General features: G+C 56.2%; 51 protein-coding genes (2 of these 51 cut by a window edge). 25 read left to right on the top strand and 26 right to left on the bottom strand.

Going from position 1 to position 57,012, the window contains the following annotated elements; genetic code table 11:
- A protein-coding gene (locus RRF56_RS16660) for a DUF3531 family protein (RefSeq protein ID WP_317034304.1) crosses the window boundary here: on the top strand, window positions 1-225 show its final stretch. The gene continues 228 nt to the left of window position 1, outside the view; the window shows 225 of its 453 coding nt (coding positions 229-453); its start codon lies off the left edge, out of view; its stop codon occupies window positions 223-225.
- 77 nt (window positions 226-302) lie between these two features.
- On the opposite strand, the gene RRF56_RS16655 is transcribed toward RRF56_RS16660, so the two are convergent.
- Both RRF56_RS16655 and RRF56_RS16650 read right to left on the bottom strand, forming a co-directional pair.
- Window positions 303-1,298, bottom strand: coding sequence for a ribose-phosphate pyrophosphokinase (locus RRF56_RS16655; protein WP_317034303.1), 996 nt, complete (start codon window positions 1,296-1,298; stop codon window positions 303-305).
- 277 nt (window positions 1,299-1,575) lie between these two features.
- Window positions 1,576-1,893, bottom strand: coding sequence for a DUF3067 family protein (locus RRF56_RS16650; protein ID WP_410510626.1), 318 nt, complete (start codon window positions 1,891-1,893; stop codon window positions 1,576-1,578).
- 461 nt (window positions 1,894-2,354) lie between these two features.
- On the opposite strand from RRF56_RS16650, the gene petC reads away from it, so the two are divergent.
- From petC to RRF56_RS16630, 4 genes are all read left to right on the top strand, one after another.
- A complete protein-coding gene (gene petC / locus RRF56_RS16645; RefSeq protein ID WP_317034301.1) occupies window positions 2,355-2,897 on the top strand; it encodes a cytochrome b6-f complex iron-sulfur subunit in 543 nt (180 codons plus the stop codon).
- A 49-nt stretch (window positions 2,898-2,946) separates the two neighbouring features.
- Window positions 2,947-3,912 (top strand): cytochrome f, encoded by a 966-nt coding sequence (petA, locus tag RRF56_RS16640; RefSeq protein WP_317034300.1) that lies wholly within the window; start codon window positions 2,947-2,949, stop codon window positions 3,910-3,912.
- Window positions 3,913-4,179: 267 nt separating this feature from the next.
- Window positions 4,180-5,970 (top strand): translational GTPase TypA, encoded by a 1,791-nt coding sequence (typA, locus tag RRF56_RS16635; RefSeq protein ID WP_317034299.1) that lies wholly within the window; start codon window positions 4,180-4,182, stop codon window positions 5,968-5,970.
- A gap of 327 nt (window positions 5,971-6,297) precedes the next feature.
- A complete protein-coding gene (locus RRF56_RS16630) occupies window positions 6,298-7,434 on the top strand; it encodes a DUF58 domain-containing protein (RefSeq protein ID WP_317034298.1) in 1,137 nt (378 codons plus the stop codon).
- 150 nt (window positions 7,435-7,584) lie between these two features.
- On the opposite strand, the gene gatB is transcribed toward RRF56_RS16630, so the two are convergent.
- From gatB to RRF56_RS16615, 3 genes are all read right to left on the bottom strand, one after another.
- On the bottom strand, window positions 7,585-9,096 hold the full coding sequence (gatB, locus tag RRF56_RS16625) for an Asp-tRNA(Asn)/Glu-tRNA(Gln) amidotransferase subunit GatB (protein ID WP_317034297.1): 1,512 nt from the start codon (window positions 9,094-9,096) through the stop codon (window positions 7,585-7,587).
- Window positions 9,097-9,217: 121 nt separating this feature from the next.
- The gene (locus tag RRF56_RS16620) at window positions 9,218-10,102 is read right to left on the bottom strand and encodes a 4-hydroxybenzoate solanesyltransferase (RefSeq protein WP_317034296.1); all 885 of its coding nucleotides are present in this window, start codon (window positions 10,100-10,102) and stop codon (window positions 9,218-9,220) included.
- A 277-nt stretch (window positions 10,103-10,379) separates the two neighbouring features.
- On the bottom strand, window positions 10,380-11,372 hold the full coding sequence (locus tag RRF56_RS16615) for an RsmB/NOP family class I SAM-dependent RNA methyltransferase (protein ID WP_317034295.1): 993 nt from the start codon (window positions 11,370-11,372) through the stop codon (window positions 10,380-10,382).
- A gap of 628 nt (window positions 11,373-12,000) precedes the next feature.
- Here RRF56_RS16615 and RRF56_RS16610 point away from each other — a divergent pair.
- The gene (locus RRF56_RS16610; protein ID WP_317034294.1) at window positions 12,001-12,198 is read left to right on the top strand and encodes a hypothetical protein; all 198 of its coding nucleotides are present in this window, start codon (window positions 12,001-12,003) and stop codon (window positions 12,196-12,198) included.
- Between the two features lie 34 nt (window positions 12,199-12,232).
- On the opposite strand, the gene RRF56_RS16605 is transcribed toward RRF56_RS16610, so the two are convergent.
- The 4 genes from RRF56_RS16605 to RRF56_RS16590 all read right to left on the bottom strand — a co-directional run bounded on the left by RRF56_RS16605 (window position 12,233) and on the right by RRF56_RS16590 (window position 16,304).
- Complete coding sequence (locus RRF56_RS16605; protein WP_317034293.1) at window positions 12,233-13,705, bottom strand: DUF3747 domain-containing protein; 1,473 nt, start codon at window positions 13,703-13,705, stop codon at window positions 12,233-12,235.
- A gap of 237 nt (window positions 13,706-13,942) precedes the next feature.
- Entirely contained in the window at window positions 13,943-14,983 is a 1,041-nt protein-coding gene (locus RRF56_RS16600) for a fatty acid desaturase (RefSeq protein ID WP_317034292.1), read from the bottom strand.
- Between the two features lie 331 nt (window positions 14,984-15,314).
- Window positions 15,315-15,782, bottom strand: coding sequence for a carboxypeptidase-like regulatory domain-containing protein (locus tag RRF56_RS16595; protein WP_317034291.1), 468 nt, complete (start codon window positions 15,780-15,782; stop codon window positions 15,315-15,317).
- A 237-nt stretch (window positions 15,783-16,019) separates the two neighbouring features.
- Window positions 16,020-16,304 carry a hypothetical protein gene (locus RRF56_RS16590; RefSeq protein ID WP_317034290.1) on the bottom strand — a complete coding sequence of 95 codons (285 nt, stop codon included), beginning with the start codon at window positions 16,302-16,304 and terminating at the stop codon, window positions 16,020-16,022.
- 311 nt (window positions 16,305-16,615) lie between these two features.
- Between RRF56_RS16590 and RRF56_RS16585 the strand changes: the two genes are divergently transcribed.
- From RRF56_RS16585 to nth, 7 genes are all read left to right on the top strand, one after another.
- On the top strand, window positions 16,616-17,521 hold the full coding sequence (locus tag RRF56_RS16585; RefSeq protein ID WP_317034289.1) for a LysR family transcriptional regulator: 906 nt from the start codon (window positions 16,616-16,618) through the stop codon (window positions 17,519-17,521).
- Window positions 17,522-17,573: 52 nt separating this feature from the next.
- Complete coding sequence (locus RRF56_RS16580) at window positions 17,574-18,572, top strand: glycosyltransferase (protein ID WP_317034288.1); 999 nt, start codon at window positions 17,574-17,576, stop codon at window positions 18,570-18,572.
- A gap of 83 nt (window positions 18,573-18,655) precedes the next feature.
- Window positions 18,656-19,402 carry a photosystem II biogenesis protein Psp29 gene (gene psb29, locus RRF56_RS16575; protein ID WP_317034287.1) on the top strand — a complete coding sequence of 249 codons (747 nt, stop codon included), beginning with the start codon at window positions 18,656-18,658 and terminating at the stop codon, window positions 19,400-19,402.
- A gap of 389 nt (window positions 19,403-19,791) precedes the next feature.
- Window positions 19,792-20,631, top strand: a complete 840-nt coding sequence (gene rsmA, locus RRF56_RS16570; protein WP_317034286.1) for a 16S rRNA (adenine(1518)-N(6)/adenine(1519)-N(6))-dimethyltransferase RsmA — start codon at window positions 19,792-19,794, stop codon at window positions 20,629-20,631.
- 117 nt (window positions 20,632-20,748) lie between these two features.
- Entirely contained in the window at window positions 20,749-21,693 is a 945-nt protein-coding gene (gene ispE, locus RRF56_RS16565; protein WP_317034285.1) for a 4-(cytidine 5'-diphospho)-2-C-methyl-D-erythritol kinase, read from the top strand.
- A gap of 89 nt (window positions 21,694-21,782) precedes the next feature.
- Window positions 21,783-22,874: an RIP metalloprotease RseP gene (gene rseP / locus RRF56_RS16560; RefSeq protein ID WP_317034284.1), complete on the top strand. Its 1,092-nt coding sequence runs from the start codon at window positions 21,783-21,785 to the stop codon at window positions 22,872-22,874.
- Between the two features lie 104 nt (window positions 22,875-22,978).
- The gene (nth, locus tag RRF56_RS16555) at window positions 22,979-23,668 is read left to right on the top strand and encodes an endonuclease III (protein WP_410510625.1); all 690 of its coding nucleotides are present in this window, start codon (window positions 22,979-22,981) and stop codon (window positions 23,666-23,668) included.
- A 53-nt stretch (window positions 23,669-23,721) separates the two neighbouring features.
- Here the strand turns inward: nth and RRF56_RS16550 are convergent, their stop codons facing one another.
- Genes RRF56_RS16550 through RRF56_RS16540 form a run of 3 tightly spaced genes read right to left on the bottom strand, consistent with a single transcriptional unit; the run spans window position 23,722 to window position 26,046 of the window.
- Entirely contained in the window at window positions 23,722-24,654 is a 933-nt protein-coding gene (locus RRF56_RS16550) for a DMT family transporter (RefSeq protein ID WP_317034282.1), read from the bottom strand.
- 58 nt (window positions 24,655-24,712) lie between these two features.
- Window positions 24,713-25,150 (bottom strand): TIGR02588 family protein, encoded by a 438-nt coding sequence (locus RRF56_RS16545; protein ID WP_317034281.1) that lies wholly within the window; start codon window positions 25,148-25,150, stop codon window positions 24,713-24,715.
- The gene (locus RRF56_RS16540; RefSeq protein ID WP_317034280.1) at window positions 25,150-26,046 is read right to left on the bottom strand and encodes a TIGR02587 family membrane protein; all 897 of its coding nucleotides are present in this window, start codon (window positions 26,044-26,046) and stop codon (window positions 25,150-25,152) included. The genes RRF56_RS16545 and RRF56_RS16540 overlap by 1 nt, the downstream gene beginning before the upstream one ends.
- A 227-nt stretch (window positions 26,047-26,273) precedes the next feature.
- Between RRF56_RS16540 and RRF56_RS16535 the strand changes: the two genes are divergently transcribed.
- From RRF56_RS16535 to RRF56_RS16525, 3 genes are all read left to right on the top strand, one after another.
- Window positions 26,274-26,705: a peptidylprolyl isomerase gene (locus tag RRF56_RS16535; protein WP_317034279.1), complete on the top strand. Its 432-nt coding sequence runs from the start codon at window positions 26,274-26,276 to the stop codon at window positions 26,703-26,705.
- A gap of 136 nt (window positions 26,706-26,841) precedes the next feature.
- On the top strand, window positions 26,842-27,441 hold the full coding sequence (locus RRF56_RS16530) for a superoxide dismutase (protein ID WP_317034278.1): 600 nt from the start codon (window positions 26,842-26,844) through the stop codon (window positions 27,439-27,441).
- A gap of 119 nt (window positions 27,442-27,560) precedes the next feature.
- On the top strand, window positions 27,561-27,803 hold the full coding sequence (locus RRF56_RS16525; RefSeq protein WP_317034277.1) for a hypothetical protein: 243 nt from the start codon (window positions 27,561-27,563) through the stop codon (window positions 27,801-27,803).
- Here RRF56_RS16525 and RRF56_RS16520 read toward each other — a convergent pair.
- A complete protein-coding gene (locus RRF56_RS16520) occupies window positions 27,769-30,738 on the bottom strand; it encodes an EAL domain-containing protein (protein ID WP_317034276.1) in 2,970 nt (989 codons plus the stop codon). The genes RRF56_RS16525 and RRF56_RS16520 overlap by 35 nt on opposite strands.
- Before the next feature lie 205 nt (window positions 30,739-30,943).
- Window positions 30,944-32,080: a pyridoxal phosphate-dependent aminotransferase gene (locus RRF56_RS16515; protein WP_410510624.1), complete on the bottom strand. Its 1,137-nt coding sequence runs from the start codon at window positions 32,078-32,080 to the stop codon at window positions 30,944-30,946.
- Window positions 32,081-32,548: 468 nt separating this feature from the next.
- Here RRF56_RS16515 and RRF56_RS16510 point away from each other — a divergent pair, with 468 nt between their 5' ends.
- Together RRF56_RS16510 and hetR are read left to right on the top strand one after the other, a co-directional pair.
- The gene (locus tag RRF56_RS16510) at window positions 32,549-32,857 is read left to right on the top strand and encodes a hypothetical protein (RefSeq protein ID WP_317034274.1); all 309 of its coding nucleotides are present in this window, start codon (window positions 32,549-32,551) and stop codon (window positions 32,855-32,857) included.
- Window positions 32,858-33,264: 407 nt separating this feature from the next.
- The gene (gene hetR, locus RRF56_RS16505) at window positions 33,265-34,182 is read left to right on the top strand and encodes a heterocyst differentiation master regulator HetR (RefSeq protein WP_317034273.1); all 918 of its coding nucleotides are present in this window, start codon (window positions 33,265-33,267) and stop codon (window positions 34,180-34,182) included.
- Window positions 34,183-34,495: 313 nt separating this feature from the next.
- Here hetR and RRF56_RS16500 read toward each other — a convergent pair whose 3' ends face one another.
- Window positions 34,496-35,971, bottom strand: coding sequence for a hypothetical protein (locus tag RRF56_RS16500; protein ID WP_317034272.1), 1,476 nt, complete (start codon window positions 35,969-35,971; stop codon window positions 34,496-34,498).
- Between the two features lie 571 nt (window positions 35,972-36,542).
- Between RRF56_RS16500 and RRF56_RS16495 the strand changes: the two genes are divergently transcribed.
- Both RRF56_RS16495 and RRF56_RS16490 read left to right on the top strand, forming a co-directional pair.
- Window positions 36,543-38,324 (top strand): peptide ABC transporter substrate-binding protein, encoded by a 1,782-nt coding sequence (locus RRF56_RS16495; RefSeq protein WP_317034271.1) that lies wholly within the window; start codon window positions 36,543-36,545, stop codon window positions 38,322-38,324.
- Between the two features lie 313 nt (window positions 38,325-38,637).
- The gene (locus tag RRF56_RS16490) at window positions 38,638-39,420 is read left to right on the top strand and encodes an HpsJ family protein (protein WP_317034270.1); all 783 of its coding nucleotides are present in this window, start codon (window positions 38,638-38,640) and stop codon (window positions 39,418-39,420) included.
- On the opposite strand, the gene RRF56_RS16485 is transcribed toward RRF56_RS16490, so the two are convergent.
- From RRF56_RS16485 to RRF56_RS16475, 3 genes are all read right to left on the bottom strand, one after another.
- Window positions 39,417-40,250 carry an SWIM zinc finger family protein gene (locus RRF56_RS16485; RefSeq protein ID WP_317034269.1) on the bottom strand — a complete coding sequence of 278 codons (834 nt, stop codon included), beginning with the start codon at window positions 40,248-40,250 and terminating at the stop codon, window positions 39,417-39,419. The genes RRF56_RS16490 and RRF56_RS16485 overlap by 4 nt on opposite strands.
- 105 nt (window positions 40,251-40,355) lie before the next feature.
- On the bottom strand, window positions 40,356-41,744 hold the full coding sequence (locus tag RRF56_RS16480; protein ID WP_317034268.1) for a UDP-glucose/GDP-mannose dehydrogenase family protein: 1,389 nt from the start codon (window positions 41,742-41,744) through the stop codon (window positions 40,356-40,358).
- A gap of 92 nt (window positions 41,745-41,836) precedes the next feature.
- Complete coding sequence (locus RRF56_RS16475) at window positions 41,837-42,817, bottom strand: UDP-glucuronic acid decarboxylase family protein (RefSeq protein ID WP_317034267.1); 981 nt, start codon at window positions 42,815-42,817, stop codon at window positions 41,837-41,839.
- A 206-nt stretch (window positions 42,818-43,023) separates the two neighbouring features.
- Between RRF56_RS16475 and RRF56_RS16470 the strand changes: the two genes are divergently transcribed.
- Window positions 43,024-43,434 (top strand): gamma-glutamylcyclotransferase family protein, encoded by a 411-nt coding sequence (locus RRF56_RS16470; protein WP_317034266.1) that lies wholly within the window; start codon window positions 43,024-43,026, stop codon window positions 43,432-43,434.
- 99 nt (window positions 43,435-43,533) lie between these two features.
- Here RRF56_RS16470 and RRF56_RS16465 read toward each other — a convergent pair whose 3' ends face one another.
- The 4 genes from RRF56_RS16465 to RRF56_RS16450 all read right to left on the bottom strand — a co-directional run bounded on the left by RRF56_RS16465 (window position 43,534) and on the right by RRF56_RS16450 (window position 49,118).
- Entirely contained in the window at window positions 43,534-44,979 is a 1,446-nt protein-coding gene (locus tag RRF56_RS16465) for an iron uptake porin (protein ID WP_317034265.1), read from the bottom strand.
- A gap of 410 nt (window positions 44,980-45,389) precedes the next feature.
- A complete protein-coding gene (locus tag RRF56_RS16460) occupies window positions 45,390-46,859 on the bottom strand; it encodes an iron uptake porin (RefSeq protein WP_317034264.1) in 1,470 nt (489 codons plus the stop codon).
- A gap of 243 nt (window positions 46,860-47,102) precedes the next feature.
- A complete protein-coding gene (locus RRF56_RS16455; protein WP_317034263.1) occupies window positions 47,103-48,590 on the bottom strand; it encodes an iron uptake porin in 1,488 nt (495 codons plus the stop codon).
- A gap of 246 nt (window positions 48,591-48,836) precedes the next feature.
- Complete coding sequence (locus RRF56_RS16450) at window positions 48,837-49,118, bottom strand: 4a-hydroxytetrahydrobiopterin dehydratase (protein WP_317034262.1); 282 nt, start codon at window positions 49,116-49,118, stop codon at window positions 48,837-48,839.
- A 496-nt stretch (window positions 49,119-49,614) separates the two neighbouring features.
- On the opposite strand from RRF56_RS16450, the gene nadC reads away from it, so the two are divergent.
- Together nadC and RRF56_RS16440 are read left to right on the top strand one after the other, a co-directional pair.
- On the top strand, window positions 49,615-50,481 hold the full coding sequence (gene nadC / locus RRF56_RS16445; RefSeq protein WP_317034261.1) for a carboxylating nicotinate-nucleotide diphosphorylase: 867 nt from the start codon (window positions 49,615-49,617) through the stop codon (window positions 50,479-50,481).
- A 17-nt stretch (window positions 50,482-50,498) separates the two neighbouring features.
- Window positions 50,499-50,825: a heavy metal-binding domain-containing protein gene (locus RRF56_RS16440; RefSeq protein WP_317034260.1), complete on the top strand. Its 327-nt coding sequence runs from the start codon at window positions 50,499-50,501 to the stop codon at window positions 50,823-50,825.
- A 26-nt stretch (window positions 50,826-50,851) separates the two neighbouring features.
- On the opposite strand, the gene RRF56_RS16435 is transcribed toward RRF56_RS16440, so the two are convergent.
- Window positions 50,852-51,220: a DUF2237 domain-containing protein gene (locus RRF56_RS16435; protein ID WP_317034259.1), complete on the bottom strand. Its 369-nt coding sequence runs from the start codon at window positions 51,218-51,220 to the stop codon at window positions 50,852-50,854.
- Between the two features lie 242 nt (window positions 51,221-51,462).
- Between RRF56_RS16435 and dusA the strand changes: the two genes are divergently transcribed.
- Window positions 51,463-52,530 carry a tRNA dihydrouridine(20/20a) synthase DusA gene (gene dusA / locus RRF56_RS16430; RefSeq protein WP_410510623.1) on the top strand — a complete coding sequence of 356 codons (1,068 nt, stop codon included), beginning with the start codon at window positions 51,463-51,465 and terminating at the stop codon, window positions 52,528-52,530.
- Here the strand turns inward: dusA and RRF56_RS16425 are convergent.
- Complete coding sequence (locus tag RRF56_RS16425) at window positions 52,492-53,715, bottom strand: DPP IV N-terminal domain-containing protein (RefSeq protein ID WP_317034257.1); 1,224 nt, start codon at window positions 53,713-53,715, stop codon at window positions 52,492-52,494. The two genes, dusA and RRF56_RS16425, sit on opposite strands and share 39 nt — an antisense overlap.
- Before the next feature lie 343 nt (window positions 53,716-54,058).
- Here RRF56_RS16425 and RRF56_RS16420 point away from each other — a divergent pair, with 343 nt between their 5' ends.
- On the top strand, window positions 54,059-54,922 hold the full coding sequence (locus RRF56_RS16420; protein ID WP_317034256.1) for an SDH family Clp fold serine proteinase: 864 nt from the start codon (window positions 54,059-54,061) through the stop codon (window positions 54,920-54,922).
- A gap of 94 nt (window positions 54,923-55,016) precedes the next feature.
- On the opposite strand, the gene RRF56_RS16415 is transcribed toward RRF56_RS16420, so the two are convergent.
- Both RRF56_RS16415 and ftsH2 read right to left on the bottom strand, forming a co-directional pair.
- On the bottom strand, window positions 55,017-56,102 hold the full coding sequence (locus RRF56_RS16415) for a glycosyl transferase (RefSeq protein WP_317034255.1): 1,086 nt from the start codon (window positions 56,100-56,102) through the stop codon (window positions 55,017-55,019).
- Window positions 56,103-56,167: 65 nt separating this feature from the next.
- Window positions 56,168-57,012, bottom strand: partial view of an ATP-dependent zinc metalloprotease FtsH2 gene (ftsH2, locus tag RRF56_RS16410; RefSeq protein ID WP_317034254.1) — the end only. It continues 1,042 nt past the right edge of the window; 845 of the gene's 1,887 nt are visible here — the last part of the coding sequence; its start codon lies off the right edge, out of view; its stop codon occupies window positions 56,168-56,170.

Genomic DNA, 57,012 nt, shown 5'->3' with positions numbered 1-57,012 from the left:
TCGGTCATGCACAACATTGGCGAAGTGGAATACGACGGGCTGTGGGCGCGTTGTTGGATTGATCTAGGCACTAGCGATGCCCTGGCGATTGACGTGCTGATCAATGCCTTAGAGCAGTTCAGCCGTGAATATGTCGTCGTTGAGACCTGCTACATTGGAGGCGAAAATTCTGACTGGCCCATTCCAGGCAGCGGTCAGCCCGAATTTGTCGATGAAGACGCCTAACTAATGCCTGAACCCAGTGGGCCATGACAGCACTGCCGTGACCCACTGGCTTTAATGAGGTAGGACTATTTAACGGATTAACGGAACATGCTGCTGACGGAGCTTTCTTCGTGAATCCGCCAGATGGCTTCGCCTAAGAGGTTAGCCATTGACAGCACCGTCAGCTGCTTAAACTGGCGAGCCGCCGTCATCGGAATCGTGTTGGTGACAATCACTTCCTCAAACAGCCCTGCCGATAGGCGCTCTACAGCGGGCGGTGAGAAGACGGGGTGAGTGGCACAGGCATAGACCTGCCTAGCCCCCTCTTGCTTCAGCAAGCGAGCCCCTTCGCAAATCGTGCCAGCGGTATCGATCATGTCATCGACCAGCACGGCGGTTTTGCCCCGCACATCCCCCACCACGTTCATCACCTCAGCAACGTTGTGGGCTTGACGACGCTTGTCAATGATGGCCAAAGGGGCATCGTTTAATTTTTTGGCAAAGGCACGGGCGCGGGCCACACCGCCCACGTCAGGGGAGACCACCACCAGGTCTTCTAGCTTTTTGCTGGCGATGTAGTCGATTAGCACCGGCGTGCCGTAGACATGGTCGCAGGGAATATCAAAATATCCTTGAATTTGAGCAGAGTGTAGATCAATGGCCAGCACCCGACTGGCCCCGGCCTTAGTCATCAGGTTGGCCACGAGTTTAGCGGTGATTGACTCTCGACCAGCGGTTTTGCGATCGGCGCGGGCATAGCCATAGTAGGGAATTACCGCCGTAATCTGCCGTGCCGAGGCTCGTCGACAGGCATCGATCATAATCAGCAGTTCCATCAGGTGATCGTTCACCGGATAGCAGGTGGGCTGAATCAGGTAAACATCACAGCCTCGAATCGACTCTTGAATTTGGATATAAACTTCACCATCGGCGAAGCGTTTGCGCACCATGGGGCCAAGATCAAGCCCTAGATAACGGGCCACTTCTCTAGCCAAATCAACATTGGCTGAGCCAGAAAAAAGCTTCAGGCGACTGTTATCCCCAAAACTGGGCAGCAACGACGTTTGAAGCGGTGCGGTGGCAGAACGAATCACAGCTTAGCCCTCTTCCTTTGGAGCAGTTTCACCTAGAAAATCGTAACACTCTCCCCTCAAAAGCTTTTGAGTATTTACCCTTATAACCCAGCACCGGGCTAAAAAACATACTCGTTATTAACAGGGCTGCGCCTAACAAGCCCTTAACCCCAACCAAGGGCGAGTGTTTGAGCTGCGGCATCGTGGCCGCTTTTTGGCTAGGTCAGCCTTAGGCTGCGCTGGGCTTTAGTGTTGCCCCCATTTATCTACTCACATATCTACTCACAGGTTAACTAACCTAAAACTCGTCGGCTAGCCATTCAAGCGCTCGCTCTCCCAAAGAGAGGGGAACACTGACGGCTTTGCCCAGACGGGGGCGATCGCGGGTTTCAGCGATCCACCGTTGCACATAGTCAACTTGCCCCCACTCGTTGAGATAGAGCGCTACCCGGTCAAGATGGGTCAAATACTCGTCTTCACTGAGGGGAAACGATGCCTGCTCTAGATAGCGCCACATGACCTGGAGAAATATTTTGCCCTGGGTACGTCGGAACTGAATATCAAAGGAGTAGCCCCATTTCTCAATGAGAAGCCCCTGCAAATCTGCCCCTGTCATGCCGCCACCTTTGCCATCACCATCGCCGCCACCCATACATTTCTTTACAATACGCCCTGTCGACTCACCCGCACTAAGCCCAAGATGCACTCCCTTATAAACCGACTAAACCATCCATAAAGTTAGGTTCTGAGGCTTAATAATTCTTCAAACAGCCTCTCATCCCTTCCTAAACGCCGAAATCCTTGTTTTATAGCGTTTTGCACCCCTCTGAAAGCCAGAATCTGCGATCGCTTAAGCCAGTTAACCTTTAGTCATGATTTTCGGCGAACAGCAAGGTGCAATAATACGATTGGTAAAGCTAAAGGCGTGGTCAGCGACATCAGGACTGCTCCAATTGGTGCCCCGTCAAGGGTTTACCTGGCCCAGGGTAAGGACAGTATGTTCCCCTATGGGTCTAGGTTTCAGCCACCGCCGTTGATAGCTGTTATTCGTTTGAAACAGGTATACCAGTCTGGATTATGACTCAAGCTTCTGGAACCTCCGATGTCCCTGATTTGGGACGCCGCCAATTTATGAACCTGCTGCTGCTGGGGGCTGCCTCTGGAGCCGTCGGGGGCATGTTATATCCCGTTATTAAGTACTTCGTCCCGCCGTCTAGCGGCACCGGTGGGGGCGGGGTAACCGCCAAAAACGAACTGGGCAACGATGTGATTGCGAGCCAGTTTGTGGAAACCCACAACCCCGGCGATCGCGTGTTGGTACAAGGCCTCAAAGGCGACCCGACCTACCTGGTAGTGCAAGAAAGTGGTTCCCTAGAAAGCTACGGCATCAACTCCATCTGCACCCACTTGGGCTGTGTGGTGCCCTGGAACGCCAGTGAAAACAAATTCATGTGTCCTTGCCACGGGTCTCAGTACGATGCCACCGGTAAAGTCGTGCGTGGGCCAGCACCGTTATCTCTAGCCTTAGCCCACGCCGATGTCACAGAAGACGACAAAGTTTCTCTAACCGATTGGACTGAAACCGACTTCCGCACCGGCGAATCTCCCTGGTGGGCCTAGGCTACGGCAAACTGCGACAAACACCCCAGTTGACACAACCCTTGAACGCATGAATAGATTCATCTCCTTAATCAATGGCCTGCGCCCTCTTGCCATCACCTGTGCCGCCATTCTGACGGTGTTTGCAGGCTGGTTGGCGGTTCCCCAGAGCGCTGAGGCTTACCCTTTCTGGGCCCAAGAAAACTACGAAACCCCTCGCGAAGCCACCGGTCGGATTGTCTGTGCCAACTGTCACCTGGCGGCTAAGCCCACCAAGGTGGAAGTGCCCCAAGCCGTCTTACCCGATTCAGTCTTTAAGCTCAAAGTTGAAATCCCCTACGATCTCAACACCCAGCAGGTGCTGGGCGACGGCAGCAAAGGCGGGCTAAACGTCGGCGCTGTGGTGGTATTGCCCGAAGGCTTCAAGATTGCCCCCCCGGAGCGGATGTCTGAGGAGCTCAGAGAAGAAGTGGGCAGCACCTACTTCTTGCCCTACAGCGATACTCAAGAAAACATTGTGCTGGTAGGTCCCCTACCCGGCGAACAATATCAGGAAATCATCTTCCCCGTGCTGGCTCCAGACCCCAGCCAAGATCGCTCGGTTTCCTTTGGAAAGTACCAAATTCACGTCGGTGGCAACCGCGGTCGTGGTCAGGTATACCCCACGGGTCAGGCTAGCAACAATACCGCTTACAACGCCACTGCTAGCGGCACCGTGACCGATGTTGAGCCCCAAGCAGCGGGTGGCTATGTGGTTACGATTCAGTCTGATGCGGGTGGCACTATCACCGAAACCATTCCCGCTGGCCCTGAGTTGCTAGTTGCCGCAGGCGATGTGGTCGAAGCTGGTAAGCCATTGACTGCTAATCCCAATGTGGGTGGCTTTGGTCAGATGGATACAGAGATTGTGCTGCAAAGCCCTAACCGCATTAAGGGTCTGGTGGCCTTCATCGCAGCCGTCATGCTGACCCAGATTATGCTGGTGCTGAAGAAGAAACAGGTCGAGAAAGTTCAGGCCGCTGGCATGACCTTCTAGCCTAGACTTCCATCACGGCCTTGAGGGTCTAGCTCAGCTCGGCCCCTCAAGCCTCTTTGAAAAGAGGGACGCTAATAGCGTCCCTCTTTTCGGCGTTTTTAGGATCAGCACAGCTGAATTACTCGAGACGCTTTCGTCAGGGGTCTGTTTGGTAAGCTACAATTGTTAAGTCTTTTTGCATATTCGGAACTTGTCTTGAGCTTCCTAACGTTTGGCGCTCGGGGGTAGTTTCGTTGCCCGCTTGTTGTCGCCCAGGTTTTACAGAGTATGACGCTTCCCATTCGCAACGTTGCAATTATTGCCCACGTTGACCACGGCAAAACCACACTGGTGGATGCCCTGCTAAGGCAGTCCGGCATTTTTCGCGAAGGGGAAGCCGTACCTGACTGCGTGATGGACTCGAACGACCTAGAGCGGGAGCGGGGCATCACCATTCTGTCGAAGAATACCGCCGTCCGCTACGGCGAGACCCTGATCAACATCATTGACACGCCTGGACACGCTGACTTTGGTGGTGAGGTCGAGCGAGTATTGGGTATGGTTGACGGTTGCATTCTGATCGTCGATGCCAACGAAGGCCCGATGCCCCAGACTCGGTTTGTGCTGAAAAAGGCTTTGGAGAAGGGGTTGCGTCCCATTGTGGTGGTCAACAAGATTGACCGCCCCCAGGCAGAGCCCCATGGCGCGGTCGACAAGGTGCTCGATCTCTTTATTGAGCTGGGTGCCGACGACGATCAGTGCGAATTCCCCTACCTGTTTGCCTCGGGGCTGGCGGGCTATGCCAAAACCAAGCTCGAAGACGAGGGTGTAGACATGAAGCCCATGTTCGAGGCTATTCTCGACCACGTGGCTCCTCCCGTCGGCGATCCCGAAAAGCCCCTGCAAATTCAGGTCACCACCCTCGATTATTCCGAGTACCTGGGCCGGATTGTAATCGGCAAAATCCACAACGGCACCATCAATGCAGGGCAGCAGGCCGCCCTGGTGAAAGAAGACGGCAGCCTGGTGAAATCAAAAATCTCCAAACTGCTGGGCTTTGAAGGTCTGAGCCGGATTGAGATCGAGCAGGCCTCGGCGGGCAACATTGTGGCGGTAGCCGGCTTTGCCGATGCCAACATCGGTGAAACCATCACCTGCCCCACCAACCCTCAAGCGCTGCCGCTGATTAAGGTGGACGAGCCCACCCTCCAGATGACCTTCGTGGTCAACGACTCGCCCTTTGCGGGGCAAGAAGGCAACTTTGTCACCTCGCGGCAGCTGCGCGATCGCCTGATGCGTGAGCTAGAGACCAACGTGGCGCTGCGGGTCGAACCCACCGATTCTCCCGATCGCTTCTCGGTCTCGGGCCGGGGCGAACTGCACCTGGGCATTTTGATCGAAACCATGCGCCGGGAAGGCTACGAGTTTCAGGTCTCCCAGCCCCAGGTGATCTACCGCGAAGTCAGCGGTCAGCCCTGCGAACCCTACGAGCTGCTGGTGCTCGATGTACCCGAAGATGGCGTGGGTGGATCCATGGAGCGTATCGGCCAGCGCCGAGGCGAACTGCAAGACATGCGGATTATGGGAGACGGTCGTGCCACGCTTGAGTTTGTGATTCCGGCTCGGGGCTTAGTTGGCTTTCGCGGCGAGTTCATGCGTCTGACCCGAGGCGAAGGCATCATGAACCACAGCTTCTTAGACTACCGCCCCCTCGGTGGTGACATTGAGGCTCGTCGAAACGGGGTGCTAATTGCCTTTGAAGAAGGGGTGGCCACCTTCTACGCCCTCAAGAACGCTGAGGATCGCGGCGTGTTCTTCATTACCCCCGGCACTAAGGTGTATAGGGGCATGATTGTGGGTGAGCATAACCGCAACCAGGATCTCGAACTGAATATCTGCAAAACTAAGCAGTTGACCAACCACCGGGCTGCTAGCGGCGACGAACTGGTGCAGCTACAAAGCCCTGTCGATATGAGCCTAGAACGGGCCCTAGAGTACATTGGCCCTGACGAGCTCGTAGAGATCACTCCCGAGTCGATTCGTCTGCGCAAGATGACTAAAAAGTTAGCCAAGCGTTAGGCCATCTGAGTTTAGGCTCGACCCAAAGCGTCTACATCTCGCCTGCTTTCACGCGCAGAGCATCAGGATGTAGGCGTTTTGGTTTTTAAACCGCTGGGCTAACACAGCGGTTGGGTATGCTGAGGCATGGTGCCAGAGACCTGCAAGCCAAGTTATACCAACTCCGAATCACATAACCCCGTTTTCTAAAAGGCAAAACCATAGGGGCGTGGCGTAGCTAAGCTAGAGGCTTTATCGCATTTGCTCTACTCAATCGGGGGCGATTACGCAAGATTTAGGATTACCTGGCGCTCAATTTATTAGCAGTTGACCGAGGGGATAAGCGGTTTGAAACGACTCACGCAGTGGCTAGAGCATCGCTGGGTTAACCCAGCCTACGTAGGCTGGATTTTGTTAGGTCTAGCCCTGTTCTTCTTTGCGGCGGCCACCAATACCCTGGCAGGCTGGCTCTACGTTATTAGCGGCGTCATGCTGGCACTGCTGCTGGTAGCCGCGCTATTGCCACCGCGTAACCTCCAGGGCCTGGTTGTGACGCGATCGGTCATCCAACCGGTCACGGCTGAAGTGCCGCTAGACATCGAGCTACGGGTGCGCAACTCCCAACGGCAGTCAAAGGGGCTATTTCAAGTCATTGACTGCCTGCCGCCTCGGCTGGGAGGGCTTCAAACCACAGCTGTAGGTCTGCTACCGGGAGGCCAAACCTACACCTGGCGCTATCAGGTGCCGACCACCCGCCGTGGCGTCTATCACTGGCAGACAGCTGACTTACGCACAGCCGCGCCTCTAGGACTATTCTGGTGCCGCCGAACAACGATGGCAGCGGCTACAGCGGTGGTTTATCCCCAGGTGTTGCCCCTTAAGCGCTGTCCTCTACTAGACACCGTAGGTTCTCGCCATGGTCAGCACTGGCGCTACAGCCCTCAGGCGAAAGCAGATACTCAGGGGGTAACGCGATCGCTGCGGCCCTACCGCTGGGGTGACCCTACCCGGCTGATTCACTGGCGCACCAGTGCCCGCTACGGTGAGTTGCGGGTACGTGAGCTTGAAACGATGACGGCTAGTCGCGAAATTATTGTGGCGCTGAACACCGCCGCCCGCTGGGATGACGCTAGTTTTGAACAGGCGGTCATCGCTGCCGCGTCGCTTTACACCTATGCCCTCAAGCAAGGGTTTGCCGCTGCCCTGTGGCTGCCCCGCGAACAAACCTTGCGAGACTCTAGCCGGGTCATGTATGCCCTAGCGGAGGTGACTATGGCAGCCACTAGCGATCGCGGCGGCACCCTCCTTCAGGCACCCACGCTGTGGCTCACGACCACTGGCACACAACCCATCACTCTGCCCAGTGGCAGCCGTCAACTCGTCTGGGGAGGCGGTGACAATCCTGGGGTCAGCAGCACCATCAGCACCCTAACCATCAACTCCACATTACCCCTAGAGCCTCAACTCCAGTCCAACCTGCCTTGACAATGGTAGCCATCCAAAAAATAGACAAAAAAAAGGAGAGCTCAAAACAGCTCTCCCTACCATCAGGGTGCATCTAGATACCATGCTAGCTCAAAATTTGCATGGGGGGTATGACCCCTCATTAACTTTTATCAATGAAACTACTAGATCTCATTGATTCAGCTTTTGACTAAGTAGTTGATTACTCAATTTTGGATCCACACGGCCTCCGCTCTGCTTCATGAGCTGCCCTACAAAGAAGCCCTGGAGCTTTTTCTTGCCGCCGCGATAGGCGGCGAGTTCTTCGGGATGGGCCGCGAGCACCTCATCGATCATGGCCTCAATTTCAGCGGGATCAGAAATTTGACTCAGACCTCGCTCTTCTACCAGGGCTTTGGGGGAACCGCCCTGGGTCAGCAACTCCGGCAGCAGATCTTTACCGATTTTGTTGCTAATGGTGCCTGCCTCAATCAGTTGCACCAGCTCTGCTAGAGCAACTGGGGTCAGGGGCAGGGCATCAATCGAGAGTCTTTCGGTATTGAGGTAGGCCGCGATGTCCTGGGTAATCCAGTTGGAGGTGAGTTTGGGGTCGGCCCCTGCGGCTACGGTTGCCTCAAAATATTCGGTAATCGCCCGCTCATCGCTGAGCACACGAGCATCGTAGGGAGATAGCCCGAAGTCTGTTTCGTAGCGGGTGCGCTTTTGGGCCGGTAGCTCAGGCAGATCGGCTAGCCAGCTCTCTTTTTGCTCCACCGACACCACAATCGGCGGCAGATCGGGCTCGGGAAAGTAGCGGTAGTCGCTGGAGCCTTCTTTGACCCGCATGCTCTTCGTGCGCTGGCTGCTTTCATCCCACAGACGAGTTTCTTGAACGATGGTTTCGCCCGCTTCGTTGGCCTTGACCTGCCGCTCGATTTCGTACTCGATCGCCTTTTGAATGGCACTGAAGGAGTTCATGTTTTTGATCTCCACCTTGGTGCCAAACTCGGCTTGGCCCACCGGACGCACGGAGATATTCACGTCGCAGCGGAGCGACCCTTCCTGCATGTTGCCGTCGCTAACCCCCAGATAGCGCACAATGCGGCGCAGTTCCTGGGCATACTCAGCGGCCTCTTGACCGGTGCGAATGTCGGGTTCAGAGACAATTTCAATCAGCGGCACGCCAGCTCGGTTGTAGTCGACTAGAGAATGGGTCGAGCCATCAATGCGAGTCTCGTTCCGCGCGATTCCGCTAGCGCTGCCGCCGTGCACCAATTTACCCGCGTCTTCTTCCATATGCAGGCGGGTGATGCCGATGCGCTTGCGGGTGGCGGCCTTAGTTTTCTTATCGATCAGCTCAATTTCTAGCCAGCCATGCTCAGCAATAGGCAGATCGTATTGGGAGATTTGATAATTTTTAGGGAGGTCGGGGTAGAAGTACTGCTTGCGGTCAAACTTGGAGTAGGGCGCAATTTGGCAATTTAACGCTAGCCCAGCTTTTACGGCGTACTCTAGCACCCGCTGGTTGAGCACCGGCAGCACCCCAGGCATGCCTAGCACAATGGGGTCGATGTAGGTGTTGGGGTCGGCACCAAAGGCCGTGGAGGCCGGAGAGAAAATTTTGGTTTCGGTGCACAGCTGGCAGTGGGTTTCAAGACCGATGACAGCTTCATACTTGGTTTTGGCAGGGGCCGCAGTGGTCATAGACCGCTCCAATGGACAATCACAGTAGCTTGCCTATTGTAGCTCTGGAGGGGGTGCGGAGGTGGGCCAGCAACGGCGTTTGCCGAGTTACGGCCAAGCTAGCCAGTCAGGAAAGTGGGAATTAGAGCAGCATGCCTAAAATCATACCGACTAGCAACCCGAAGCCGAGCTGGACATTTTGCCTGAAGACTTGCCCGTAGAGGCTCAAGGGTGGGTTGTAACGGCTGAGTAGATATGACTGCCGGGACCAGGCCATCAGCGCGATCGCTAACCCCAGCCAGTAGGGCAGAGCCAAAAAGAGCAATAGGCCTAGCCAAATGAACAGCAGCCAGGTGCCTAAATAGCAAAAGCCCACAAACTGGGGGGTGTAGTCACCAAAGTAAAGGGCCGCAGAATTGACGCCCAAGCGGCGATCGTCGTCGCGATCGGGGATGGCATAGACGGTATCAAAGCCGAGGGTCCAGAGCACCACGGCAAGCCACAATATCCATACGGGCAGCTCTAGGGTGCTCTTCACCGCTGCCCAGGGAATCAGTACCGCAAACCCCCAAGCCAGAGATAGCACCAGCTGCGGCACCGGAAACACCCGCTTTGCCAGCGGGTAGAACAAAATAAATGGCACCGCCAACACGCAGAGCCAAAAGCTAAGGGCATTGAGATAGAGCGATAACCCGTAGGCACAGAGCAGCGATACCAGCAGGACGCCCAAACCGACTTGTACCGTGAGATCGCGGGCCGCCAGGGGGCGGGTACGGGTGCGGGCCACATGGGGGTCAATGTTACGATCCCACAGGTCGTTGACGACGCAGCCAGCTGCACTGGTCGCCAGAGTGCCCAAGATGATGACACCCACTAATGGCAACGGCGGCTGCCCCTCGGCGGCCAGCACCACCGACCACAGGGCCGGGATCATTAAAATGAGTCGCCCAGCCGGCTTGTCCCAACGCAACAGTCGAATGATGGCATCGAAAAGGGAGGGTCGAGGACGGGTAGAAGGACTCGCCATAGTCGCCGGGGATCACTGTAGGGATACAGTCTTCAGCATAGCGGCCCTCGGGCTAGGCCCCAAGGTAGACCCTCAAGATAGAGGCCAAAGGCCAACGCCACGGCCTGATAGGGAGTACGTGTTTGCAGCGACAGTGCCCCTGCTGTGCGGCCCTGGGTGCCCCGACCGGTTAGGCGACTTCTGAAAAATTTTCTCCCTGATGGTGGGCAGTGCCCATCCTACGGTGGTTACAGTCGCCGAATACAGCGGGGAGCTTCTTTTCTAGCAATCTCCTTAGCTAGAGCGAGGGATGGCCGGTTGTGCCACTGTCGGGTGGGGGGCGATCGCCGTAGATCGGCATGGCTTTAGCAGTCAGCAAGCTGAGATCGACGGGCGGCAAGGGCTCTTGTCGGTGGCGCAGAAGAACGGTAAAACCGCCTGCCCCGAGCCCCGATTGAGGCCACAGCCGGTAGCAGGGAAAGCTGGCCAGGGGCGAAGCGTAGTCAGCCAGGACGGGCACCTCAACCGCTTCAAACTGAGGAAATTTTTTGAGTAGCCATTCAGCGACTTGCTCATTTTCTTCTGAGGAAAAGGTACAGGTCATGTAGGCCAAGTAACCGCCCCCGGCCACGGTTTGGGCGGCGCTGGTGAGAATACGTTTTTGACGGCTGGCATTTTTTTTGATGGTGACCGGATGAAAACAGCCCAGGGCCTGATCGCCCTTCGCCAGCAGCGACTGCCCACTACAGGGGGCATCGACAATGACCACCGAGGCACTGTGGGGCATCTGCTCAGCAAAGGCTTGAGGATCGAGGTTGAACACCAGCGCCTCAGTCGCCCCGCACCGCTTGAGGTTTGAGATTAAAATTTTGACCCGTTTGCGAACGACCTCGTTGCACCAGAGGCGATCGGGATGAAATGCCTGGCGCGCCAGCAGGCTCTTTCCCCCAGGGGCGGCACAGAGATCGAGCACTGACTCTACCGGGATCGCGATCGCGCTGAACACAGCCGCCGCAAATACCGAAGCCATATCTAGGCAGTAGTAAGCCCCCGCCTGGTGCAGGGCATGGCGCCCAGGTCGCTGATCCGCCGCCAGGCGATCTACCCAAGCCGGCTGCCAGGGCAGCGGCGGCGCGATCGCAAAGGGAACCTGCTCGGGACGCGGCTGAGTCCAGACAATGGCGGCAGGGTAGGGTTGAGGGTGGACTAAGGCATCGATAAAGGCAGCGCGATCGCTCTCCTCAGACCATAGCCGACGACTCAGTTTTAGCAGCAGGTTAGAAGCGCCCATAGGCCAGGATTATGCCACAGCCTGGGGTTAGACACCGCAGCAGGCCATATTGCTTTGCATCAGGGATCCATCAACGGCTCTTAACAAAGACGCTTAACTAGAGTAAGCCAGGAAACTCAATATCGATTGCCGGATCTACCTAGAGAAGGATGCAGAATAGAACAAGCAGTTATTTGTAATTGAAGCCTCTGCACCCTGATATTTAAAACCTGTTTACAAAAGCAGACTATCTATTTTATCTTGACCGCACTTTATTACACAGCGATACTACCCTTGTTTGAGGCGATCCCCGACAGGTTTACGTTGAGTAAAGTTTTTTGGATTAGCCGTTCATACAATTGTGACTATGCCTAACAAGAATATAAAGAAAATGTGAAGTCGATTCATTTACCTTAGAGGCCAAGGTCTAGCAAAGCCTAGGTGTTTGGGATTTTAGATTCCACAACCCTTAAATTTTCCAAGAGTAAGAATGGGGAGGTACGTGCAGCTTTAGGAAGCCATTATGAAATCAGTGCAGTGCCAGGTGTCATCTTGCAGCCGCTGCCGTTTTTATGATCCCGAGGGGCGGCGAGGAGGGCAGTGTAGCCAACTGGGAGTGCCCGTAGAGAGCCGTTGGGCACCCTGTTCTTTGGCTGCACCCGTGTTTACTGGCGATCTTGTAGACATGCAGCCTCTCGACTTTCTACCTCAGCCCATCAAATTTGATTTTTCTGAAGTATTGCTAGAAGCCGCGTTGCTAGAGGCTGCTTTAGACGCTCCTTCAGTGCCTGGCCACCAAGCGAAGCCAGCCCGGCTACAACCTGCCCCTGCCCGACTGAACTATTAAATTGAGCCTGAGCCTGCATGATTCATAAGGCCCATCACCGGCCGAGATAGTCGAGAATCCCGCGCGCAATGCCATCAGCAATTTGGTTGACGGCGGCGGGATTGCGGAAACGGGCAGCGTCTTCGGTCCCAGTGACGAAGCCAGTTTCGACCAGCACCGAGGGCATGGTGGTATAGCGCAGCACGTAGAAGCGAGCCGTGCGTACGCCGCGATCGCGCATACTGACATTCCGCAGCACAGCGCTGTGAATGCTGCGGGCCAACCGCTCGCCGCTAGAGAAGTAGTAGGTTTCGAGCCCGTTCACCTCGGGGCGGCTCATGCTAATGGCATTGGCGTGGATGCTGACAAACAGGTTGGCTCCGGCCCGGTTGGCAAACTGGGCACGGGCATCGAGATCGACATAGACATCGCTGTCGCGGGTCATCAGTACCGTAATGCCCGCCGCCTGGAGCTGCTGCCTTACCCGGTTAGAGATCGTGGTATTGATCTGCTTTTCTTGCAGGCCGCCAATGCCCACAGCACCGGGGTCGCGGCCACCATGACCAGGGTCAATGACGACCACCACGGCTCCCTGGGGAATGGGCGGCAGAGGAGGCATAGAAGCGACTGCCGGAGCTGAGGCGCTGAGAATTTTTGCGGGCAAACTGGCGGCGACTAAGGCCCGATAGACCTCATCGGCCCGCTGCTGTTCGCTGAACAAGCCTACTTGCACCACGGCTTCACCATTGACCGTAGTGCGAAACGACTCGGGTTCTACGGCCCGCACCCGCTGGAGGGTGTCGCCGCCGGTAATGGGGACAACGACGCGAAAGTGATTGCCAGTGGGCGTGGTGCCACTGGGGGGTGGCGGCGGCGGTAGGGTCGATATTGGAGGGCTCGGTTGGGGGCGCGCCGGGGTGGGGGTACTCCCGATGGGGGCAGCCCCGGCGGCTAGCTGCACCTCTAGGGGAGCATCATGGGTGAGATAGATGTGGCCGACGGGTTGCCCATTGTAGAGGCGACGGGCCATCTGCCAGCCGGGATTAAGCTGAATTCTGAGAAAACCGTTGGCGCGGCCATTGGTGCGACCAATTTCGATGGGGGGAGCGCTGCGATCGCGGGTGGGTCGAGCAAACAGCACCAGATCATTCTGTCGGGTCGAAATTTCTAGGCGATAGTGCACACCCAGATCTTGACCATTGATGCGCACAGAATAGCCGTTGCTGTCGGTTTTGCGATCGCATGCCCCGGTAAAGTCAAAGTTCAGCAGCAGCGGATCAACCGTCACCGGCCCCTGGGCGGTCCCCTGCTCTTGCCAACACTGCCGTTGGTTAGGCACCTGGGTCAAAATCATCAGGTTGTGGAGCGCCCCATCGCGCACCGGGCTGGCGATCGCCACGGCCAGGTTGGGGTCGATAGGCTGTTGGTCAAACTGCTGGGCTCTGGCCATCGGGGCTGCGGTTAATCCCGCAAGCACCACGGCGGCAGTGGTCATCAATGTACTCAGCGGGCGAGAGAACAGGGCCATAGGATAGTGAAGCGGCGGTGAGGAGTGGAGTCGAGTGGAGTGGAATCGAGATCAGGATCTAGGCTGACAAGACTCCTAATGCTACCCACGATTGTGGCGATCGCAACTATCTCTTGCGGGCCTAACGTGTCGCAGTTTACCAATTGTCCCCAGTTAAGCCAAAACCGGCCCAGGAGTGCTGAGCCGGTTAGTTGCGGTCAAATGAACGAGGTGCACCACTCAGGGCGAGGAATCACCTTACTGCTTTAGGTCCCGAAAGGTTTGGTAAGCCCGCTCTGGATGATAGATGTGACAACGGCTAGTAATCGTTCGCATCAGATCCCAAGAAAACTTAGTTTCTTTCATCAGCGGAGCCCAGTTCTCTAACAGAGCCGCGTAGGCTGGCCGTAGGTTATAGGACGGAATACCCACTGAAATATGGTGGGGAACATGGACGTTGATGTCGTGGCACAGCACTTCAACCCACTTGGGATAATCGCAGTGCAGGGTACCGGAAAGCTGCGCTTCCACCTCGTTCCAGGTATCGCTGTAGCGAAACTGAATTTCAGGAATAGTGTGGTGCACCAGGGTAAAGGTGCTCATCCAAAAGTGGTAGCCCAACCAGGGCATCAGCCAAAACTTGACCACGCCCCAGGGGCCAGTGAAGTAGAGCAACGTAGGGAAGAACACCGCTGCAAAAATCACCACCGCTGCAATAGAGCGCTTCACCTTGCCATGGTCGCGGGGCTCAAAGTTGCGCAGGTCGAAGTGCAGCGCCCCCCAGTGGGCGACCGAAGCCAACCACCACAGCCAGCGCCGCATGTGACGGTACACCGTTTGCAACACAACACCGGCCCCAGCGTACTCTTCCGGGCTCCAGGGAGCCCAGGCGTTGTCGATCTCCATGTCGTTGGTGTGGCGGTGGTGAATGTCATGGAGTAGTCGCCAGCTATGGAAGGGGTAAATCAGCGGCAGCATCACGAGGTGCCCCACCCAGTTATTTACCCAACGGCGGTTAGCAAAGGAGCGGTGGCCACAGTCGTGGCCCACTACAAAAAAGCCAGTCAGGGCAGTGCCCGTGATAAACCAGGCCACCGGCAGCAAAAACCAGGGCGACAGTGCGATCGCGCCATAGCCCAAGATCACCGCCCCTACACTCAGCCCCAGCTGGGTCCAAGCTTTGCGAGGATCTTTTTGAAAATAGGCTTTAGGAATAGTTTGAATTACCTGCTTTAGGGTCAGGTTGTCGTAAGGATTAGTCTCCGCGGCTCTAGCGGAAGGCTCAATAGTTGCAGTCAAGGAATGGTCTCCACAAACGTTTAAGGGGCGCAAATCAGAGCTGGACTATATTTGCCCAAAAAAAAACTGCTCACCCTGTGGGAGTTGAACAGAACCCAAGCTTGATTGCAAAATCGAGATATCAGCAAACCGAACTACTTCAGATAACTCAATAACTCTGATAACCGCCGCAAACAGCTTAAAGGGGCAAAGAACGGCCCGTGGAAATGCTTATTATTCCTTAACATCGTACCACTAGCGAGGAAAGGATGAGTGTTACATCTAGCCAAAGACAGATGGGAGCACCTGGTTGCTGCTAGCAACTAGGTGCCCAAGCAGTGAGAGAAGACCGTTAGCGCCGCCGCCGGGTAAACCCAAGCCAGGCCAACGCCCCCCCAATCGATACCACCATCGGCAGCAGCGCCGTTGCGGCTCGGTAGTGCACATCCTCAGTGGAATCCAGCACAATGCCATCGTAGATAATGCCCTTGTCGCCTACAGGCACTGTCCAGTAGTCGGCATGGCTGAGATTATTGCTGTCTTCAATGGCAATTTCCCAGTTCCCTGGGATTGACTCATCGGGCAAAAACGAAAACCGGCCCTCGCTGTCGGTAGTGGTTTTCTTCCAAGCCGCATCGGGCTGGTTGGGGGCGTAGATGGTTACCGTTGCTCCAGCAAAGGGCTCCCCGGTGCTAAAGACCGACTGAAACTCTAGCTGGTTGTCGAGGGTGTAAAAGGTTTCTACCTGGTGCGCTCCTGCCTGAGCTGGAAAGCCCACCAGCGCAAAACACATCACCAGAGCAACAAACAACCGTTTCATAGCAAACGCATTCCTTACATGAGTCTATTGCCCATTGTAGCGAGGGGTAGCTGAGGATAACCCAGGGGGTTGCGCTTCAAGTCAGAATGATGCCCAAAGTCTTCCCCCTGACTGAGCTACGGTGCACTAGTGCCACTACATCACGACTCCATTACTCACAACGGCGGGGATAATGCCAGCAATGGATTTACTGCCTCAGAGACAAGTCCCTGGGCCGTAGATGGGGCGTAAGGCAGGCTACTCGTAGTAGCGCTTTTCTAACCAGAGCCTCACGTCTTGTTCTGAGGAGAACTGGCGAGTGCGGTTGGTCATGGGGTCGTGGGCAAACCAAGTAAGTTGCCCCTGGCGATTGCGCTGCCAAATGCGCGGTTCGGTTTGTCCGGTAAAGAATCTCACGGTTTTATCTCCTAACTGTTTGAGGGTTTGGGCCAGCGTGGTAGCACCCTGGACGGGCTGAACCAGGACCTCTAGGCGCTGGCGTTGCCGATGCAGGTCATAGTTGTGGTCGCGAGTTGTGGTCATCGTGCTGTCTTCCCGTGACTAGACGTCATTACCCAAAGCAGGGCGCGCAACAGACTCTGTTAGCGCCTGTCGCCAGGGGCTAACCCGGAATCCAAAAATCGGGTGAGAGTGCTGAGGCCTTTGCCCGATGGGCTGGTCCATAACCATCGACAACCAAGCTGAGGGGCTACTGTTGCCGATGTCCTCAATCTATCGGTGGTGAGGCTTTGTAACAAAGCATGACGTGAATGGGTTCTATGCAAAAAATCGATAGGTTGACCTTAGCCCTACCGGATAGCTTGGGGTGAGCGTTTAGGTGCTGTGGAGCAACCATGAACCTGAGCAAGATCAAGCTTTCTCAACTGCGGACTTTGGTGGCGATCGCCGATTGCGGCAACTTCAGCGAAGCGGCCCTCACCCTGAATATCACCCAGTCCACCGTTAGCCACGCCATCGCCACTCTCGAAGACGAACTGGGAATTACCCTGCTTCAGCGGGGCCGCCATGGGGCTAGGCTGACCCCCGTAGGCGATCGCATTACCGCCCATGCCCGCGCCATGCTAGGCCTGCTCGACACCATTGGCAGTGAGGCCAACCAGGCCCGAGGCGTGCAGGGAGGCAGCCTGCGGATTGCGTCCTTTCGCAGCGTGGCCACCCATGTGCTGCCGGGGGCGATCGCCCGTCTCCACCGCCGCTACCCCACCATTGCCATCAGCGTCCACGAAATGGATGAACTGCACCAGCTCAAGCAGGCCTTGGTCAAGGGCGAAGTAGACCTGTGCGTGGCCGAAACCATCGCAGGTGACGATGTCGAGAGCCTGATAATTTTTGAAGACGACTACGTGGCCCTGCTGCCCCCCGGCTACCAGCCCCAGGGCAGCACCCTCACCCTAGACGAACTGCGTCAGCGGCCGATCATTGGCTCTAGCCATAGCAGCTGCGGTCTCCGCATTCGCACCGTGCTCGGTGCCCAAGACCAACCCCTAGAGATCGCCTACTGCATCCGTCACGATTCATCGATGGTGGCGATGGTGCAAAAGGGCCTAGGCATTGCCATTTTGCCCCGCCTAGCCGCCCAGCCCGTGCCCTCCGAGGTGCAGATCTGCTCCCTGCCCTTCCCAATCTCGCGCCCGATTGGGGCCACTATTCTCAAAGATGCCCTGCACACCCCTGCCCTCTATGCCTTTTTAGATGCCCTGCGGGAGACGGGCGAGTTTAGCCACATCAGGGCCGTTTAGAGCGACTAGAAATACAGGTAAAATGCGGGGCATCTCTACCTGCGGCCCACCCATGCGCCATCTCTACTTTCTTGTGCCAGGGACTGGCAAGCGCTACCACTGTGGTGGACTATTTGCGGAGTTAAAGACGCTCAAACTGGCCCAGCAAATCTGCTCCGCCGAGGTCGTCACCTACGACCAGCGGGAGCCCGACACCCTGTTTCTGGAAGACCTGCTCCGGCAACCCAACCTAGACAACAGCATGTTTGTGATTAGCTGGGGCTTTCACATTCCTCGCCTGGTGAAGCGACTGCGAGGCTATCCGGTGGTGTACCACGCCCACAGCAGCGGCTATGGGTTTAATCTGCCGGGCGATATTCCAATCATTACTGTCAGTCGCAATTCTATGGGCTACTGGGGGCAGAAGCGCCCCACGGGGCTGGTGTTCTACCTGCCAAACCAAATTTCTGCCAATTTCACTAACCGGCAGCAGGCTAGAGATATCGATGTGCTGGTGCAGGTGCGCAAGTCGTCAGACTATTTACTCAATCAGCTGGTCCCGGCGTTGGAGAGCCGCTGCAACCTGGTCAAACTCACCGGATTTGTCGATGATCTCTCGGTGCTCTTCAACCGTAGCCAGATCTTTCTCTACGACTCGGCAGAATATTGGGCGCTGAGCCGCGTGAGCGAAGGATTTGGCCTGCCGCCTATGGAGGCCATGGCCTGTGGGTGCCAGGTGTTTACCAGCGTCAACGGAGCATTGGCCGATTATCTCGATCCGGGGTTCAACTGCCATAAGCTCGGGGTGTATGCGGTGGGGTACGACTGCGATCGCATTCTGGCCGCCCTGCAAACCCCTACGCCTTTGGCCATGACGGCAGCTGATCTGTTGCCCTACCGAGCCGAATCTCTATTGCCCAGGCTAGAGGTGATTTTGGCAGAACTCAACCAGTTCTTTGACTACCGAGCTAAGCACCCCACCGACATCGTCGATCTCACCCCCGCTCGGCTAGCTCGCCTCTGGTTGCAGCGCACCACGGGCAAAATCAGCAAAAAGCTCAGCAGACGCTGATCCCCGGCTTCGGTTTTCCGCCGCTTGGCAAACACACGGTCACGCGAGACAATGAGAATAACTGTACTCTCTGACCTTAGGCTGTGAACAACGCACCCGTACGCACGGTATCTGACGCCAAGCGCGACTTTTACGCCCACCACACTCGTCCCATCAATTCCATTTACCGGCGCGTGGTAGACGAGCTGATGGTAGAAATGCATCTGCTCTCTGTCAACGTTGACTTTGCCTACGATCCGATCTACGCCTTGGGCATTGTCACCACCTTCGATCGCTTCATGACGGGCTACCTGCCCGAGAACGACACAAGCTCGATCTTCAACGCCCTGTGTCGCTCCATCAACAGCACTCCAGAGCACTATCGCGGCGATGCCGAAGCGGTCAAAGCTGGTGTTAATGGCATGTCCTTAGATGACCTCAAAGGTCAATTTGACAACCTGGGGGAGGGCGGCGAGGGTCTGCGCGGCATTCTGGCCAAAGTGGCTAACCAAGACAAGTTTAAGTACAGTCGCCCCTTTGGCATTGGGTTGTACACCCTGGTCGAAGCTGCCGCCTCTGCCGATGCGCTCAAAGATAAAGAATCTGTCGAAGCGCTGTTTAAAGAATTGGGCGAAAAGCTCAATATGTCTACTGAAAAGCTGCAAAAAGACATTGAACTCTACCGCAGCAACCTAGAGAAGTTTGCCCAGGCGCAAGAAGTCATGAAAGACATGCTAGCTGCCGATCGCAAAAAGCGTGAAGAGCGCAAAAAAGCAGCCGAAGCCGAGGCCGAGACTATTACCGAAACCGTAGCGGTTGCCCCTGAAGCTGGAGAACCGTCTGACTCGTAGGACTGCCTCTGAGTAGAGGCAACTGCCCTTGACGTCAGGAGACTGGGGCGGAGAAAAACCATCGGGCAGTTAGCGGCTGCAACCCATCCGACAATCCGCCCCAGTGCTCAAAGGTCGCATTATCGCCGAGGCTCTAGGATGGGGCTCCAAACTTAGACGATTTTTGGAAAACTTTCTCCCCAATGGTGGGCAGTGCCCACCCTACGGTAGCTACAGTCGTCGGATTAAGTGGGGATCTTCTGTTCTAGAAATCTCCTTAAACAGCGTTCTCTTGGACGTATTCTCATCTGTTTGGCTTTGGCTATACCTGGCGACATCATCGAGATGTCAGGTTTAGCCGTTGGATTAGTCGACCTGTTTCAGCCACAGCTAACCGCAAACTCGAAGCCATGTTTTCCCAACGACCTCGTAAGCGCTTTGGCCAGCACTGGCTCACCGACGAAAAGGTGCTCCACCGTATGCTGGAGGCCGCCGCTGTCACCCGCCAAGACACGGTGCTCGAGATTGGCCCTGGCACCGGAGCGCTGACCCGCTGGCTGCTTCCCCTAGCCAACGCCGTGGTTGCCGTGGAGATCGATCGCGATTTGATTCGCAAACTCAACCACCAGTTCGCCAAGCACGACAACTTTCGGCTGGTGCCCAGCGACATTCTAGAGCTAGATATCGCCGCCGCCTCTCAAGATAAGTACTTCAACTATGGCGTGCCCAACAAAGTTGTCGCCAACATTCCCTACTACATCACCGGGCCAATTTTAGAGAAACTGCTGGGCACCCTGGCGGAGCCCAACCCGGTGCCCTACGACGCGATCGTGCTGCTGGTTCAGAAGGAGGTAGCCGAGCGGCTCTATGCTCGCCCTGGCCGCAAAGCCTTTGGGGCGCTATCGGTGCGGGTACAGTATTTGGCCGACTGTGAGCTGGTGTGCCCGGTGCCCGCCCGTGCCTTTCAGCCGCCGCCCCAGGTAGACTCGGCGGTGGTAAAACTCACCCCCCGCCCGCCCGTGACACCATCCGATGACCTGGCTGGGTTTGACCGCTTAGTCAAGCTGGGTTTTGGCAGCAAGCGCAAAATGCTGCGCAATAACCTCAAGGGGGCGATCGATCGCGACGATCTAGAAGCGATCATGACCAGTCTGGCAATCGAACCAACCGCCCGCGCCGAAGACCTCAGTGTTGAGCAGTGGGTAGCGCTGAGTAATACAATCCTGAAGCAGTCGTCATCATCAGGTTAAAGAGCGCTGATTTAGAGCTGGTGGGCAGTGCCCACCCTACGACTGTGGAACCCACGGGAACCAAGCAGGCGAGACGCCTGCCCTATGGATACTCACACATTCACGAAGGATCGCTAGATGCGTCTCTATTCCCTGCTGGCCGCCGCCAAAATTAACCTCTACCTCGAAATTGTGGGTCACCGCCCCGATGGCTTTCACGAGCTGATCATGGTGATGCAGAGCGTCAGTCTGTGCGATCGCATCACCATTCGCAGTCTTGGTGTTGACGAAATTCGAGTGCGCTGCGACCATCCTCTCGTGCCCGCCGATAAAACTAACCTAGCCTACAAAGCCGCCGCCCTGGTAGTCGAGCGGTTCCCTGGGGTAATGGCCAAGCTAGGCGGGGTCGAAATCACCATTGACAAGCACATTCCGGTGGGGGCAGGTCTGGCCGGGGGATCATCTAATGCCGCCGCCGTGCTGGTGGGGCTCGATTTGCTCTGGAACCTGGGACTGACCCAGGCCGAACTGCAAACCCTGGGGGCAGAGCTAGGGTCTGATGTGCCCTTTTGCGTGTCGGGGGGCACCGCGATCGCCACCGGACGGGGCGAACAGCTAGATCCCCTGCCCGGCATTGATGGGCTGCATCTCGTGCTAGCTAAGTATGAGTCGGAGTTTGTCTCGACCCCCTGGGCCTACAACACCTACCGGGCTGAATACGGCGATACCTATTTAGCCGATACCCAAAGTTGGCAAGCGCGGCAGTCTCAGGTGCGATCGGGCGAGATGGTGGGGGCAGTAGCCCATCGCAATGCCCATGCCCTGGCTCAACACCTCTGCAATGACTTTGAGAAAATTGTGCTGCCCGCCCATCCTAAAACCGCTGCCCTCAAGGCCACCATGGCAGAACTAGGCGGTTTGGGCACGCTGATGTCGGGCTCAGGCCCCTCAGTCTTTACCCTAGCCGAATCTGAGGCTGAAGCTGAGTCGCTGGCCGCCAGTCTGCGAGCGGCCCTGCCCGATCCAGATTTAGGCGTGTGGACGGCCCAATTTATCTCGAGCGGCGTACAGTTGGGCGGATAGCCGCACCCCTAGGACAAGGCTTGAATCTAGGGTAGGGGAATAAGCAACGCTAGAATGGGGAGACTGTTCTTAACCTATCGGGTTTGTCTATGTCGGTTTTAGCTGCGATCGCGGTCATTGCCCTGCTGGTAGCCGTCCACGAGGCCGGGCATTTCATGGCTGCTCGGCTACAGGGCATTCACGTCAATCGGTTTGCCATTGGTTTTGGCCCCATTTTGTGGAAATTCCAGGGAGCTGAAACCGAATACTCCCTGCGGGCCATTCCCCTAGGGGGCTTTGTCGGCTTCCCCGACGACGACCCCGACAGCGACATTCCCACCAACGACCCCAACCTGCTCAAAAATCGCCCCATTCTCGATCGCGCCATTGTGATCAGCGCTGGGGTAATTGCCAACCTGGTGTTTGCCTACCTGGTGTTTGTCGCCCAGTTCACCGCCGTCGGCATTCCCGAAACCTTCAACCCCCAACCCGGCATCCTCGTGCCCCAGGTGATCTCAGAGAGTTCTCCGGCAGGTCAGGCGGGCATTCGCTCGGGCGACATTTTGATTGCCGCCAACGGCGAACCCCTAGGCGCTGGCGAAGAAAGCATTCCATCGTTTATTCAACTGATCAAAGATAGCCCTAACCAACCCGTAGATCTCACCGTGCAGCGCGGTACCCGAGAGCTAGAAGTCTCGGTCACCCCCGAAATTGGAGCCGACGGTTCAGCGGTGATTGGTGTGCAGCTTCAGCCCAACGGCGACTTTGGCTACCGTCGCCCCAGCAACCCGATCGAAGTGTTTACCCTGGCGGCCCAGCAGTTTCAAGACACCCTGGTGCGTACCGTGCGGGGCTTTGTCATGCTCATCACTAACTTTGGCGAGATGGCCAGCCAGGTGGCCGGGCCGGTCAAGATCGTCGAGCAGGGAGCCGGGCTGGCTAAGTCTAGTGCTGCCATGTTGTTTCCCTTTACCGCCATCATCAGCATCAACCTGGCGATCATCAACATTCTGCCCCTGCCTGCTCTAGATGGCGGTCAGCTGGCGTTTTTGGCCATTGAGGCCCTGCGCGGCGGCAAGCCTCTGCCCGATCGCATTCAAGAAAACGTCATGCAAACCGGCTTGGTGCTGCTTTTGGGTCTAGGCGTGTTCCTCATCGTCCGCGACACCACCCAGCTCGAATTTTTCCAGAACCTGCGCTAACCCATGCACCTTGGAGCAATCAGGGTTTTGGCTGATCGCTCCAGATGAACCCAGGGAACGCCCATCCACCCCCTACCCATCCACCCTCCCACCCCAACCCCTCCATGCCCAACCAGCGGCGAGCCTCCAAAAAACAGCGGGCGATCGAAATCCTCATTCGCCTCAAGCGGCTCTACCCCGACGCCCCCTGCTCCCTCGATTTTGAGAATCCGTTGCAGCTGATGATCGCCACCATGCTAGCGGCCCAGTGCACCGACGAGCGGGTGAATTTGGTCACGCCAGCCCTGTTTGCCGCCTACCCCGATGTTTACGCCTTCGCCGAGGCCGACTTAAACGACCTGGAGCGCTTGGTCAAATCTACCGGGTTTTACCGCAACAAAGCTAAGAATATCCGCGCCGCCTGTCAAAAAATTATCACTGAGTTTGGTGGCGAAGTGCCCCGCCGCATGGAGCACCTGGTTAGCCTGCCGGGGATTGCCCGCAAAACCGCCAATGTGGTGCTGGCCCACGGCTTTGGCATCAACGCTGGGGTCACCGTCGACACCCACGTCAAGCGGATCACCAACCTGCTGGGGCTGACCCAATACGCCGACCCGGTCAAAATTGAGCGCGACCTGATGAAGCTGCTGCCCCAGCCCGACTGGGAAAACTGGTCGATTCGGCTGGTGTACCACGGGAGGGCCGTGTGCAATGCCCGCAACCCAAAATGCGGTATGTGTGACCTAGCCGATCTCTGCCCCTCTGCGAAGGTTGTTCCTGTGGTTAGCCCTGTCCCTGTACAGGAGATCGTTTAGTTCGAGGAATAGGCTGGGAGAACCTACGGCAAGATTGTTTTAGAACCGGTTGATCAGGACGGCTTGGTCAGGCTGAGTAGGCCTACGCTGACCGTGACCAGCAGCACGCCTAGCCCCTGCACCAGAGAAAGCTCCTCTTGCAGCACACCCCAAGCGAGGACGGCGGTGAGGGCCGGATTAGCAGCCCCGAGCATAGAGGCGGCAGTGGCCCCTACCACGCGAATGCCGAGGTTGTTGAGCACGTGGCCCGTGAGCGTTGCGATCGCAGACAGCAGCCCACCCACCCACAGCGCTGGCCACAGCAGACCGTTCAAGTCTCCCGGCCACAGCAGCAGGCTAACCGCCGACAGCACCAGTGTCACCGCAAAACTAATGCCGGTAAACGGCACCGGATGAAAGGTCTCAAAGGCTTTTTGGGCTGCCACAGTGTAAAACGCATAGACCACCCCCGAAGCCAGGCCAAAGGTCACCCCCACCCAGCTTTCGATCGCCGCCCCCGTCATCGGAATCGTCAGCGCACTGCCCACCAAGATCAGCGCCAAAATTCCCCAGCGGCTAGGACTGGGGCGGCGACCAAACCAATACCAGTCCATCAGCGCGGTGTACACCGGAAAGGTGAAAAATAGCGTCAGCGCAATCCCCGCCGCAATGCGCCCCACCGCCACATAAAGCAGCGCTAGGTATGAAAACATCAGCACGCCGCCCACCAAAGCCAAGTAGAGTTCACGGCGGTAGCTCGGTGAGCCCAACCGCCGGAGGTCGGCCCACAGTTGGGGATACACTGGCGGCAGCAGCAGCGCCATCAGCGGCACCCCCACCATCATGCGCATAAACATCAGCAAAAACGAGTTGGGCAGGGTGGGTTCCACAAAGCCGCCCGTCTCCACCACGCCCAGCAAATTGGACGGAATAAACAGAACGCGGGTGATCAGGTTTTGGGCTCCAAAACACACTGTTGCCAGCAAAATCAAGACGTAGCCGAGCATGCATCCCCCTTATTGGTCTCCAGGGATGCCATTATTTTGCGCCCCATCCTCAACGCTTCTAGGGTAGCCGGTAGCTCGCTACCCGCACCATCAAATCCCCCCCCTGGGGATTATGGGAAAACACAAAGCTGCCGGCCTTAGTTTCGTGGCCCGAGAGAAAATCGATCTGCTGTTCGCCAGTTTCCTCATCAACGCCCTCGATCGCGAGTTCGGCTGTTACCTGCACCATGCGGGCAATGCGCCCCCCGGTGTTGGTAATGGCAAAGGGCACGTAGTAGCGGCCATCGGTCACGCGCACTGCCTCCGACACCGCTACGGCAAAGGCGGGCGGGCGGTTTTGGTTAGTCTGCCAGTCAAACAAAATTAGGCCCACCAGGGCCAGCAGAATGACCGTGGCCACCACAAAGGTCACCCACTCGGCGGCAGAACGCTGGCCAAAGCGGGTCTGCGCCCCATCGGACGGAGTCGTGCTTGTAGAGGAGTTGGGCAAATTCATTAAATTAGAATACGCCCTGCGGCCCCACCAATGGAGGCAGGCAGGCCCAAAACTAACACATCGCTCAGCCATTCTGACCAGGGGTCGCTGGGGTTAAGCTGCTGAAACAGCACCAGCATCACCACCGAGGCCAGTAACGCTACTAGATAAGCTACCAGGGTTTCGGTGATCGGGCTAAACAGCAGCCCCCGCTGCCGTCGTTCGGTGCGATCGGTAAAGCCCGAGGCAAACACAATGGCGTAGGAGAGCCCTAAAGAAGCCGTCATGATCAGCAGCAGCCACAGGGGCGGCAGCGATGACGCCAGCAGGGGCACTTCTTCGGTGGGGGCAATGCTAAAGGCAATCAGCACCGCGCCAATTAGCGCAGCGTCAAAATCGACCAGGGCGTCGCGCAGGTTAGCGAGGGTAGGAGAGGCCAACCGCCGGGTGAAGGGGGCGGTGATGCGGCGATCGCGTCCTCGATTGCCCTGGAGAGTGGAGCGGGCCAGGGCCACCCCCAGCGCAAAGGGCACCGTCTCAAACACCACCTTGCCTAGGGCCTCGGAGAGGGGCGTATCGAGCGTAATGCGGCGCAGCAGCACCAGAGCTAGATAGGCGCAGACCACCCCAATGCTGACGGCCTCAATGCTTTCGAGCAGAGCCTCTAGAGGGTGCAGGCTCAGGGTCTGGCGAAACCCTTCAACTTGGGTCAATAGTCCTACCCCCAGCAGCGTAGTGGCCAGCACCACCAAGAGCCAGCGCGGGTTGGTAGACGAGCCAATCGACCACACCTCAACGGTATACAGCAGCGGAATGCCAAACAAGAAGCCCCCGACCGCCCCTTGCAAAATGGCCTGAAATTCGGCCAGCCAAATATTGGGGGTAGCTAGGTCAGACACTGGGTTAGATGGCCCCATAGTGAACTGTTACAGGCTGAAAGACAATGGGCCTGGCCCACTCCTAAAGCATATCAAGGGATTCAGCCGTGGCAAGTGACGGTGGGTAGGGTTAGGCGTTGCAGGTGGCCTAACCTGAAACCTTAGGAAAATCTCTAGTATTACCAGGGTGCGGCAAAATGCCCGCTAGCGTGAATGGGAAAGACCGTGACCTATAGAAAAGCCCCATTCATTGCAAGGATAGTTTTATGACCCCAGCTAAAACAGGCGACAGCGTTTCGATTCACTACACTGGCAGGCTTGAAGACGGTACTGTGTTTGACTCATCGCGCGATCGCGACCCGCTACAGTTTGCCATTGGCAACGGCGAGGTAATTCCCGGGTTTGAGGCAGCGGTCGTGGGTATGACCCCCGGCGATGCCAAAACCGAGATCATTGCTGCCGAAAACGCCTACGGTCCCCATCAGCCCGACATGGTCATGGTGGTCGAGCGCCACCACATTCCCGCCGATATTCCGCTGGATGTTGGTCAGCAACTCCAGCTACAAGGCCCCCAAGGGCAGGCGGTACCGGTCATGGTCACCGAGGTATCTGAAGCCGAAGTCACCCTTGATGCCAACCACCCGCTAGCCGGAGAAACCCTGATTTTTGACATTGAGCTCGTCGCCATTGAGAGCTGAGGGGCGGGTTAAATCTCTCTCTTTAGATAACGCCAAAGCAGTCTTTATGCGTATCCCCCTCCACCCCAGGGGGATAGTTTTTAGCATAGACCGCCCTTTATGATGCCTTTGGCGTTTATCTCAGGAGCCCCAACCCATGGCCTATGAACTTCCCCCTTTGCCGTACGCCTACGACGCCTTAGAACCTTATGTTTCTAAAAGCACCCTAGAGTTTCACCACGACAAGCACCACGCCGCCTACGTCAGCAAGTACAACGATGCGGTCAAAGGCACCGATCACGACAGCAAACCCATTGAGGATGTGATCAAAGCGATCGCTGGGGACAGTTCTCAGCAGGGCTTGTTCAACAACGGTGCCCAGGCCTGGAACCACACCTTCTACTGGAACTCGATGAAGCCCGGTGGTGGCGGTACCCCCTCCGGCGATCTGGCCAGCAAAATTGATGCTGACTTTGGCAGCTTTGATCAATTTGTCGAAGCCTTCAAAAATGCTGGAGCCACTCAGTTTGGCAGTGGCTGGGCCTGGCTAGTGCTCGACAACGGCACCCTCAAGGTTACCAAAACCCTCAACGCCGATAACCCTCTCACCGCTGGGCAGGTGCCCCTCCTGACAATGGATGTATGGGAGCACGCCTACTACCTTGACTACCAGAACAAGCGCCCCGACTACATCGATACGTTTCTCAAGAATGTCGTCAATTGGGATTTTGTCGCCAGCAACTTAGCCGCTGCATAACCTGGCGAGAACACAGCTGTCGTGCTCCGCGACTCACCAGGGTGGGCCTAAAAACCCACCCTTTTTTAGTTATCCGGCACAACGCCTTAACCTTTTCCTCACCCCAACCCCTTACCCCTATGCTGTTTGCTGACCCAGACTACCCCCACGTAGTGCTGTCGTTCGACTACCGGGGTTTCCGCCTTGAGCTTGACCAAAGCACAGAGAATGGCGTGCTAATGTACGCCGTGTGGGCCACCTACGATCGCGGCTGTGCCGTAGCCGTACCAGGCGTGATCAGCCGCTCTGAAGCGATTTTCAAGGCGCGACGATGGGTCGATCAACGGCTTAGTCTACCGGCTGGGGCCGATAGTAGGCAATAGATTGGGTCAGCCAGGTTTCGACATCGGCAGCGGGCTGAGGTCTGCTAAACCAGTAGCCCTGGCCAAAATCACAGCTGAGTCGTTTGAGGGTGTTGACCTGCTGAGGGGTTTCAATCCCTTCGGCGATCGCCCTAAAGCCTAGCTGCCGTCCCAAGTTAATGATGGTATGCACAATTGTTTCGTGGCTCGGGCTAGTTTCCATTTGGCTCACAAACGAGCGATCGATCTTGAGGCTGTTGATCGGAAATCGATATAGATAGCTCAAAGACGAATAGCCAGTGCCGAAATCGTCAATACTCAGGGCAATTCCTCGCTGACGCACGCCGTTCAGCACAGCAATGGTGTCATCAATATTATCAATCAGCATGCTTTCTGTAATTTCTAAAACCAGGTTGTGGGGGGAGAGTTTGGTTTTGGCCAATACCCCATCGATCTGGTCTAAAAGTTCGGGGCTGTGCAGTTGCAGCGCCGACAGATTGACACTGACTGTCAGCGCCTGGGCCTGGGGATAGGAGCGTTGCCAGGTGGTCATTTGGTTACAGGCCTGCTCTAGCAGCCAGTAGCTCAGGGGTACAATCAGCCCAGTTTCTTCGGCAACGGGGATAAAATCGCCGGGCATGACCAGCCCCCGCTGGGGGTGTAGCCAGCGGACAAGCGCTTCAAACCCTTTCACGTCAGCCGTTTTCAGGTCAACAATGGGCTGATAGTAGAGCACAAATTCTTCGGGATGGTGGAGCAAGGCATGGCGTAGCTCAGTTTCGAGGGTGAGCCGGGCGATCGCGCGATCGTGCATACCACTGTCAAACACCTCATAGCCATCGCGCCCGTGGGCCTTAGCGCGGTACATCGCCGTATCGGCATCGCGAATCAGCTCTGAGGCTGTTTGGTACTGGGCATCGCCCATCACCAATCCCAGGCTCACCGTGGCAAACATTTGGTGGCTGCTGAGTTGAAACGGCTGGCGCAGAGTTTCTAAAATCCGCTCCGCCACCGATATCGCCACACTCCGGTGACCCACATCCTCCAGCAAGACTACAAACTCATCACCCCCCAGGCGCACCGCCAGGTCTGCGGGACGCAGGGCGGCCTTGAGGCGACTGGCCACTTCCATCAATAATTCATCGCCAATCAGGTGACCTAGGCTGTCGTTAACGATCTTGAAGTGATCAATATCTAAAAACAGCAGGGCAAAGCGGTAATGACTATGCTGACGAGCCTGGTTCAAAGCGTTTTCGAGCCGCTCTTGAAGATGCTTGCGATTAAATAGCCCGGTCAGGCTGTCGTGGTAGGCGTCATGCTCGAGCTGGCGGCGCATTCTCATTCGCTCAGTCACATCGCGCGATGCGGTCTGAAACTGCACCACCGCACCCGTAGCATCGACAATAGGCCGCATAAACGTTTCCATCCAGAGGTAATACCCCTGGCTGTGGCGCATGCGGCAGATCACCGGTTCTAGCGCTAGGGCTTGAGAGTCGGGCAGAGGCCGATACTGATTGCACTGGTCAAGATCATTGGGGTGCACAAGACTCAAGGGATGTAACCCCAGCAGCTGGTCGGGGGTATAGCCTAGCAGCCATTGCACTGAGGGGCTAATGTACAGATAAGTGCCATCTAGATCATGGAGACAGACCAGATCACTCATATTTTCAGCCATTAGGCGAAACAGAGCAGCCTGCTGGTGAATTTCAGCGTTGGCACGCTCGACTTCGGCTTTAGAGTGTTGCAGATCGCTAAACGAGGATTGAAGGCGGGCAGCCATCCGGTTAAAGGCTTGGGCCAACCCTTCCAGCTCTTGCAGGCCCGTGTGGCCAATGGTCTGGTTGAGGTGGCCATCGGCGATCGCCCGCGAGGCCGAGCTAAAGGCATTCAAGGGGCGCGTAATCCAGCGGCTGGTGTAGAGACCAGAAACAACTGCCCCGACCAAGGCCAGGGCACAGAGGGCAATGGTGTCACGGCGGCTAGCCTCGATCTCAGCCATGAAGGCGCTCTCAGGCATGACGACCACAATTAGCCAATCCAAGCCGTAGTCATCGGCCAGCGCAGCCACCTGCATAAATTGGCGATCGCGACCTAGCCAAAATTCGGCCTGCTGGGGCTGAATGCGGCGAGTATCTCCCCCCGACTGGTTAAGCAGCAGCTGGGCACTCGCTCGAATGACAGGGTCTTGGCTCGTCACTGCGTAGGACTGCCGGGGGCGACCAGCCACCACCTCGTAGGGGTCAGTATCGGTGGAGGTTGCCACTAGCAACCCCGATCGCTCGATAATAAACGCCTGACCATGCTGACTGATATCGGCCTCTCGCAGGAATTGACTAATATGACTAAGAAAAAAATTGTTGCCCAACACCCCAATTAGCGCACCGCTGTCGTCATAGACCGGCCTAGAGGTCGAGATTGCCAGTGCCGGAGAACTATGGTATGGAAAAACCTCTCCCCACACTGGCCCTTTGGCTCGCACCGCCGCCCGGTACCAGGGGCGAGCCTGAGTATGCCAATCAGGGGTAGACTGTACTAACTCGGTGGGCTGGCCGGTAGTCAGATCCACAGTCCAAAATTGAATAAGATTGCCCATTTTGGGGCCACCGCGCATCAGCTGGTGTCCCTGCTGCCCCAGCGTAGTGTGACCGACAAATTCACCATTGGCCTGCTCAAAAAAGAGTGAGTCAATATGGCTAAACGTATAAGACTGCTGCATAAAATGACGAAACAGCGCCTCATCATCAGCCGGATCAATGTGGCCCAGGGTCAAGGCTTCATAGGTCAGCTGGTTGACTAGATGAGAGGTGCCTAAAAATTCTTCAAGCTTATGCTCAATGTGATGGGCAACCGAATCTTGCAGCTGACTGGCCACCTGGTTCACGGCTCGCTGGCCATGGCGCATCGACAGCCACCCTGTTACGCCCACCGCCACCGACATTTGTAGTACAAAAGGCACTACAATCAGCAGCCGCAGCGGTAGGTGCCTCAACGTACCTTGGCTTGGTAAATGGGGAAAGCAAAAGCCCATGTATCATGCAACACCAACAGCTCCCTTAGTATTCCTGCCTAAGGAGAAAGCTACGCGATCGACATCACATTTAATAAAGCGCCCTATTCAGACAGCGCCCAATGACGCATCACCAGCTAAGGGAAAGCAGAGGCTATTGAGAGCCCAACCGGCTGGCGACAAACGACTCCAGCCGATCCATACCGGTCAAGATAGTCTCCATGTCGGTGGCGTAGGAGATGCGCAGGGTACCTTCCGCCCCAAACGCAATACCTGGGATCGCCGCTACATGCTTTTCGTCGAGCAGTTGGGTACAAAAATCAAGGGAGGGGATATCTAGCGCACTGATATCGATATAGAGATAAAATGCCCCCTCTGGAGCACCACAGCTGAGACCATCAATGGCACGGCACCGTTCAATAATCACCTGCCGCCGCTCGGCAAAAGCATGCCCCATGGTAGCAATGCAATCTTGAGACCCCTCCAGGGCAGCGATCGCACCATACTGAGCAAAGGTGCACACATTCGACGTGCTGTGGCTCTGAATAGTGCTCACAGCCTTGATCAAATCGACGGGTCCAGCCAGATAACCAACCCGCCAACCGGTCATAGAATAAGCCTTGGCAAACCCGTTGCTGATAATGGTGCGCTCAAACGATTCAGGCGACACCGCCCCAATGCTGAGGTGGGTAGCCCCGTTATAGAGAATTTTTTCGTAGATTTCGTCTGACACAACCCAAATATCAGCCTCTACCACCACTGCTGCCAGGGCCGCAATCTCTGCGGGTGAATAAACCATACCCGTGGGGTTAGAGGGGCTATTGAGAATAAATAGCTTGGTTTGGGGTGTAATCGCCTGGCGCAGCTGCTCGGGGGTGATGCGATAGTTTTGCTCAGCGGTCGTGGGCACAATCACCGGTGTACCTCCAGCTAGCTTCACCATTTCGGGGTAGCTGAGCCAGTAGGGGGACGGAATAATCACCTCATCGCCCGGTTCAATCAGCGCCATCATCAGGCCGTAGAGCGAATGCTTACCGCCGTTGGTGACAATCACGTTTTCAGGGCCATAGCACAGGCCGTTGTCGTGCTGAAGCTTATGGGCGATCGCTTGGCGCAGTCCCGGCTCACCGGCCGCCGGACCGTAGCGAGTTTTACCCTGGTCGAGGGCGGTCTTGGCCGCCGCTCGAATATGATCGGGCGTTTCGAAATCGGGTTCTCCAGCACTAAAGCTACATACCGACAAACCCTCGGCCTTCATCGCCTTCGCCCGAGCCGAAATAGCCAGGGTCATCGACGGAGTTACACAGGTTACACGGTTTGCCAGAGCTAATGGGGGCACGACCATACCTCAACGAACGGCGGCTACAGACCTGTGCAAAAACAGCGCCTTTAGCCTGAACAAAAACACATTCCCCATAGAGTAGATCGTTTAGCCGGTTCTGGCCATTGCAGGCCGGGGTTTTTCCGCGATCGCGTTCAGTCAATGGCCCGCAGTGCTCCCCTCTCAACAACGCGATCGCAGCTTAAAAAGATTTGGTAAACATCCCCCCGTTCCAGCCCTACCCTCTGCCCACCGATCAAAACCGTAAAGGCTCTTAGCGTGGTCACTACAGCCCTTGCCGCCGGCTACAAAACCGGGAAGATTGGTGCAGGGAGCTACCGAAAATAAGAAATCCGCAGATTTACGCACAAAGATTTTCCTGACTGAGGCCCGGCAGGTTTGTAACTAGGACTAGAAGCGCTTACAAGGCCATGTCCTATGCATCCTCCCTATCCCCTTTCTTCGATGACCCGTCTGGCCTGCACCGCTAGCCTGGGCCTGATGATCACCACCACCCTAGGGCTGTCAGTTCACTTATCAGCTCACAACCCGGCTAGCCAACAGACCGCTGCTCTCCTTGAAGACGATCGCGGTAGCGGTCGTCTCAGCCGCCTGCCTACGATCGCTGAATTACTCAGCTTTCGCGGCAGTGGCCGAGTTGAGCCCACTACCCCCTCTCGCACTACCGGATGGCATAGCCCGCTGGCCTACCGAGGCAGCGGCAGAGTCACTCAGACTCGCAGCTAAATCGTCTGGGTGCCAACCCTCGAGCCGATTTAATGGGTGCGAGTCTGAGTCAAAGCACTAGGGTTCAATCAACTCCGGCAGTCTCTCAGCCACCCAAGCACCAATAATTGAGATCTACGGATTAAATACCTGATTAACAGCAAAACTTGGGCCGGTTTTAAGTCAAACTTAAGCTTAATCAGGTTGTTGCCCCAGTAGTCAACTATTTGGGCTAGAAGTAAAGCTTTATCAAAGCAAGTATATTAATTCTGCATGTCCATAGTGCATGGTCTTCCAGAAGGTTTAGATTAAGCTATATCTGCTATTTTTGGTGGTTTTTAGCGGTTTCACGCCCTTAGCCGCAGGGGTCGTGCAGCCGCCCGTCGTTATGAGTTGCCCTAAGTCCGATGGCTGACCCTCTTCACTCCATGTCCTTGTCTCCACTACCGGTAGAAGACGAAGCCCTGATTCGCCGTCTTAGCCCTAGCGCGATCGACCAGATTTTGCTGTACATCGCCTTTAGTGCGATGCGTACCGGTGGCCATCGTCACGGCGCTTTTTTAGATGCTGCCGCCACCGCCGCCAAGTGCGCCATCTACATGACCTACCTTGAGCAGGGCGAAAACCTGCGCATGACTGGCCATCTGCACCATATCGAGCCAAAGCGGGTAAAGGCCATTGTCGAGGAAATGCGCCAGGCGCTCACCGAGGGCAAGCTGCTCAAAATGCTGGGCTCCCAAGAACCCCGCTATTTGATCCAGTTTCCTTACATGTGGCTGCGGCGCTACCCTTGGGCACCAGGGCAGTCGCGCGTCGCGGGCACCTCCCTCACCATCGAAGAGAAAACTCTGCTAGAGAACAAGCTGCCTACGCCTTGCCCCGATGCCCGCATTATCAATTCCTTTCAGTTTCTAGAGCTGATCGAGATTCTGCACGAAAAATCTCAAGAAGACCTCCCCGCCGCTCACCAGGCACCCCTCAGCGAAGCCCTGGCAGAGCACATTCGCCGTCGCCTGATTTATTCGGGTACGGTCGCCCGCATTGATGCCTCCTGGGGCGCATCGTACTATGGGCTAGTGCGATCCTCCTACGCTCCAGTCGATGACCAAGAGCGCATGTATGCCATGGTCGAAGACACCGCCCAGTACTTCCGCATGATTCGCGAGTGGGCTAATCGCATACCCGGCACGATGCGAGTGCTAGAGCAGCTAGATATCCCGGTGAGCGATCGCGAGGTCGCCCTCCAAGAACTTGACGAAGTCATCCGCGCCTGGGCTGACAAATATCACCAGCCAGGGGGTGAGCCGACCTTGCTACAGATGGTCATTGGCCACCACCTCAAATAGGCACAGTCTGCCCGGGTTATACCAAATCCGATTCCCATGTCCCCGAGTTCCAACAGACCAACTCGTAGGGGCACATGGCATGCGCCCTGCCGGAATCGGGGGTAGCCAAGCAAGCTTTGGTATTACTCCCCTATGGGAGTAATCAACAGGTCCGGGGCAAAGCCACAGCAGTTTTCTCAGTTATAGCCATAGCCGACAGGACGTTTTGCTTGCAACGATCTCTGCCTGTCATTCCTGCATAGAGGGGAATGACGGCTCTGTCCTAACCGAATTAGCTATAGCTATAGTAGGGCTCAAAGAGAGACCGCTAACGCTACCGGCGGCGCACGGTGCGGCCAAAGCTAGGCAGCTCTACTGCGGCAATAGATTTAATCTTTTTCTGCGATCGCAGTGGGTACACGAGCGGCGAGGGGACGACTTTAGCGTCGGCAGTTAGGTCGGCTGGCAAAGTCGGTGCCGCCGCTGTCGTCGGTGCCGCCGCAGGAAGGGGGGCCGTCACCAGCGGGGGAATCGGCAGTGGCTCTGGCATAGGTACATCAGCGGGCGGAGCGGAGGCCACCGGCTCTCCCCAGGGAGACGGTTCGGTAAAGAGAGAAGCCGCAGTGGTTGAGTCCGAAGCTGGTGTCGACGCTACCTCTACCCAAGGATCGATCGCAGCAGGAACGACCTCGGGGACTTGCTCTAGAGATGCCTTGGGAGCTGGCTCTAAGGACGCCTCAGGGGCTTGCTTTGGGGGCGTTGTTGGGCCAACCGTGACTCGGGGCTGAGGTTCGACCTCAAGCACCGACATCTCCACAAACCGGCTACTCGATAGCTCTGAGACAGCAAACAGGTCAGGCTGCACTTCCACGGGGGTAGGCTCTACTAGAGTAGCTGGGCTAGCGCCCCGCAGCCCTCGCAGCAGATGAGTCAAACTAGGGTTATCATCCAGCGAAGCCTTACCCGCCGACCAGGGTTGAATTTGCTGCGATCGCGGCATAGTCACGGGCTGATTGTCAGGCTCGGCAGCCGACACCGCCAGGGGGACCGGCGCGGCCCCAGAGACTGAGCTTGAGGCCGGAGTCATATTGAGACATTTCTCAAGCGCGGCTTTGAACTGAAGCGTGTAGCGCTGCTGCCGGTGCAGTCGAGCCTTGAGATCGCGGCAGGTCTCCTCGGCCTGGTGTAGTGCCGTATTTTTGTCACCAAACCGCTGTTGCAGCAGTGTGCACTCTCGCTCTAGCTGCGCCACCCGCTGTTGGGCAACATCTAGCTCAGCCTGCAAAGTCTCATTGTGAATGGTCGTGCGCCGCAGCCCATCGTTGGCAACATCAAGTTCGCTGAGCAGTTGGGCAATTTGCTGTTGCACTGGGCCAGGTTGGGCTCCCATGGGCAGCGCAGCAGGATTGGCAGGAGCCTGATTACGTTCTACCTCGGCTTGCAGGGCCACCTGCGATCGCTCCAGATCTTCTTCTAGCTCGCTCACCCGCAGCAGCAGCGCATCATTGCACTGGTTGAGATCTTGAATCAGCTGCACCAAATCTTCAGGGGCTGGTTCTGGCTGAGCATCATAGGCCACCGCTTGCGGCCCAGGCTCTGCACCCCTCGACACCGCCTCAGCTTCTGCCCCAGAACCCTCTATCCCAGGGCTCTCTGCCTCAGAGATCGTCGTTAAGGGCATCTGACCAGGAAACGTCACACTTTCCCAACCAGCGTCGGTTTGGGATGGATAGATAGGTACCCCAGGCTGCTCCGGGGATCTCGTTTCCTGGGTTTCTGAGGAACCACTCGAAGCCGTAGTGTCAGTCATAATATCGCCTGATCCTGGTCGCGTCGTCTCACACTCAACATTCAACCGCTAGTAGGGCTGTTGACCCCAAGAGTAGCTAATCTTGTCAATATATTCACCTCTTTATAGTCTATTTGGTTTGAATATTTCGTTTTTGTAGCTTGAGATTTTTCGTTGTCCCGATTTTTCCAAGCCCGCCTTGGTCAAACTTTGGCGGTCAAGAGCGTAATCTCGATCTCCTGATCGTCTGTCAACGCGTGAAATATCGCCTGGATAGCGCACCCTAGAGGGCAATTCAAACCTACAGCGCCCCATTACAACTCCAGGGGCCATCTCACCGATTCGCCATCGCTTTCTGACTAATTTCAGACCAAAGTTTCCGGGAACCCAAACGCTCCCTTTGATAGACATAGGAATCCACAACTTTGAATAGAGTTCGCTTGGGAGGGGCGATCGCCATCGTTGGCAGCCCCAGCCAAGGGGCAAACTGGCCCCTGAAAGGCTACCTACAGGCGCGGATTGTCTACCATGAAAGATCGGGGGCAAGCGAGCCCCAGTTGTGCTGTCGTTTTGGGGTTAGTAGCGTTAAACAATGATTAGATCAGGGGTTCGCACCGTACTTTTGGTAGCCGCTGCTGGCGTCGCCCTAGCCGCTACTGCTGCCTGTAGCCAATCTACCAACCTAACCACTGCCCCGCCGGCCGAAACCGAGGTAGCTAGCCCGCGGCAGAGCGATCGCGATCCCCAGACCCTGCGACTGCTCTATAGCCGATCGGCCCTCACCCTCAATCCCCACCTGGCCACTGGCTACCAAGATTTTGAAGCGGCTCGGATCGTCTACGAGCCTCTAGCCAGCTACAACCAGGCTGGAGAGCTGGTACCCTTTCTCGCTGACGAAATCCCCTCTCTAGAGAATGGTGGCGTCGCCGAAGACGGCACCTCTGTCACCTGGACCCTGCGCCCTGACGTCACCTGGGCCGACGGCGAACCGTTTACCGCCGACGATGTCGTCTTCACCTTTGAATTTATTCGCAACCCCTTAGTTGGGGCTGCCACTGCCCAGTTTTACGAAGGAGTAGACCGCGTTGAGGCGATCGACGACTACACCGTCAAAATCACCTTTGCCAATCCCACCCCGGCCTGGTCGGTGCCTTTTACCGGCCAAACCGGGCTGATTTTGCCCCGTCACCAGTTTGCCGACTTCAACGACCAAACTGCCCGTGAAGCCCCCGCCAACCTCCAGCCCGTAGGCACTGGCCCTTACCAGGCGGTAGGGTTCGAGTCTGGCACCGTGATCTTTGAGCCCAACCCTAGCTACTGGGGCGGACGACCGGCCTTTGAACGCATCGAACTGTTGGGCGGCATGGCTCCCTATGCGGCGGCTCGAGAAGTTTTGCAGGCTGGCACCGCAGACTTTGCCCACAACCTCCAGGTTGAAGCCGAGGCTCTCAGCGCCCTAGAAACCGATGCTGGCGGCCATATCGATACCTTGTTTGGCTCCCAGGTAGAGCGCATCATGCTCAATTTTGCTAACCCCTTTGCCCGCACCGAAGCTGGAGAGCGCTCCAGCCCTGAGATTCCGCACCCCTACTTCAGCGACCTGCGGGTGCGTCAGGCCATCAACCTGGCGATCGATCGCGACACCATTGCCCAAACCCTCTACGGCACTGCTGGCAAACCCACCGCCCAACTGTTGGTAGCCCCGACCAACTACCAATCGACAGAGATCGACTACACCTACGATTTAGAACGCGCCAAAGCCCTGCTAGATGAAGCCGGCTGGGTCGACAGCAACGGCGACGGTCGGCGCGAAAAGGATGGCGTTGCCCTAGAGGTCTTGTTTCAGGCGGCGGTCAACCCAGTGCGCCAAAAAACCCAGGCCATTGTCAGCGACAGCCTCAAAGAACTCGGGGTAGATGTGCAAATTGCGCGAGTGCGCATGGATGAGTTTTTCTCGGGAGACCCCCAAGACACCGGCAGCCTCAACCACTTCTTCGCCGACATGCAGGTGTACTCTATCGGCAACGAAAACCCCGACCCCAGCACCTATATGGGCTGGTGGACCTGTGCCAAAATTGCCTCCCAGGCCAACCAGTGGCAAGAACCCAACAATGCCCGGTACTGCAACCCCGAATACGATCGCCTCTGGGCAGAAGCTAAGCAAGAACTCGACCCCGATCGCCGCACCGAACTATTTCAGCAAATGAACGAGCTACTGGCTGAAGATGTAGCGGTGATTCCAGTGGTGCATCGGGCCATGACCAATGCGGTCAGCGATCGCCTCACCGGCGTCGCATTTACCCCCTGGGATGCCAGCACCTGGGCGATCAAAGACTGGCGACCAGCCCCTCTAGACTCCGAAGCTGAGCAGTAGCAAGCTTCGCTATCTCTGCCATCGCCTCCGTCAGGCGATGGCGGAGGCCAAATAACGCGCCTTCCTCTGATCCAAGACCAGCCGATTCATCTCTGGGGAACCCACCTTAGCAAGCACATATAGCCGCAGTCCCTTGGGTTAGGACATCCAGAAACCTTAAAAACGTTCGAGCGCTCAAACGTTTTCAGAGACATTGTCGTAGCCAGACTGGCTATAGCTATACCAAAGGCAGAAGCTCAAGATTTTGTGGCGATTTTGTCGTTTTCTGACAAGGTCAAGGCAGAATGGTTATCTGTAACAACTGACCAACCCTATGACCTCTGAACCCACTGTTACCAGTCCGGTGGCGTCTCCCTTAGCCGCGATCGCCCTCAAGGTGGCTGGCGCGATCGCCATTTTGTCAGCCCTATTAGACTTTTTAGTTCTGCTGATTCCGCCAAACCTGGCCAACACCCAATGGCAGTTGGCGACCACAACCCAACTCGTCGATCGCGGCATTGTACCCATGATTGGTATGGCCCTATTGCTGTCTGGGTTTTGGCTCGAAAGCTCAGTCGGGCGAGTTGCACAGCGCAAGAACTTAACCACGGACCTGCGTTTTTGGGTATGCTCCCTTGCCAGTCTTCTAGGTTTACTGTACCTGCTGCTCATTCTGCTACACCTCAGTGCCGTCAGGCTCTCTAGCCAGACTGCCCTACAGCAAGTTAACACCGAGGCGGGCGAAGCCGCCACCCAGCTACAGCAGCGCCTTTCTACCGAACTGAGCCAGCAACAAACCCAGCTCGGAGCCCTGCTACAAAACGATGAACTGCTGGCCCAAGCCATTCAAAGCGGACAGTTACCTCCAGATATTGAACAGTACCGCAACAATCCCGAAGGGCTGACTCAATTCTTACAGCAACAGGCCGACCAAGCCCAACAGCAGATCGAAACCGAAATTGGTACCCGCCGCGCCCAGGCCGAGCGCCAGGTCAGAACCGAGGCTTTGCGCTCAGGTATTCGAGTCTCGATCATTAGTTTTTTGCTAGCCGCTGGTTACTCAATCATTGGCTGGCTAGGGCTTAGGCAGCTGCTATCACTCACTCGAGCAGCCTAGCCCAGGGCCTGCATCATGGCTTGTTGGGCCACCGCTTGGTAAATTTCCTTGAGGTGGCCCATGACTATGGGTGCATCTTCGGGTGGTAAAGGTATCTTGCCGAGCACGTCTAGCACAGTCGTCTCAGCCGGGGTAATAACCACCAGTTCTGGGTCTAAGGGCTGACTATACGCCCAGAACCGCTCTAGCTCTAGGCTGTTAGTCGATGTTATGGGTTCTGCGATCGCATCAGCCTCCACATTAACCGCCGACAACTCAGCGGCCACCGGAGTAGCGCTCTGTCGCCGCTGACGCAGAGCGTCGAGAATGCTATCGCGGCTGCGCCCTCGCAGCTGGAACAGCACAAAGGGATCTTCTCGAAAAAAGTCGCCTAGCTGATAGTAAACAGCGGCAATGTGCTTGCACGGATTTTTGGGGTCAGGGCAGCTGCACTTAGAATGCACCTCTGACAAGTTGAAGGGGTAAAGACTTAAACCATTGGCCGTAAACACCGCTTCAATTTCGGCAGGCATTTCTCCAGCGAGCAGCTGGGCTGAATAGATCGCTTGCTCTGACAGCGAGTCGATCACATAATTCCAGTCTTCGTCGCTAAAGGCATCGAGCCAAATAGACAGTTTGTAGGGTTCCTCAGCGGTACCCTGCACCAGGGCTGTCACTTTAGAGCCCTTATATTCCAGGCTAAGAATGTGGCCTTCGCGGGCATACTTACGCCCACGCTCTAGCCGCTTTTTAAACCGATAAGAGTTAAGCAGATCGACCCAACGCTGAACCCACCATGCTTCGTCTTCTAACGCATAGGCAGAGCTAGAGGAGGACTGGTAAGAGGTCATGGCGCGATCAACCTGTGTGGCACTCTCTTCATACTACAGCCCTGAGAAACCCTAGGGTTTCTCAGGGCTGTACAACCCCTGTAGACTAGCCCATCAGGCTATAGCCTAGCGGCCAATTCCCAGGTATTGGAACCCGGCCCGCACCATGGCTTCGCGGTCGAGGAAATTGCGGCCATCAATCATAATCGGGCTGTTCATCCGCTGGGCCATCGCGGTGTAGTCGAGATCTTGGAACTGCTGCCAGTCGGTCACCAACACTAGGGCATCGCAGCCATCGGCCAGGTGGGCAGCATCGGTTTCAACAATCACGCCACTGAGTCCGTGTCGCAGACCGCTCTGCGACACAATCGGATCGTAGGCTTTGACCTTAGCGCCCAGTCGATTGAGCTGCTCAATCAAAATCAGGGCGGGCGCATCCCGCATGTCATCGGTGTCGGGCTTAAAGGTTAACCCCAGCAGACCCACGGTTTTACCTTTGAGAATTTTGAGCACTTGCTGAAGTTTCTCAAGGGTAATCTGGCGTTGGCGGTTGTTCACCTCCACCGCTGATTTGAGCAATTGTGCCTCGTACCCATAGTCATCAGCGGTATGAATGAGTGCTGCTACATCTTTAGGGAAGCACGACCCGCCCCAGCCAATGCCCGCCTGCAAAAATTTCTTGCCAATGCGAGAGTCTAGGCCGATACCCTGGGCTACCTGGGTGACATCGGCACCCACGCGATCGCAAATATTAGCTACTTCGTTAATAAAGCTAATTTTGGTGGCCAAAAATGCATTCGACGCATACTTCACCATTTCGGCTGAGCTCAGGTCGGTAACCAGGACTGGAACCGGCGCTGCTGTCGAGTCTTCGGCAAAACGACGCTCTACGATTGGGGTATAGAGTTCCTTCATCATGGCGATCGCTCGGGGGCTATTGCTGCCTAGCACAATGCGATCGGGGTTAAAAGTGTCGTACACCGCTGACCCTTCCCGCAAAAATTCGGGGTTGCTGACCACGTCAAAATCAGCGACCATTTCCGGATGGGTCGTTTCAGGAATGCCGCCCGCCGGTACGGGCACTTTCTGCCGTTCTGCCACACCATCCATCACAATCATGCGTACCCAGTCTCCGGAACCAATCGGTACCGTAGACTTGTTCACAATTACCTTATAGCCACCGTTGAGGTGGCTACCAATTCCCTTAGCCACCGCTTCAACATAGCGAGTATCGCTCTCACCAGTGGGCAGCGCCGGAGTGCCTACCGCAACGAACAAAATATCGCCATGCTCAACCCCAGCCTGCAGATCGGTGGAGAACTGGAGATGCCCCGCCTCCATTGAAGACTTCATCAGCTCAGACAGCCCTGGCTCAAAAATAGGCGACTGCCCAGACTGCATGAGCTTCACTTTTTCTTCGTTCACATCGATGCAAACCACGTCGTGGCCTACATGGGCCAGACAAACACCGGTCACTAAGCCCACATAGCCCGTACCAATCACACATACACGCATAGAAAATACCTCTTAATTTAGTTGACATCGTTAGAGCAACGTAGCCGCAGCCAGCTATAGCTGAACTGTGGCTATTGTCGATTGATCCGCAGCTAGGGAGCCGCTACGGAATGCAGAGCTGATGGTGCATCAGCGGAAGCATCGGACTGGGTTAAGCGATCGCGAAAATCGTCAATGGTGAGCTTGAGTCCCTCTTGGAGAGGAACGGTGGGGCTCCAATCGAGAAAAGTCTTAGCCTTGGTGATATCGGGCTTACGACGCTGGGGATCATCTTGGGGCAGCGGCTTATAGATCAAATCGGCATCGGGGTTAACCATTGCCTGCACCGTTTGGGCCAGCTGCAAAATGGTGTACTCATCGGGGTTACCCAGGTTCACCGGGCCGATGTAGTCGCCATTCATGAGCCGCATCAGGCCCTCTACTAAGTCAGACACATAGCAAAAGCTACGGGTCTGGGAACCCGTGCCATAGACCGTTAGGGGAGTACCCTGCAGCGTCTGCACCACAAAGTTGCTCACCACACGACCGTCATTCTCAAGCATTCGGGGACCGTAGGTATTGAAAATACGGGCCACGCGAATATCAACATTGTTTTGACGGTGGTAGTCAAAGGCCAAGGTTTCGGCCACGCGTTTACCTTCGTCGTAGCAGCTACGAATGCCAATGGGGTTGACGTTGCCCCGGTATTCTTCGGATTGGGGATGCACTTCGGGGTCGCCGTAGACCTCAGAGGTAGACGACAACAAGAACCGTGCTTTAACCCGTTTGGCCAAGCCCAGCATGTTCAAGGTGCCGATGACGTTAGTCTTGATGGTCTTAACTGGGTTGTACTGATAATGTATCGGTGAAGCAGGGCAAGCCAGGTGATAAATTTGGTCAACCTCAAGCCGAATAGGCTCGGTCACATCGTGACGGATCAGTTCAAAATAAGGATGATCAAGCCAGTGCAGCAGATTGCGCCGATGGCCCGTATAGAAGTTGTCTAAACAGATCACTTCATGCCCCTGGGTCATGAGGCGATCGATAAGGTGAGAGCCAATGAAGCCAGCTCCACCAGTTACAAGAATTCTCATAGGCCAATAACCAATGAATTAGTACACTACGAGTAAGTAGCTCAACCACAAGCTTACTCTTCCCTCCAGGTAGTGTTGTCCCAACACTGCCTCTTAGAGTTTAATTCTGACCAAATGGCTAACTCTGTATGAAGAGTAATAGCACGAAACCTTTTTTACAATTGTGTTTTTTGCTCTAGAGCGTTGGGTTGAGGTTAGCTTCTTCTATGGACGATCGCTGTCGCCTTTTTGTTTACGGCACCCTTAAACCCGGAGAACGGGCCTTTGCCCAGTTGTGTGAACCCTTTGTAATTGCCACCCAAGTGGCCCAAACTCAAGGCCGTCTGTACCATCTACCCCTGGGCTATCCGGCAATGACCCTAGAATCGGGCTGGGTGCAGGGGGCACTGCTGACGTTTCCCAACATAGATTGTCTAGGCCCCATTGATGCCTTTGAAGAGTATTACCCCGATCGCCCCCAGGACAGCGAATACAACCGCCACCAGCACCCTATCTACGACAGCCAGCAGCAACCGCTAGGAGCAGCCTGGATCTATACCATGGAGCGCGATCGCATAGCAGACCTCGGGGGGCAATGGTTACCGCAGGGCTACTGGAGCGAAACCAAAACGTTTTAGCCAGACTCCCTTCTGCAACACAACAAAAATGCCCCGACATATTGTCGGGGCATTTTTGTTAGCTAAAACTAGCTCAACAACCTAGAGAGCCGAAGCAATCTAGAAGCGGAAGGTGGCACGCAGAGCGCCCCAAAGACCGCTGGTGTCAGCAACGCCAGGAGCGTTGGTGTTACCGTAAAGCACTGACGGTGTAATGGTCAGGAACTGGTTGAAGGGGATCTCGTAGTAGCCTTCGACAAAGAAGGGCTTGGCAGCGGTGGCGCTAGGGGACTCGCCAGCATAAACACCAAGCTGAGTACCTTCAGCCAGGAAGTTGTTGAAGCCAAGGCCAGCATTCCAGCTAAACGTATCACCGCCTACAAAGGAGGTAAACGCACCGTGACCAGCGATGAAGAAGCCACCGAAGTCAAGGTTGAGTAGACCAGCAAAGGTGTCGGTAGCACCAGGTACACCAGCTGCCGCACCATCGCTGTGCAAGTAGGTAGCGGCTGCGTTGAAGAACCCATCGCTCAGGAAGTTGAGCTGAGCAATGTAGCTCTGGTTGTTAGCAGCAAAGATACCAACAGCAGGGCCAGTGGCTTGAGGAGCAAGAGAAGTACCGTTACCGGCGGTGTAGCCCAGATCTAGGATGATATTGTCGGTGAGAGCAAAGTTAATGCCCAGACCAGCGCCATTGGAGGTGCTACCACCGAAGTCGTAGAACTGAGGACCGCTGGGGTCAAACACACCGGGGCCGTCAAAGGGCACGATGGTGCTGGTGACCCAGTCATCGCCAGACAAACCACGGGCAGCAGCAGTCACAGTGATGCGGTTGCCGAGGGGGAAGCTGTAGTAGAAGTCGTCAACGGTAACGTTGTAGTCAAGACCACCAGCATTGGCCAAACCAAACCCGGTAGCCGCATCGCCTTGACCAGATTGGAGGCGAACCCGCAGGCGGTCACGGCCTGTAAAGCTGGAGTCAAAGTTCAAACGGGCACGAGCAGCAACGCTGGTGCTGGTGTCGGTTGCCAGAGTGTCAAACGGGGTGACAATATGCATGTCCACCTGACCAGCCAGCTTGGTGGTGGTGGAGAACTGCTGAGCCCGCAGGGTAGCGGTTTCAGCTTCTAGAGCATCAACGCGACCGCGCAGGGTAGCCAGTTCAGCCTGGAACTCTTCTTGCAGGCGACGGATGGTAGCCAGATCTTCGGGGTTGATGCCGGACTGAGCAATCAGAGTAGCGATGACATCTAAGCAAGCGTTGAGGCCAGCAGCGAACTCAAAGCGGGTCATGCTGCGCTGACCGCGGAAGGTGCGGTCGGGGTAGCCTTGAATACAACCGTAGTTCTCAACCAGGCTTTGTAGCGCTTGGAAAGCCCAATCAGAAGGCAGCACGTCGGTCAGTTCCGAAACGCTGGTGATCTGAGCCAGTTGAATAGAATCTTGATCGAAGTTGCTGACCTGGGTGGTAGCTGCTTCAGCCGCGATCGCAGAGCCAGAAACTGCAACAGCCGCACCTAGTGCAGCGGGCACAGCCAGCAAAGATTGCCAAAATAACTTAGCCATTCGGTATTTTCTCCTCACACCTTATACAAGGTTTATTGTGTACCTGCCAGCGGTTTGGCCTAAGCCATTCCTATGAATAAAGCACAACTTCAACCCACAAGTAGGTCAAAATAGCTGAGCCTCACGTACATCCAAAACCGATATTAGCAGATATGCTCAGTATCGGCCAATAAGTTTTGGCTAAAGCAGCCAAAGGTAACTCACTCGCCTAGAGACGGTCACTGCTGACTCAAAGTTCCCAAGGGTTATGCTGGCCCAACACCTGTAATAAGGCAGGTTGTAGTAACGATGGATTTTACCGTTGGCAATGCAGTCCTTTACTAATAAATGAGGTAACCGTAGCAAGCTTTAGTGCCGGGGAGCTAGGGCTGAAGCAGCCTCAAGCCCCCCTCTGCGCAGGGAATTGGATTCTAGAAGCGGAACGTGGCGCGTAGAACGCCCCATAACCCGGTGTTGTCGATCGTACCAGCCAGACTGGCGTCACCGTAGATCAGTGCGGGAGTAATCGTCAGGAACTGATTGAAGGGAATCTCGTAGTAACCTTCAACAATGAAGGGGTTGTCCGTATAACCAGCGAGCTGAGGCAGTTGACCACCGTAAACGCCGAGTTGAGCCCCCTCAGCTAGGAAGTTGTTGAAGCCAACACCCGCTGTCCAGCTAAAGTCGTTGCCACCATTGAAGGTTTGATAAGCTCCATGACCGGTGATAAAGAAGCCGCCAAAATCAAGACTTAACAAACCGGCGAAGGTATCGGTTGCACCAGCAGGTGCAGCAGTACCAAGCCCATCTACGGCGAACTCAGAAGACAGGTCGTTGTGCAGATAACTCACCGCAGCGTTAAAAAAGCCATCGGTGAGGAAGTTGAGCTGCGCAATGTAGCTCTGGCCAGTTGCGGCAAAGATGCCTACAGAGGGATCAAAAGCACCAGGGGCACCCGCCGTGTAACCAGCATCCAGCACAATATTGTCAGTGAGGGCAATGTTGACACCCACCCCAGCACCGTTGGAGCTGCTGCCGCCAGTACCGTAAAAGCGGGGGGCTCCAGCATCAGCCACTGCCGGACCATCAAAGGGAACGATGGTGCTAGTGACCCAATCGTCACCGGAAAGGCCACGGGCGGCAGCCGTCACCGTAATGCGGTTGCCCACAGGGAAGCTGTAGTAAAAATCATCAACAGTGACGTTGTAGTTACTGCCGCCAGCATTGGCTAAGCCGTATATAGCCTCAAAAGCGTTTCCTTCGCCACCCTGCAGCCGAATGCGCAGGCGATCATCACCAATGAAGCTGGAGTCAAAATTTAAACGCGCCCGAGCTGCAACACTAGTGCTGGTTTCTCCAGGGATAGTGTCAAAGGGGGTAACCAGGTGCATATCGACCTGACCGCGCAGCTTGGTGGTGGTGGAGAACTGTTGAGCCCGCAGGGTAGCGGTTTCAGCTTCTAGAGCATCGACGCGACCGCGCAGGGTGGCAAGTTCAGACTGGAACTCTTCTTGTAGGCGACGGATGGTGGCTAGATCTTCGGGGTTGATGCCCGACTGAGCAATCAGAGTAGCGATGACATCTAAGCAGGCGTTGAGACCAGCAGCGAACTCAAAGCGGGTCATGCTGCGCTGACCGCGGAAGGTGCGGTCGGGGTAGCCTTGAATACAACCGTAGTTCTCAACCAGGCTTTGTAGCGCTTGGAAAGCCCAATCAGAGGGCAGCACGTCGGTCAGCTCCGAAACGCTGGTGATCTGAGCCAGTTGAACAGAATCTTGATCGAAGCTGACCTGCGGGGTAGCAGCGCCTGCCGCGATCGCAGAGCCAGAGCCAGAAACTGCAACAGCCGCACCTAGAGCAGCAGGCACAGCCAGCAAAGATTGCCAAAATAGCTTAGCCATTAAGTATCGCTTCCTCACACCGTTCAGAAAAGTTCAAGCCTTTATTAACAATTCATGTCAATAAAGACAAGCCCAAGGATACCATAGTTAGCCTTTGGGATGTAAATACCGTGCCGACATTGTTGCGAACTAGATGCGCTTATTGAAAACTTCGGGCTTTGCCGGAGGGCAAAATTATTGGGGTTAAGGAGCTACAGGTTGGGCTAACCCTCCATGCAGCCCCTCAAGCGCATGATCTAAACCTTAGAACCGGAAGGTGGCGCGCAGTGCGCCCCAAAAGCCAGTGTTGTCGGTAAAGGCAACCTGATTAGCCTCGCCATAAATTAGCGCCGGGGTAATGGTTAGGAACCGATTGAAGGGAATTTCGTAGTATCCCTCAATCAGAAACGGGTTTTCGCTGCGCCCGACTAGCTGAGGCAGTTGACCGCCATAAATACCCAATTGAGACCCTTCCAACAAAAAGTCGTTGAACCCAAACCCTGCGGTCCAGCTAAAGTCATCGCCGCCGTTGAAGCTAGTAAAAGCCCCATGACCCGCGATGAAAAAGCCGCCGAAGTCGAGGTTCAGCAGACCCGCAAAGGTGTCAGTCCCCCCTGGCGCTGCTGCAACGCCAGTATTGTTGAGGGCAAAGGTCTGCGAGCGATCATTGTGTAGGTAAGCGACAGCCGCATTGAAGAAGCCATCGGTGAGGAAGTTGAGCTGAGCAATGTAGCTCTGGTTAGCTGCCGCAAACAGACCCACGTTGGGCTGGGTAGCACCAGGGTTACCGGCGGTATAGCCCAGGTCGAGCACAAGGTTGTCAGTAAAGGCAATGTTCACCCCCAACCCAGCTCCATTAGAGCTGCTGCCGCCTGCATCATAAAATTGAGGTCCACCGGCATCGGCAACCGAGGGGCCATCAAAGGGCACGATGCTGCTGGTTACCCAGTCACCCCCCGATAGCCCACGGGGGGCCGCCGTTACGGTAATGCGATTACCGAGGGGGAATCTGTAGTAAAAATCATCAATGGAAACGTTGAAGTTGTCGCTGCTACCGGCGTTGGCCAAACCGCCGAAGGGCACCACGGCATTGCCATCGCGAGATTGAAGGCGAATGCGCAGACGGTCTCTGCCGGTAAAGCTGGAGTCAAAGTTTAATCGGGCGCGGGAGGCGACACTGGTGCTGGTTTCGCTGGCAGCGCCCCGTCCCTCAAGGATGTCAAACGGGGTCACCAGGTGGAGGTCAACTTGCCCCCGCAGCCTGGTAGTGGTCGAGAACTGCTGAGCCCGTAGGGTAGCGGTTTCAGCTTCGAGGGCATCGACGCGACCGCGCAGGGTGGCAAGCTCTGCCTGAAATTCTTCTTGCAGACGACGGATGGTAGCCAGGTCATCGGGGTTGATGCCCGACTGGGCAATCAGGGTGGCGATCACGTCTAAGCAGGCATTGAGACCGGCGGCAAACTCGAAGCGAGTCATGGATCGCTGGCCACGGAACGTGCGATCGGGGTAGCCCTGAATGCATCCGTAGTTTTCAACCAGGCTTTGCAGGGCTTGGAAGGCCCAGTCGGAGGGCAGCACGTCGGTCAGCTCTGACACACTGGTGATTTGAGCCAGTTGAACAGAATCTTGATCGAAGCTACTGACCTGGGTAGTAGCAGCGGATTCAGCCGCGATCGCAGCACCTGACACAGCAACAACTGCACCTAGGGCGGCAGGCACAGCCAGTAAAGATTGCCAAAAAACCTTAGACATCCGTAAATCTCTCCTTACACCAGTTAAATGAGCGCGCACACCTTTGGTAACAAAAGTGCCGAAACGCTGCTCAATTAGAAGATTAGGGGAGATCAGCAGCTCTAAAATGAGAGCCGATTTAAGCAGGGATAGTCTTTAGGCGAAACTTTGATTAACGCTATTAACCGTAGGTTAAATAGCTGTGATCTTCTGGGTGCAAGGCGTGGAGCGCAACACCTCCCCTAGGGTAGAGATTCGCCGATGACGCTAGCCCAGAGCAGCAATGGTGTGGGCAAGGGCAAAGTCTTTCTCGGTGAGCCCACCCGCATCGTGGGTGGAGAGGGTAATGACGACGCGGTTGTAGGAAATCTCTAAGTCGGGATGGTGCCCAGCAGCTTCGGCAGGCTCTACCAGCTGGTTAACAAAGTCAATGGCGGTCACGAAATCCTTGAAGGTGCGGGTACAGGTAATCGTCTTGCCGTTCAGGCTCCAGTCGGGGAGTTGGCTGAGTTTGGATTGAATATCGCGATCGCTGAACAAGGTGGCCATAGTTCTAAAGTTATAGGCTGCCCTCTCATCTTAAGGGTGAAGCGCAAACGGCCCAGGGCTGCGATCGCCTCCCTAGAGAGCTGGGTTAAGGCACTAACAGTCCCTTTAAAAAACTATCCGCCCCTGCCAGGGGAAGAAAGTCTTCCTAAGCAGGGGCGGTCTAGTCGGATCTTAGGTTGAACCTGACTGCCGGGAGGAACCCTATTCAGCCAGCTTCGAGAGCTTAGTTAATTGCCAAAGCAACTAACACTGAAGCTAGAGTACAGCCCCGGCACACAGCCGGCTGATCTCAACCTGAAGACCCATGCGTTTACTACTCTCTTGCATGAGCATCACCTCCTGGGTTCTAAACGATAAAATCTGTAGAGTGAGCTGCCGTAACAGCGGCATTACTCGTAAATTAACACAATAATTCTGGCTGTGGCAGAAATTGTGACCTTTGAAAGAGTTGGCCTGCGATCGCCAGGCTAAACTGCCATCTCCAGATTCCTAACCTATGCCCTTAAACACCTTTGTCTCGATCCCCGAGAGCAATCTCGATGAGTGCCTACAGGCCTGGCTGCGTGAAGACGTAGGCCGTGGCGACTGGACCACCGCTGGACTAGGAGCGTTAGTACAGCAGCCAGGGGAGGCCATTTGGATCAGTCGGGCCTCCGGCGTGGTGGCGGGGTTGCCCTTTGCCAGCCGACTCTTTCAACAGCTAGATCCCGATCTCGATTTTCAGCCCCTGGTCAGCGACGGTGACTGCTGCGCCAAAGATACGGCGATCGCCAAAATGAGGGGCAACCTAGCCGCCCTGCTGACCGGCGAACGGGTAGCCCTGAATCTAGTCATGCGCCTCAGCGGCATTGCCACTGCTACCCGCCAGTACGTGGAGCAGTTGGCCCCTGGCCCTACCCAGTTTGTCGATACCCGCAAAACCACTCCAGGGCTGCGCCAGTTCGAAAAATATGCCAGCCGGGTGGGCGGAGCAATCAATCACCGCCTGGGTCTTGACGATGCCGTGATGATTAAAGACAACCACATTGCCGCTGCGGGGGGCCTGCGCCAAGCAGTGGCCCACATTCGCCCAGCAATTCCTTACCCGATGACGGTGGAGGTTGAGACCAGTTCGCTAGAGCAGGTCGAGGAAGCGCTGAGCTGCCCCGTCGATATCATCATGCTCGACAACATGGCCCCCGATGTGATGGCAGCCGCCGTAGTTCGCATTCGTGAGCAACGGCCCGAGATCAAAATCGAGGCCTCGGGCAACGTCACCCTAGAAACCCTGGGGCCAATTGCCGCCACGGGGGTAGATTTTATCTCTAGCAGTGCCCCGGTCACGCGGGCACCGTGGCTAGATATTAGTATGCAGATTGTGTAGTGCTAGCGGGGTTACCCATGATTTTAACCACAGGCCCAAACGTCGATGGTCGGCAGGTGATTCAGTACTGCGGCATCGTCAATGGAGAGGCAATTTTAGGGGCCAACATCTTTAAAGACTTTTTCGCGGGCATTCGCGATGTGGTGGGCGGGCGATCGGGGGCCTACGAGCATTCGCTGCGTCAGGCGCGCAATACGGCCTTAAAAGAAATGACCCAGGCAGCCAAGGACCTGGGGGCCGATGCCATTATTGCCGTCGATATTGACTACGAGTCTCTAGAAATTAACAATGGCGGCAACATGCTGATGGTGGCGGTTAGCGGTACGGCGGTACGGTTAGGCTAAGTGCTTTTTGCCTCAGTTAGCCTCAGTTAGCTGTCGAGGGCATGATGCTTGAGGTCGGCCAGAGAAACGTGCTCCACGGCGGCAGCATGGGTGGCGTTGAGCACTACCGGCGGCGCAACGCCATCGTCTAGGGCTTCTTGCCAACGGGCCGCGCACAGACACCAGCGATCGCCGGGCTTGAGTCCTGGAAACTGAAAGGCGGGGACTGGGGTAGATAGGTCGTTCCCCTGGGCTTTGGTATAGGCCAAAAACTCGGTGGTCATCTGGGCGCACACGACATGCACCCCCATATCGCCTGCGCCTGTGTTGCAGCAGCCATCGCGGTAAAAGCCGGTCATGGGGTCGGTGCAGCAGGGAACCAGTTCGGTACCTAATACGTTGGTGGCATGGACCATAGGGAAAATCCTTGAGATGGATAGGTGGGCGGGTCATGAGCGGAACACCGCGAGCGGGGCATTGGCCACTAGGCCGAGATCCGCTTTAGCTAGCCTACAAACAAACTGGGGCTGTCGGTTAACCAGATCTCGACGCCAGAGAGTCATTCTGCACCCCAGATGCCAGCCCCAGGCTAAAGGCTTGGCGGCGGCGAGCCCAGTGCTAGACTACGAAGGCAACGATGACCCAACGCCACGGTTCTATGACCGTACACCCTAACTCTGTGGGCGATCGCACCCAAACCACCGCTATTGAAGTGCCGATCAGCATCGCGCCGATGATGGATCGCACCGATCGCCACTATCGTTACTTCATGCGGCAGATCACTCGCCACACCCTGCTGTACACCGAGATGGTAACGGCTCAGGCGATTCTCCACGGCGATCGCGATCATCTGCTGGGCTTTACCCCCAGCGAGACTCCCCTGGTGCTGCAAGTGGGGGGCGATGACCCGGCGATGCTGGCCACCTGCGCCCGAGTCGCCGCCGATTTTGGCTACGACGCCATTAACCTGAATGTGGGCTGCCCCAGCGATCGCGTTCAGAGCGGCAACTTTGGGGCCTGTCTGATGGCCCAGCCCGAGCAGGTGGCCGAAGGCGTTGCTGCTATGATGGCCGCTAGCCCATTGCCCGTCAGCATCAAGCATCGCATTGGCATCGACGATTGCGATCGCTATGAGGATATGGCCAATTTTGTCAGCACCGTGGCAGACACCGGCTGCCGTCACTTCACCGTTCATGCCCGCAAGGCCTGGCTTCAGGGCCTTAGCCCCAAAGACAATCGCACCGTGCCGCCCCTGCGCTACAGCGAGGTGCACCGGCTCAAGCAAGAGTTTCCCCACCTGTGGATTGAAATCAATGGTGGCTTTACCGACCTCGAGGCGGTGTCAGCCCAGGTAGCCTGGGTAGACGGCGTGATGATTGGCCGAGCCGCCTACGACCATCCCTACCAATTTGCCGAGGTAGATGGTCGATTTTTTGCCTCAGACATACTTCCCCCCACGCGGCAGCAGGTGGTTGAGGCCATGCTGCCCTACATTGACCACTGGGTGCGTCAGGGGCTTAAGCTCAACAAAATTACCCGCCATATGCTGATGCTGTTTGCGGGGCAACCCGGCAGCCGCCGCTGGAAACAGATTTTAACCGCAGAGTCGTGTAAAGCTGGGGCCGGCGTTGAGGTGGTACACAAAGCCCTAGCCGCCGTCCAAGACCAAGGCAAGATTCAAACCCAGCTAGGGAGCCTCGCTTACCCCCTGGGTTCCAGTAGCTAAGGCCGTCGGGCTCCAAACGAAAGGATAAACATATTCGTCGGTGGTGGTGAGGGGGGCGAATTCGGTACCGTTGGGCCTGACCCGGTGTAATACCTGAGTTCCCAGGGCATCGTCCGGGGGGGTGGCGGTAAAGGCAATCCAATCACCCTCGGGAGACCACTGGCTTTCGAGCAGGTTTTGCAGGGGTTGGTCAGTCAGGGGGGTGAACTCCTGATTGACCAGGTCGAGGCGAAATAGGGTTTGCAGCCCGGCTTGTACCCCAGAGGCCAGCACAAGCTGTTGACTGTTGGGTGCCCAGCTCAAGGCGTCATAGAAGCCAGGGCGAGTCAGGTCTTGGATCGCTCCGGTGTTGACGTTGACTAAGGCAATGATTTCCTGATTGCTAAAGGGTGGGTTGTGGGGACGATAAAAGGCGATGTAGCGTCCGTCGGGTGACCAAAACAAGCGGCTACGGTAGATCTGAAAGTCGGCGGCTGGGGTAAGCACCCGGCGATCGCCCCCATCGACCCCCACCACATTGAGGCGCTGAAACGGATAATTGCCTTCGTAAAAGGCTAAGCGAGTGCCGTCGGGCGACCAAGCCAGGGGGCTACCTGCCGCCCCGTAGACACCAGGGGTCTGGGTAATGCGCCGCGCCCGGCTGCCGTCTAGCCCAGCTACAAAAATGTGCTGATTAGTCACGTAGGCCACCTGGCTGCCGTCGGGAGACAGAAAGGGGGCGGACTCTGAGGCCGTCGATAGAGCAGTCGATAAAGCCGGGAGGGGAATCAACACGCCAGTGGCACGGCTGAGCAACAGTTCTAATTCACCCGGTGCCCCGGCGATAGCCGCAGGGCAGTAGTGCTCAATCACCAGGGTTTCATCGTCGCGCTGCCAGGTGAGTTCGAGGGTGGGTGGACGCTGGCAGTCGCTCGAAAAGACCAGTTCTGGCGTTGCTGATGCTGAGTCAAGGCGATAGACCTCACCGTAGTTTTGCACCACGCCTAACCGCTGCCCATCGCCCGACCAGGCCAGGGCGTTGACGGGGCGATCGCTGGCAGGCAGTAGAGAGGTGCGATCGCTGCTGCTCGGCGCTAGGCGAAACAGACCGTCGGGGGTAGCAAAGGTAAGGTCAGCCGCGTGCCCTGCCGTTAAGCTAAAGGCCATCAGCCCGGTAGTTAGCACTGCCACAGAAGGTTGAATCACAGTTCCACATCCTCGCGCATTCCACTCGTCATCATAGCTACAGGCCAGGGGGCCTGAGTTTAACTCGCAGGCCAGAGATTGCTTTGGCAGCCCGCTACCGCTGGCCCACGGCTGAGAGGCTAGAGCCGTCGCCAGATCAGCCGAGATGGCCAAGACCCCGCTCACCAAGACCCCAGCATTCCAGTGCTCAAACCCTGGCCCAGATCCTTCATGTTCTAACCAAAGTGGCTACTGGCTACCAGTACCAAGGTAGAAAACACTAAGACCCTGCCTCAGTTACTATGACTGAGAATGAGCGGGTTGATTCCAGCGCTGGCTCCGATGTTGTATCTTTCTACGGCCCATGAACTTCATCAGCCTGTTTTTTGTCTTTTTGATTTTTTCTTCTATTCAACCTGCCATTCAACGCCGGATCGTTGAGTCGCGTCGGTTGAATGCCATTCGTAACCTGGAGCAACAGCGGGGCAGTCGGGTGATTTTGCTGATTCACCGCCAGGAGTCGATCAGCCTGCTGGGCATTCCCATCTCCCGGTTCATCAATATTGAAGACTCTGAGCAAATTTTACGGGCCATTCGCCTGACGCCAGCCAACGTGCCCATTGACCTGGTGCTGCACACCCCAGGCGGTCTGGTGCTGGCCACCGAGCAAATTGCCCGAGCGCTGATTCGCCACAGCGCTAAGGTAACGGTGTTTATTCCCCACTACGCCATGAGCGGCGGCACGATGCTGGCCATGGCCGCCGACGAAATTGTGATGGATGAGAATGCGGTGCTGGGGCCGGTGGATCCACAGCTTGGCAACGTAGCGGCGGCCAGCATTCTCAAGGTGCTAGAGGCCAAGCCCCCCGAAAAAATTGACGACCAAACCCTAATCACCGCCGATGTGGCCCGCAAGGCGATTCACCAGGTGCAGCGGTTTGTGCGCGCCCTGCTGGAAGATGCGATCCCGCAGCAAAAGGTAGATCCGGCCAATATCGACAAAATTATCGATCGCCTCACCACCGGCCAGGTCACCCACGACTACCCCATCTCGGTGGAAGAAGCGACGGAGATCGGGCTGCCGGTCAGGGGAGGCCTACCGCTAGAAATTTATAGTTTGATGGATCTCTACCCGCAGCCAATGATGGGGCGACCCACAGTGCAGTACATTCCGATGCCGTACCAAAATCCGCCGGTATTGCCTGCGGGACAGGGGCGATCGGAATAGCCCAAAGGTATTGTTTGCCGTAGGGTTGACCCACCCCGCCCTCTGGGCACACCTCCCAAGGAGGGGACGGCGTTATCCCGAACTGAAAACTGCATTAGACAGCAGTAGCCAGGTAGGTGATGACAGCCTGGGCAATCTGTTCGTTGCCGTTTTTGGCGATCGCCTGCGCCATGCGAGGTGGGTCGAGGGGCTGATGCAGAAACTGCCAATCGCCGTGAAAGAGATCGTCTGGGGTGAGCACCCGGTGCCAGCTATGATCTTGCATGCCGTTGACCAAGACCGGGCCTTCGGCAAAGTCGTCGCGGGTGATGGTGATAATCGGTACCGCCAATCGGCAGGCTTCAGAAAAGGTGCTAAACCCTGGTTTTGAGACAATTCGGCTACAGAGGGGCATCACATCTACCGGGCGAAAACCCTGCCTCGGCACCTTAAAGAGGTTGGGTAAATCAGGGGCATCTTGCTCGAAGGTCAAAAATTGCCAGTCGGGAAACTGAGCCAACCGGCCATAGGGAATCGCCTGTAGGCTGAGGCCACCAAAGGTAAGCAGCACGGTGCGATCGCGGGGTATGGTCAAATTCCACTGCTGCCTGAGGTCATCGACCCCGTAGCGAGGGTTGCCCCCGGTCAGCCCAACATCTTCTACTACTGGAAAGGCAGACATGGGCTCATGGAAGGGCAGGCGAAACAGGCGATCGCACTGGCTAAAACAGTCACTAATCCAGGTGGCGGCGGGGGCAAACTCTGGGCCTAAGGCGCGGTAGATAAAATCCCAACCAAAATTGCTGACCATCCAGCAGGGAATGTCGGCGGCATGGGCGATCGCCGGTGCCAGCGGCGGAATATCTGCCAGCACCAGGTTTACCCCCCGCTGCTTGAGATACTTGGCCTCTGCGGCAATCGTGTCCTGCTGATGAGCCTGAATCGCTTGGAGCTTAGCCAGCGTAGCGGGCAGATCCATCGCCAGGCTATCGGGCTGAACCACCCCAATATCAAACGCCACCGGGCGATACTCGTACTCCGTTGGCAGATATTCATTCAGCAACCACTGGGGGGCTGTGGTGGCAATCACCAGTTCTACCTCCGGCTGCATAGCCTTGATTGTGGCGGCAATGGCGGCAGCGCGGGTGGCGTGGCCAAACCCGTGGTTAGTGATGGCCAGATACAGGGTAGGGCCGGGCATAGCAAACACTCTCAACAAAAAAAGGCTCACCCCGTGGGGCGAGCCTTAATCATAAGCAGATACCTCTAAAGCTGAGGCACAAACTGCTGCTTGTCGGGCACGGCGGTGTATTCAGAGACAATCTGGCGGAACTCGTCCCCATCGATCGTTTCGCGCTCAACCAGCAGATCTACCAGGCGGTCGATCAAGGCGCGGTTATCTTCCATAATCCGCTTGGCGTTGGCGTAGCAGCTATCGACAATCAACCTAACCTGGCCGTCAATGCGAGACGACACCTCTTCGGAGTACTCCGAGCGAGACAGCCAGTCGCGGCCAAGAAACACTTCTCCCTGGGAGCTTTCTAGGGAAAGGGGACCCAGATCAGACATGCCGAAGCGCGTCACCATTTGGCGAGCCATGCCGCTGACCTGTTGCAGGTCATTGCCGGCCCCAGTAGTCACTTCAGCGTCGCCAAAGATCACATCCTCAGCGGCGCGACCGCCGAGAGCGCCAGTAATGCGGGCCAGCAGCTGCGCCCGAGAAATCAGCATCTGCTCTTCGCTGGGGGTAAACCAGGTCAAGCCCTGGGCCTGACCCCGAGGAATTAGGGTGACTTTTTGCACTGGATCGTGATCTTTGACCAGGGTGCCAATAATGGCGTGGCCAATCTCGTGGTAGGCAATCAGTCGCTTGCTCTTGCTATCGACTAAGGGAGTGCCTTCCATACCCGCAATCACCCGATCTACGGCGTCATCTACCTCACCCATGGTGATCGCATCTTTGCGGCGACGGGCGGTGAGAATGGCGGCCTCGTTGAGCAGGTTAGCCAGGTCAGCCCCGGTAAAACCAGGCGTCCGACGGGCGATCGCCTCTAGAGAGATGTCATCGGCCAACTTTTTGTTGCGAGCGTGAACTTCGAGAATTTCGACCC

The sequence above is a fragment of the Nodosilinea sp. E11 genome (genome assembly GCF_032813545.1).
Classification (GTDB): Bacteria; Cyanobacteriota; Cyanobacteriia; order Phormidesmidales; family Phormidesmidaceae; genus Nodosilinea.
The sequence above is the reverse complement of the archived record's forward strand: the minus strand, read 5'-3'. Positions and strand labels throughout refer to the sequence as shown.

What these genes read in the sequence shown, in the direction of transcription:
- RRF56_RS16650 (WP_410510626.1), bottom strand. Translation starts at nt 1,893, where the DNA reads ATGACAGGGGCAGATTTGCAGGGGCTTCTCATTGAGAAATGGGGCTAC.
- petC (WP_317034301.1), top strand. Translation starts at nt 2,355, where the DNA reads ATGACTCAAGCTTCTGGAACCTCCGATGTCCCTGATTTGGGACGCCGC.
- petA (WP_317034300.1), top strand. Translation starts at nt 2,947, where the DNA reads ATGAATAGATTCATCTCCTTAATCAATGGCCTGCGCCCTCTTGCCATC.
- typA (WP_317034299.1), top strand. Translation starts at nt 4,180, where the DNA reads ATGACGCTTCCCATTCGCAACGTTGCAATTATTGCCCACGTTGACCAC.
- gatB (WP_317034297.1), bottom strand. Translation starts at nt 9,096, where the DNA reads ATGACCACTGCGGCCCCTGCCAAAACCAAGTATGAAGCTGTCATCGGT.
- RRF56_RS16620 (WP_317034296.1), bottom strand. Translation starts at nt 10,102, where the DNA reads ATGGCGAGTCCTTCTACCCGTCCTCGACCCTCCCTTTTCGATGCCATC.
- RRF56_RS16615 (WP_317034295.1), bottom strand. Translation starts at nt 11,372, where the DNA reads ATGGGCGCTTCTAACCTGCTGCTAAAACTGAGTCGTCGGCTATGGTCT.
- RRF56_RS16605 (WP_317034293.1), bottom strand. Translation starts at nt 13,705, where the DNA reads ATGGCCCTGTTCTCTCGCCCGCTGAGTACATTGATGACCACTGCCGCC.
- RRF56_RS16595 (WP_317034291.1), bottom strand. Translation starts at nt 15,782, where the DNA reads ATGAAACGGTTGTTTGTTGCTCTGGTGATGTGTTTTGCGCTGGTGGGC.
- RRF56_RS16590 (WP_317034290.1), bottom strand. Translation starts at nt 16,304, where the DNA reads ATGACCACAACTCGCGACCACAACTATGACCTGCATCGGCAACGCCAG.
- RRF56_RS16585 (WP_317034289.1), top strand. Translation starts at nt 16,616, where the DNA reads ATGAACCTGAGCAAGATCAAGCTTTCTCAACTGCGGACTTTGGTGGCG.
- RRF56_RS16580 (WP_317034288.1), top strand. Translation starts at nt 17,574, where the DNA reads ATGCGCCATCTCTACTTTCTTGTGCCAGGGACTGGCAAGCGCTACCAC.
- rsmA (WP_317034286.1), top strand. Translation starts at nt 19,792, where the DNA reads ATGTTTTCCCAACGACCTCGTAAGCGCTTTGGCCAGCACTGGCTCACC.
- ispE (WP_317034285.1), top strand. Translation starts at nt 20,749, where the DNA reads ATGCGTCTCTATTCCCTGCTGGCCGCCGCCAAAATTAACCTCTACCTC.
- rseP (WP_317034284.1), top strand. Translation starts at nt 21,783, where the DNA reads ATGTCGGTTTTAGCTGCGATCGCGGTCATTGCCCTGCTGGTAGCCGTC.
- nth (WP_410510625.1), top strand. Translation starts at nt 22,979, where the DNA reads ATGCCCAACCAGCGGCGAGCCTCCAAAAAACAGCGGGCGATCGAAATC.
- RRF56_RS16550 (WP_317034282.1), bottom strand. Translation starts at nt 24,654, where the DNA reads ATGCTCGGCTACGTCTTGATTTTGCTGGCAACAGTGTGTTTTGGAGCC.
- RRF56_RS16545 (WP_317034281.1), bottom strand. Translation starts at nt 25,150, where the DNA reads ATGAATTTGCCCAACTCCTCTACAAGCACGACTCCGTCCGATGGGGCG.
- RRF56_RS16540 (WP_317034280.1), bottom strand. Translation starts at nt 26,046, where the DNA reads ATGGGGCCATCTAACCCAGTGTCTGACCTAGCTACCCCCAATATTTGG.
- RRF56_RS16535 (WP_317034279.1), top strand. Translation starts at nt 26,274, where the DNA reads ATGACCCCAGCTAAAACAGGCGACAGCGTTTCGATTCACTACACTGGC.
- RRF56_RS16530 (WP_317034278.1), top strand. Translation starts at nt 26,842, where the DNA reads ATGGCCTATGAACTTCCCCCTTTGCCGTACGCCTACGACGCCTTAGAA.
- RRF56_RS16525 (WP_317034277.1), top strand. Translation starts at nt 27,561, where the DNA reads ATGCTGTTTGCTGACCCAGACTACCCCCACGTAGTGCTGTCGTTCGAC.
- RRF56_RS16515 (WP_410510624.1), bottom strand. Translation starts at nt 32,080, where the DNA reads ATGACCCTGGCTATTTCGGCTCGGGCGAAGGCGATGAAGGCCGAGGGT.
- RRF56_RS16510 (WP_317034274.1), top strand. Translation starts at nt 32,549, where the DNA reads ATGCATCCTCCCTATCCCCTTTCTTCGATGACCCGTCTGGCCTGCACC.
- hetR (WP_317034273.1), top strand. Translation starts at nt 33,265, where the DNA reads ATGTCCTTGTCTCCACTACCGGTAGAAGACGAAGCCCTGATTCGCCGT.
- RRF56_RS16500 (WP_317034272.1), bottom strand. Translation starts at nt 35,971, where the DNA reads ATGACTGACACTACGGCTTCGAGTGGTTCCTCAGAAACCCAGGAAACG.
- RRF56_RS16495 (WP_317034271.1), top strand. Translation starts at nt 36,543, where the DNA reads ATGATTAGATCAGGGGTTCGCACCGTACTTTTGGTAGCCGCTGCTGGC.
- RRF56_RS16490 (WP_317034270.1), top strand. Translation starts at nt 38,638, where the DNA reads ATGACCTCTGAACCCACTGTTACCAGTCCGGTGGCGTCTCCCTTAGCC.
- RRF56_RS16485 (WP_317034269.1), bottom strand. Translation starts at nt 40,250, where the DNA reads ATGACCTCTTACCAGTCCTCCTCTAGCTCTGCCTATGCGTTAGAAGAC.
- RRF56_RS16480 (WP_317034268.1), bottom strand. Translation starts at nt 41,744, where the DNA reads ATGCGTGTATGTGTGATTGGTACGGGCTATGTGGGCTTAGTGACCGGT.
- RRF56_RS16475 (WP_317034267.1), bottom strand. Translation starts at nt 42,817, where the DNA reads ATGAGAATTCTTGTAACTGGTGGAGCTGGCTTCATTGGCTCTCACCTT.
- RRF56_RS16470 (WP_317034266.1), top strand. Translation starts at nt 43,024, where the DNA reads ATGGACGATCGCTGTCGCCTTTTTGTTTACGGCACCCTTAAACCCGGA.
- RRF56_RS16465 (WP_317034265.1), bottom strand. Translation starts at nt 44,979, where the DNA reads ATGGCTAAGTTATTTTGGCAATCTTTGCTGGCTGTGCCCGCTGCACTA.
- RRF56_RS16460 (WP_317034264.1), bottom strand. Translation starts at nt 46,859, where the DNA reads ATGGCTAAGCTATTTTGGCAATCTTTGCTGGCTGTGCCTGCTGCTCTA.
- RRF56_RS16455 (WP_317034263.1), bottom strand. Translation starts at nt 48,590, where the DNA reads ATGTCTAAGGTTTTTTGGCAATCTTTACTGGCTGTGCCTGCCGCCCTA.
- RRF56_RS16450 (WP_317034262.1), bottom strand. Translation starts at nt 49,118, where the DNA reads ATGGCCACCTTGTTCAGCGATCGCGATATTCAATCCAAACTCAGCCAA.
- nadC (WP_317034261.1), top strand. Translation starts at nt 49,615, where the DNA reads ATGCCCTTAAACACCTTTGTCTCGATCCCCGAGAGCAATCTCGATGAG.
- RRF56_RS16440 (WP_317034260.1), top strand. Translation starts at nt 50,499, where the DNA reads ATGATTTTAACCACAGGCCCAAACGTCGATGGTCGGCAGGTGATTCAG.
- RRF56_RS16435 (WP_317034259.1), bottom strand. Translation starts at nt 51,220, where the DNA reads ATGGTCCATGCCACCAACGTATTAGGTACCGAACTGGTTCCCTGCTGC.
- dusA (WP_410510623.1), top strand. Translation starts at nt 51,463, where the DNA reads ATGACCGTACACCCTAACTCTGTGGGCGATCGCACCCAAACCACCGCT.
- RRF56_RS16420 (WP_317034256.1), top strand. Translation starts at nt 54,059, where the DNA reads ATGAACTTCATCAGCCTGTTTTTTGTCTTTTTGATTTTTTCTTCTATT.
- RRF56_RS16415 (WP_317034255.1), bottom strand. Translation starts at nt 56,102, where the DNA reads ATGCCCGGCCCTACCCTGTATCTGGCCATCACTAACCACGGGTTTGGC.